The organism is Pseudomonas sp. 31 R 17 (assembly GCF_900004915.1).
GTDB lineage: Bacteria > Pseudomonadota > Gammaproteobacteria > Pseudomonadales > Pseudomonadaceae > Aquipseudomonas > Aquipseudomonas orientalis_A.
The window spans coordinates 83,196-140,866 of the sequence record NZ_CVTN01000061.1 but is presented as its reverse complement, the minus strand read 5'-3'; the positions used below and the strand labels follow the sequence as shown (position 1 = coordinate 140,866).

Annotated in this window: 38 protein-coding genes, 1 pseudogene and 2 riboswitches (1 of these 41 only partly in view); of the genes and pseudogenes, 19 read left to right on the top strand and 20 right to left on the bottom strand. The window is 61.7% G+C overall.

Translation table 11 applies throughout. The features are described 5' to 3' along the window. Both BFP89_RS09835 and yghX read left to right on the top strand, forming a co-directional pair. On the top strand, positions 1 to 584 hold the 3' portion of the coding sequence (locus tag BFP89_RS09835) for a DMT family transporter (RefSeq protein WP_065885296.1). It extends 307 nt beyond the left edge of the window; the window shows 584 of its 891 coding nt (coding positions 308-891); the start codon falls outside the window, past its left edge; the stop codon is at positions 582 to 584. A 69-nt stretch (positions 585 to 653) separates the two neighbouring features. Then, positions 654 to 1,541 carry a YghX family hydrolase gene (gene yghX, locus BFP89_RS09830; RefSeq protein WP_065885295.1) on the top strand — a complete coding sequence of 296 codons (888 nt, stop codon included), beginning with the start codon at positions 654 to 656 and terminating at the stop codon, positions 1,539 to 1,541. Here the strand turns inward: yghX and BFP89_RS09825 are convergent. Beyond that, positions 1,538 to 2,722 (bottom strand): DUF2252 family protein, encoded by a 1,185-nt coding sequence (locus BFP89_RS09825; RefSeq protein ID WP_065885294.1) that lies wholly within the window; start codon positions 2,720 to 2,722, stop codon positions 1,538 to 1,540. The genes yghX and BFP89_RS09825 overlap by 4 nt on opposite strands. Positions 2,723 to 2,796: 74 nt before the next feature. Next, on the bottom strand, positions 2,797 to 3,675 hold the full coding sequence (locus BFP89_RS09820) for a LysR family transcriptional regulator (RefSeq protein ID WP_065885293.1): 879 nt from the start codon (positions 3,673 to 3,675) through the stop codon (positions 2,797 to 2,799). Between the two features lie 132 nt (positions 3,676 to 3,807). Here BFP89_RS09820 and ampC point away from each other — a divergent pair, with 132 nt between their 5' ends. After that, positions 3,808 to 4,962: a class C beta-lactamase gene (gene ampC, locus BFP89_RS09815; protein WP_065885292.1), complete on the top strand. Its 1,155-nt coding sequence runs from the start codon at positions 3,808 to 3,810 to the stop codon at positions 4,960 to 4,962. 155 nt (positions 4,963 to 5,117) lie between these two features. After that, positions 5,118 to 9,137 (top strand): hypothetical protein, encoded by a 4,020-nt coding sequence (locus BFP89_RS09810; RefSeq protein ID WP_065885291.1) that lies wholly within the window; start codon positions 5,118 to 5,120, stop codon positions 9,135 to 9,137. 15 nt (positions 9,138 to 9,152) lie between these two features. Here BFP89_RS09810 and BFP89_RS09805 read toward each other — a convergent pair whose 3' ends face one another. After that, the gene (locus BFP89_RS09805) at positions 9,153 to 10,454 is read right to left on the bottom strand and encodes an ATP-binding protein (RefSeq protein WP_065885290.1); all 1,302 of its coding nucleotides are present in this window, start codon (positions 10,452 to 10,454) and stop codon (positions 9,153 to 9,155) included. Then, the gene (locus BFP89_RS09800) at positions 10,455 to 11,162 is read right to left on the bottom strand and encodes a winged helix-turn-helix domain-containing protein (protein WP_065885289.1); all 708 of its coding nucleotides are present in this window, start codon (positions 11,160 to 11,162) and stop codon (positions 10,455 to 10,457) included. Between the two features lie 157 nt (positions 11,163 to 11,319). On the opposite strand from BFP89_RS09800, the gene BFP89_RS09795 reads away from it, so the two are divergent. Next, on the top strand, positions 11,320 to 12,519 hold the full coding sequence (locus BFP89_RS09795; RefSeq protein ID WP_065885288.1) for an MFS transporter: 1,200 nt from the start codon (positions 11,320 to 11,322) through the stop codon (positions 12,517 to 12,519). Here the strand turns inward: BFP89_RS09795 and BFP89_RS09790 are convergent. Then, on the bottom strand, positions 12,475 to 13,077 hold the full coding sequence (locus BFP89_RS09790) for a tRNA-(ms[2]io[6]A)-hydroxylase (RefSeq protein ID WP_065885287.1): 603 nt from the start codon (positions 13,075 to 13,077) through the stop codon (positions 12,475 to 12,477). The two genes, BFP89_RS09795 and BFP89_RS09790, sit on opposite strands and share 45 nt — an antisense overlap. Positions 13,078 to 13,223: 146 nt before the next feature. Here BFP89_RS09790 and BFP89_RS09785 point away from each other — a divergent pair, with 146 nt between their 5' ends. Beyond that, positions 13,224 to 14,087 (top strand): universal stress protein, encoded by an 864-nt coding sequence (locus BFP89_RS09785; RefSeq protein WP_065885286.1) that lies wholly within the window; start codon positions 13,224 to 13,226, stop codon positions 14,085 to 14,087. Positions 14,088 to 14,222: 135 nt separating this feature from the next. On the opposite strand, the gene BFP89_RS09780 is transcribed toward BFP89_RS09785, so the two are convergent. After that, a complete protein-coding gene (locus BFP89_RS09780; RefSeq protein ID WP_065885285.1) occupies positions 14,223 to 14,693 on the bottom strand; it encodes a DUF1289 domain-containing protein in 471 nt (156 codons plus the stop codon). Between the two features lie 396 nt (positions 14,694 to 15,089). Between BFP89_RS09780 and acnB the strand changes: the two genes are divergently transcribed. Then, positions 15,090 to 17,699 (top strand): bifunctional aconitate hydratase 2/2-methylisocitrate dehydratase, encoded by a 2,610-nt coding sequence (acnB, locus tag BFP89_RS09775; RefSeq protein ID WP_065885284.1) that lies wholly within the window; start codon positions 15,090 to 15,092, stop codon positions 17,697 to 17,699. A gap of 684 nt (positions 17,700 to 18,383) precedes the next feature. Here acnB and BFP89_RS09770 read toward each other — a convergent pair. Then, positions 18,384 to 19,661, bottom strand: coding sequence for a serine/threonine transporter (locus BFP89_RS09770; RefSeq protein ID WP_065885283.1), 1,278 nt, complete (start codon positions 19,659 to 19,661; stop codon positions 18,384 to 18,386). 373 nt (positions 19,662 to 20,034) lie between these two features. Between BFP89_RS09770 and BFP89_RS09765 the strand changes: the two genes are divergently transcribed. The 5 genes from BFP89_RS09765 (at position 20,035) to BFP89_RS09745 (ending at position 24,962) form a co-directional block, all read left to right on the top strand. Then, the gene (locus BFP89_RS09765) at positions 20,035 to 20,988 is read left to right on the top strand and encodes a 2-hydroxyacid dehydrogenase (protein ID WP_065885282.1); all 954 of its coding nucleotides are present in this window, start codon (positions 20,035 to 20,037) and stop codon (positions 20,986 to 20,988) included. A 129-nt stretch (positions 20,989 to 21,117) separates the two neighbouring features. Beyond that, positions 21,118 to 22,185, top strand: a complete 1,068-nt coding sequence (locus BFP89_RS09760) for a phosphotransferase family protein (protein ID WP_065885281.1) — start codon at positions 21,118 to 21,120, stop codon at positions 22,183 to 22,185. Between the two features lie 22 nt (positions 22,186 to 22,207). Continuing rightward, entirely contained in the window at positions 22,208 to 22,975 is a 768-nt protein-coding gene (locus tag BFP89_RS09755) for an SDR family oxidoreductase (protein ID WP_065885280.1), read from the top strand. 69 nt (positions 22,976 to 23,044) lie between these two features. Continuing rightward, on the top strand, positions 23,045 to 24,478 hold the full coding sequence (locus tag BFP89_RS09750) for a MocR-like pyridoxine biosynthesis transcription factor PdxR (protein WP_065885279.1): 1,434 nt from the start codon (positions 23,045 to 23,047) through the stop codon (positions 24,476 to 24,478). Positions 24,479 to 24,560: 82 nt separating this feature from the next. Further along, positions 24,561 to 24,962, top strand: coding sequence for a cupin domain-containing protein (locus BFP89_RS09745; RefSeq protein ID WP_065885278.1), 402 nt, complete (start codon positions 24,561 to 24,563; stop codon positions 24,960 to 24,962). 522 nt (positions 24,963 to 25,484) lie between these two features. On the opposite strand, the gene pepN is transcribed toward BFP89_RS09745, so the two are convergent. The 6 genes from pepN to BFP89_RS09715 are packed head-to-tail and all read right to left on the bottom strand — an operon-like array spanning position 25,485 to position 31,985. Continuing rightward, positions 25,485 to 28,142: an aminopeptidase N gene (gene pepN / locus BFP89_RS09740; protein WP_065885277.1), complete on the bottom strand. Its 2,658-nt coding sequence runs from the start codon at positions 28,140 to 28,142 to the stop codon at positions 25,485 to 25,487. Between the two features lie 13 nt (positions 28,143 to 28,155). Then, complete coding sequence (locus BFP89_RS09735) at positions 28,156 to 28,986, bottom strand: DUF2797 domain-containing protein (RefSeq protein WP_065885276.1); 831 nt, start codon at positions 28,984 to 28,986, stop codon at positions 28,156 to 28,158. Then, positions 28,983 to 29,243 carry a YeaC family protein gene (locus BFP89_RS09730; protein ID WP_065885275.1) on the bottom strand — a complete coding sequence of 87 codons (261 nt, stop codon included), beginning with the start codon at positions 29,241 to 29,243 and terminating at the stop codon, positions 28,983 to 28,985. Before BFP89_RS09730 ends, BFP89_RS09735 begins: the two co-directional genes overlap by 4 nt. Positions 29,244 to 29,257: 14 nt before the next feature. Next, the gene (locus tag BFP89_RS09725; RefSeq protein WP_065885274.1) at positions 29,258 to 30,127 is read right to left on the bottom strand and encodes a rhomboid family intramembrane serine protease; all 870 of its coding nucleotides are present in this window, start codon (positions 30,125 to 30,127) and stop codon (positions 29,258 to 29,260) included. Then, positions 30,124 to 31,098 (bottom strand): metallophosphoesterase, encoded by a 975-nt coding sequence (locus BFP89_RS09720; RefSeq protein WP_163001615.1) that lies wholly within the window; start codon positions 31,096 to 31,098, stop codon positions 30,124 to 30,126. The genes BFP89_RS09725 and BFP89_RS09720 overlap by 4 nt, the downstream gene beginning before the upstream one ends. Then, complete coding sequence (locus BFP89_RS09715) at positions 31,095 to 31,985, bottom strand: NAD(+) kinase (protein ID WP_057725186.1); 891 nt, start codon at positions 31,983 to 31,985, stop codon at positions 31,095 to 31,097. Before BFP89_RS09715 ends, BFP89_RS09720 begins: the two co-directional genes overlap by 4 nt. A gap of 156 nt (positions 31,986 to 32,141) precedes the next feature. On the opposite strand from BFP89_RS09715, the gene BFP89_RS09710 reads away from it, so the two are divergent. Beyond that, positions 32,142 to 33,089 carry a DUF1853 family protein gene (locus BFP89_RS09710; RefSeq protein WP_065885272.1) on the top strand — a complete coding sequence of 316 codons (948 nt, stop codon included), beginning with the start codon at positions 32,142 to 32,144 and terminating at the stop codon, positions 33,087 to 33,089. Between the two features lie 63 nt (positions 33,090 to 33,152). On the opposite strand, the gene BFP89_RS09705 is transcribed toward BFP89_RS09710, so the two are convergent. From BFP89_RS09705 to cobW, 4 genes are read right to left on the bottom strand one after another with little or no spacing between them, the layout of a single operon-like run. Continuing rightward, positions 33,153 to 33,755: a vWA domain-containing protein gene (locus tag BFP89_RS09705; RefSeq protein ID WP_065885271.1), complete on the bottom strand. Its 603-nt coding sequence runs from the start codon at positions 33,753 to 33,755 to the stop codon at positions 33,153 to 33,155. Between the two features lie 53 nt (positions 33,756 to 33,808). Then, a complete protein-coding gene (locus BFP89_RS09700; protein ID WP_065885270.1) occupies positions 33,809 to 34,807 on the bottom strand; it encodes an ATP-binding protein in 999 nt (332 codons plus the stop codon). Further along, positions 34,807 to 38,568, bottom strand: a complete 3,762-nt coding sequence (cobN, locus tag BFP89_RS09695; protein ID WP_065885269.1) for a cobaltochelatase subunit CobN — start codon at positions 38,566 to 38,568, stop codon at positions 34,807 to 34,809. Before cobN ends, BFP89_RS09700 begins: the two co-directional genes overlap by 1 nt. Before the next feature lie 2 nt (positions 38,569 to 38,570). Beyond that, positions 38,571 to 39,632, bottom strand: coding sequence for a cobalamin biosynthesis protein CobW (cobW, locus tag BFP89_RS09690; RefSeq protein ID WP_065885268.1), 1,062 nt, complete (start codon positions 39,630 to 39,632; stop codon positions 38,571 to 38,573). A 92-nt stretch (positions 39,633 to 39,724) separates the two neighbouring features. Further along, a riboswitch (cobalamin riboswitch) is annotated at positions 39,725 to 39,925 on the bottom strand. A 42-nt stretch (positions 39,926 to 39,967) separates the two neighbouring features. Continuing rightward, positions 39,968 to 40,185: riboswitch (cobalamin riboswitch) on the top strand. A 96-nt stretch (positions 40,186 to 40,281) separates the two neighbouring features. Between cobW and BFP89_RS09685 the strand changes: the two genes are divergently transcribed. The 4 genes from BFP89_RS09685 to cobM all read left to right on the top strand — a co-directional run bounded on the left by BFP89_RS09685 (position 40,282) and on the right by cobM (position 42,392). Next, entirely contained in the window at positions 40,282 to 40,470 is a 189-nt protein-coding gene (locus tag BFP89_RS09685) for a CbtB domain-containing protein (protein ID WP_065885267.1), read from the top strand. 11 nt (positions 40,471 to 40,481) lie between these two features. Next, a complete protein-coding gene (locus BFP89_RS09680) occupies positions 40,482 to 41,186 on the top strand; it encodes a CbtA family protein (protein ID WP_065885266.1) in 705 nt (234 codons plus the stop codon). Continuing rightward, positions 41,183 to 41,575, top strand: coding sequence for a cobalamin biosynthesis protein (locus BFP89_RS09675; protein ID WP_065885265.1), 393 nt, complete (start codon positions 41,183 to 41,185; stop codon positions 41,573 to 41,575). Before BFP89_RS09680 ends, BFP89_RS09675 begins: the two co-directional genes overlap by 4 nt. Positions 41,576 to 41,645: 70 nt before the next feature. After that, a complete protein-coding gene (cobM, locus tag BFP89_RS09670) occupies positions 41,646 to 42,392 on the top strand; it encodes a precorrin-4 C(11)-methyltransferase (protein ID WP_065885264.1) in 747 nt (248 codons plus the stop codon). 259 nt (positions 42,393 to 42,651) lie between these two features. Here cobM and nfuA read toward each other — a convergent pair whose 3' ends face one another. Continuing rightward, entirely contained in the window at positions 42,652 to 43,236 is a 585-nt protein-coding gene (gene nfuA, locus BFP89_RS09665) for a Fe-S biogenesis protein NfuA (RefSeq protein ID WP_003190728.1), read from the bottom strand. A 199-nt stretch (positions 43,237 to 43,435) separates the two neighbouring features. Here nfuA and BFP89_RS09660 point away from each other — a divergent pair, with 199 nt between their 5' ends. Further along, a complete protein-coding gene (locus tag BFP89_RS09660) occupies positions 43,436 to 47,869 on the top strand; it encodes an SET domain-containing protein-lysine N-methyltransferase (protein ID WP_065885263.1) in 4,434 nt (1,477 codons plus the stop codon). 19 nt (positions 47,870 to 47,888) lie between these two features. Here the strand turns inward: BFP89_RS09660 and BFP89_RS09655 are convergent. Further along, a pseudogene (locus BFP89_RS09655) lies at positions 47,889 to 48,170 on the bottom strand (fatty acid cis/trans isomerase); the annotation flags it as partial. 324 nt (positions 48,171 to 48,494) lie between these two features. Between BFP89_RS09655 and metH the strand changes: the two are divergent. After that, positions 48,495 to 52,205: a methionine synthase gene (gene metH / locus BFP89_RS09650; protein WP_065885261.1), complete on the top strand. Its 3,711-nt coding sequence runs from the start codon at positions 48,495 to 48,497 to the stop codon at positions 52,203 to 52,205. A gap of 16 nt (positions 52,206 to 52,221) precedes the next feature. On the opposite strand, the gene BFP89_RS09645 is transcribed toward metH, so the two are convergent. Further along, on the bottom strand, positions 52,222 to 57,651 hold the full coding sequence (locus tag BFP89_RS09645) for an NEL-type E3 ubiquitin ligase domain-containing protein (RefSeq protein ID WP_065885260.1): 5,430 nt from the start codon (positions 57,649 to 57,651) through the stop codon (positions 52,222 to 52,224). Between the last annotated feature and the right edge of the window lie 20 nt (positions 57,652 to 57,671).

The following is a 57,671-nucleotide window of genomic DNA, read 5'->3' as shown; positions in this document are numbered from 1 at the left end:
CGCACTCGATTGTGTTTATCGGTCTGCTGCCACTGGCAACGGCCCTTTTCGCTGTACTGCGCGGCGGTGAGCGGCCAGGGCGGGTGTTCTGGTTGTTTTCGCTGCTGGGCAGTGCGCTGGTGGTGTGTTACGCCTTCGCCCAGGGCCTGAGCGCCGCGCCCGCCGGAGATGTGCTGATGCTGTTGGCGGTGCTGGTCTGCGGCCTGGGCTATGCCGAAGGCGCCACGCTGTCACGCAGCCTCGGCGGCTGGCAGGTGATTTGCTGGGCCCTGGTGGCGGCGCTGCCCATCGTCGCGCCGTTGAGCCTGCTGCTGGCACCCGCCTCGTTCACCGGCATCAGCCTGCCGGCCTGGCTGAGCCTGGGTTACGTAGCATTGTTCAGCATGTTGATCGGCTTTGTGTTCTGGTATCGCGGCCTGGCCCAGGCAGGCATCGCCGCGGTCGGCCAGTTGCAGCTGCTGCAACCGTTCTTCGGCCTGGCCCTGGCGGCGGGCCTGCTGCATGAGCAGGTGAGCCTGGGGATGCTGCTGGTCACGGTGGCGGTGATCGGTTGCGTGGCCGGAGCCAAAAGGTTCGCACGCTAGCGCGACGGCCCAAGGCCTGCTAAACAGAAGTGTCGTCCCCCGCCCTATTGCCAATCGAGGACTGCAACGATGACGCGTCTCACCGCCAAAGACTTTGCGCCCGAACTGCTGGAACTCTACGACGGCTACGCCCACGGCACGCTTAACCGCCGCGAATTTCTCGACCGCGCCGCACTGTTTACCCTGGGTGGCCTGACCGCCTCGGCCCTGCTCGCAGCCCTGAGCCCCAACTATGCGCTGGCCGAGCAGGTGAAATTCACCGATCCCGACATCGTCGCCGACTACATCACCTACCCGTCAGCCAAGGGTAACGGCACGGTGCGCGGCTATCTGGTGCGGCCGGCCAAGGCCGTCGGCAAGTTACCTGCGGTGGTGGTGGTGCATGAAAACCGTGGCCTGAACCCGTATATCGAAGACGTCGCGCGGCGCCTGGCCAAGGCCGGCTTTATCGCCCTGGCGCCGGATGGCCTGACCTCGGTGGGCGGCTACCCCGGTAACGATGAAAAAGGCGTGGCCCTGCAGCAGACCGTCGACCCGACCAAGCTGATGAACGACTTCTTCGCCGCCATCGAGTGGCTGATGCACCACGACAGCAGCACCGGCAAAGTCGGCGTCACCGGCTTCTGTTATGGCGGCGGCGTGACCAACGCAGCGGCAGTGGCCTACCCGGAGCTGGGCGCGGCCGTGTCGTTCTATGGACGCCAGCCCGAGGCCAGGGACGTGCCGCGCATCAAGGCGCCGATCATGCTGCATTACGGTGAGCTGGATGCGCGCATCAATGAAGGTTGGCCGGCCTACGAGCAGGCGCTGAAAGCCGCAGGCACGACCTACGAGGCGTATATCTACAAGGGCGCCAACCACGGTTTTCATAATGATTCGACGCCACGTTATGACGAGGCGGCGGCGAACCTGGCCTGGGAACGCACCCTGGGGTGGTTTCGCCAATACCTGGTCTAGTGTTCCAGGGCGTACCGGCGGCAGTGGTCGAGGTAGCCCTGCTCATGGCTGCCCACCAACTGCACCACGCTGGTCCAGAGCCACGACGGCGCATCCAGCTGACGCGAGCGATTTTCCTGCAACACGGCCATCCACGCCTTGCGCGTGGCTCGGTCCATCTGGCGGGCGTGGGCCACACCGACAACGCGGGCCAGGTAACCGGCGGCATGCATGGCGTCGATTTCACTCAATTGATCCAGCTCCAGCTTCATGTCCTGGGGCAACAGTTCGCGGATGAAAAAACCGTGGTCCAGGAACCGTGTCGCCAGCATGCGCCCGCCCAATCCGGGCGACAACTGACGAGCGCCCTCCACCACCCGGCGCGCATTGTCGCGCGGCATTTTGGCGCGGGCCGCCCGTGGAGCGGCAGCGCCCACAGCTTCCTTGATATCGATCAGGCAATATTCCCGATCGTCTTTGTCACCTACCCCAAGCAATGCGGCATAGCGCAGTAAGCCGAGCGAACTGCAGCCCTTGACCCAATAGGCCGAGTCCAGCAATTCGACGTTGGCGTCCTTGGGTCGCCCCTTCAACGACGTCACCAGTTGCTGGATGTCATCGGAGGCGCAGACCGCCGCCAACGCGCTTTTTTCCGCACGCGACAGCGACCAGAAGTGCTTGCCCAGGGGAATGGTAGGGCGCACCGCGTCCATGCGTTCCCGGGCCAGGTTCTTCCAGGTGCGCTCGACCGCGCTGCGCATCCCGGCCTTGACTTGAGAAGGCCGTGGCGGTGCCTCATCGGGCTTATCCTTGAACGCCTGCGCATAGCCCACCATCATTTCTTCGAGCATGCGCGCAGTGGTGACACCGGGCAAATCGGACCCGCGCGCGGCGGTCGCCAACGAAAGCGACAGGCGGACCAGGTCGTGCGCGGGGTTGCCGATCACGGTCTGGTCGAGATCGCGGATGTGCATGTCGATGCGCCCATTGTTGTCGCCGGTCGGGCCGAGGTTGCCGGCATGGCAGTCCCCGCAGATCCAGATCGCCGGCCCATGGGGCAGACGGCGACCTGACTGACTGTGCAGCCACTCGTAAAATTGCACCGTACTGCCACGCACATAGGCGTGGGCCGACCGGGCCATTTTCAAGTTACGCAGTTGGGTAAGGTGAGGCATGCGAGCTGACGGACGCGGAATTTTCATGAATTGACTCATGTGCGGGGCTACGGTAGAGGATCGGCCCGCGAAAATGTTTCATTTTGTTTCAATGATATGGCTCAGGGCTCTACTACAAGTGTTCCCAGCCACTGCTTGAACGCCAGCATGGCCGAGGTTTCGGCCCGTGACTGCAGGCGCGTCAGCCAGTAACTGCCGGTGCTGATCTGCACCTCGAAGGGCTGGCGAATCACATCGCGCTCCAGTTGCCGCGAAAACATCAGCGCCGGCGCCAGTGCCACGCCGACGCCCTGCAACGCCGCATCCATCATTGCCAACGACGAATCGAACACAATGCTGCGCGGCAATAAAGTGTCTGCGGGTAACCCGGCGGCCTGGAACCACAGGCTCCATTCATCGGCGCGATAGGAGCGCAGCAACGTGTGTTTCAACAGGTCGGCCGGGGTGTGCAACTGTTCGGCAAGGTGCGGCACGCAGAGCACGCTGAGCGGTGCTTCCAGCAGTTGGCAGGCGTCGGTGCCGTGCCAGGCGCCGGACCCGAAACGGATCGCGTAATCCAGTCCTTCGGCGGCAACATCGACGCGGTTGTTGTGCGTGGACAGGCGCAGATCGATAAACGGGTAGCGGCTTTGGAAGTCCGGCAGGCGCGCCAACAGCCAGCCCACCGCAAAGGTCCCGACGGCGCCGACCGTCAGCACCTCGCGGTAATGCCCGGCCTCGAACTGTCCCAGCGTATGGGCAATGCGGTCGAACGATTCGCGCAGCACCGGCAGCAGGGTTTCGCCTTCGCTCGTGAGCATCAGCCCGCGCGGCAGGCGTTTGAACAGGGTGACATTGAGCTGCGCTTCCAGGCTTTTAACCTGGTGGCTGACCGCCGCCTGGGTCACACATAACTCGATGGCAGCCCGGGTGAAGCTCAGGTGCCGGGCGGATGCCTCGAAAGCGCGCAGGGCATTGAGGGGTAAATGGGAGCGCAGCATGCTTGACCCTATTTTTTCTAATGGCTCGTGCAAGATATCATCGTTTGTACCGGTTCCCGGTAACGCCTAGATTGGCGACGCCCGCGCAGGCCCCCGGCATTCGTCAACCCGTTACATGGAAGCGAAAATAACATGCACGAAAAATCCTGTTTTAGCGTACGAAACCTCCTGATTTTCTGGTTATTGCTGGTCTCCGGCCCTTGCATGGCCGATGCTGAGCTGCGCAATGTGGTCGACAGCCATGTGAAACCGCTCATGCAGCAGCAGCACATTACCGGACTGGCGGTGGCCGTGGTCAGGAACGGTCAGGCGCAATACTTTAACTACGGCGTAGCGTCCAGGGAGAGCCAGCAACCCGTCACTCAAGACACGCTGTTCGAAGTCGGCTCGGTGACCAAGACCTTCACCGCCACGCTCGGCGGCTATGCCCTGGCCAGCGGCAAGCTGAAGCTGTCGGACAGCGCCAGCGAGCACTGGGCCGAACTGGCCGGCAGTGCATTCGACCGCATCAGCCTGTTGCAACTGGCGACCTACACAGCAGGCGGCCTGCCGTTGCAATTCCCGCCGGCGGCTGACAGCGCCGCGACCATGCTCGGTTACTACACCCACTGGCAACCCGGTTACAGCCCCGGTACACAGCGTCTCTACTCCAATCCGAGCATAGGCCTGTTCGGCTACCTCGCGGCCAGAAGCCTGGGCCAGCCGTTCAACGTCGCCATGGAACAGACGCTGCTCCCGGCGCTGGGCCTGAAAAACACCCATATCAACGTGCCCGCCGACCAGCTCGGCCGCTATGCCCAAGGCTACGACAAACAGGAAAAGCCGGTGCGCGTGGGCGCCGGGGCCCTGGACAGCGAAGCCTACGGTATCAAGACCAGCGCCCAGGACCTGGCGGGCTACATGATGCTGAACATGCACCCCGAGACCTTGAGCAAGCCACTGCAACAGGCGATCGCCACCACCCACACCGGTTACTACACGGTCGGCGACATGACCCAGGGCCTGGGCTGGGAACGCTACCCCTACCCCATCACCGTGCAAGCGTTGATCGACGGCAACTCAACGCCGATGGCGATGGAGCCGCACCGGGTCAACTGGCTGAAACCGGCCCAGGCGCAACCCGGCAACGTGCTGTACAACAAGACCGGTTCTACCAGTGGCTTCGGCGCCTACGTGGCCTATGTGCCCAGCAGGGACATCGGCGTGGTGATCCTGGCGAACAGGAACTACCCGAATGCCGAGCGGGTGAAAGTAGCCCATGCGATCTTGAGTGCGATTGATCACTGACGCCTGGCACAAAACCTGTACGAATGGGGTTGGGTAGCCCGATAAAAATCTTGCAATAGTCAAAGCGGGAACGTGCTTTCGGAAATCGACGACGGATCAGCACTGCCGCACGTACGAAACGTGCGGCAGCTAAGTCGTCTTTCCGGAGTTCATCGATGCCCGTTATCTCTCAACGCCCCGCAGAACATCTTCCTACCGAGCAACCCGCATCCACCGAACCTGCTGCAGCGAATACGGCCACGGCGGTTTCGCCTGCCGAGCACGATACCCCGACCCCTTCATGGATTGAGCTGGCCAAGCGCTCGCCAGGTTACAAAGCGGAAAGCCAACTCGCCGCCGCGTATGCGGCTGAGCTGGTCAATGCGGCAGTTGACGCGAGTGGAGGCAAATACGATACCCCGGTGTTACCCGTCCCTGGCGCCTCAAAGTTCGGACAATGGCGCCAGCACCTGGATGACCTGCTCGCAGGGCCCGACTTTCAGCAATGGGCGGACTTCAATAAAATCGATCGTTCCAGGCCCATTCGCATCTCCCCTCAATCGGGCGGGTCGCAGGAACACATCACCGCGACGCTCAAACCCCGGTCCCATCATTATCCTGCGCAACTGCAGGTGTTCAGCCCTGGACAGGGCAAGCCGATGCCGGACTCCTGGCGGCTGATCATGCAAGCCGCGAGCACCTTGACAGGCGATCGCAGCTCCGTCGTAGTGCCTGCCCCTGGCCAGTCTTCGCCCAGCGCACACGCCGAGCGTCCTGCCACGCTTTCCGAGATCGCCAAGTTTTACGGCGAATCTTTTCCTGATACCCGGCAGCAGGCCGTGGACCGCGCAAATGAGCTGAAACAGGAAGGCGCGTTTCCGATGCCCGATACCTCCCTGTCAAGCGCACAGCTTGAGAGAGGATCTGAAGAGACGCTCGAGCGGCAACAAAAGACGCTGGGCGATATCAACAATAAAAACCGACTGTTTCAGCAGCTGAGCAAGGCACTCCGCCCCGCGCCCGAGCCCGCTGACACCCGGCCGCTTTTCATCGCCGAGCCGCAGACGCCCGAGGCTGCCGAGCGTATCGAAAAAGCCCGGATCAAGGAGTTTCTGCAGAGTAACCACGTACAGATCGACCCCGCTTCCTGGTACTTCCAGGACGCGCAGTTGACGCCCGAGGATAACGTCAGCATTGAAAAATTCATCGCCGATAGCGGCCGTAAGATTCCGGAAACGGAAGATGAGATAAAAATCCTTGTTGAACACCTCAAGCATGACGTCCTGCTGGCCCCGCCCGATGGCAACTTCAAGGGTGCCTTGGGTTGGGCGGTGCCTCTGAGCCTGTATGAACAAAAGCAGGTTTACTCGCACATCGCCTATAACAATTTGCAACTGCCAGGCCTCGGTGGCACGCACGCCAGCGATAGAACCGGGGGGGCCTTCAATTACCTGACAAAAAACCTGCACTTCACCTCCCAGCAGCTTCAATATCCTAGCCAAATATTGAGGGAGATTCTCGCTTCACCCAAAGCCAGGGAGTTGGAAGCCGCCCTCCAAAAGAAGATGGGGGCCGCAGAGGATAAAGACAGTTCCGACTGGGTCTTGGCAGCGATGGCGTTGGGACTGGGCTCTCCATCCTGGATGGAACCCGCCAAGAGAAACGAAGTGGCCGGATATGATCTGGCCGACAAAGCCTTTTACGGCAAGCCGTTGCAGACTATCCGCAAAGGCCTTGAGCAACACCTGGTGTCCAGCGGGCGCGCAAACCCTGATTTGGCGCCCACGGCCGCCTATCTGTTGGCCCCGCCAGAACTGCTGGTCAAAGATATTCCCAACTACGTGACCTACGGCTCGCCCAGCTGGTTCAGCCTGAAAGTCACGGCAGCCTTCATCGAGGCAAAGAGCCCCGGCAGTTGCGCAAACATGACCTTTGACCAGGTGGCAAACTACGGCAGTCTGGAACCCATCACGGACGAGGATGAACAGCTGCTCGATGAGGTCAAGCAGGACGCATTGATCGATTGGGCATTGATGTTCGGGGTCCTGCCGGCCTCCACGACGGGCGACTATTCGGCCCAGCAATTGAACGCGGCGCACAGCACGTTCTCCGGGGTGATGGCCGGGCTGACGACTGTCAGCACCGACTTGAGCGCGCCCCTGCCCCTTTTGAAGGACAAGGCATTGGAACTGATGGGCAAGCATATTAAAAATGTCGACCTCACCGCCAAGGTCATCACCCGAGCCGCGGATAGAACCAGTAATGCACTGAATACGGCGCCGTGGGACGTCACTTATGGCCCGTATTCGCTGCTGGACCTGAGTCTCTCCCAGAACCTCGAGGACCTGAAAGACAATCAAGCGTGGTACTCGTTCGACCAGCAGAAGGTCCCGACAGCGGCGATCCAGTCGCTCAGCATCCTTCCGGATATAAAAGACATTCACAAAACCGAACTGGCGGATTTCGATCGCCGCAGAACGACTTCATTGACCAACCTCACCAAGCATCTGATTGCACAATTGCCCCTGGCCGATCGACAGCAACTGGAATATGGGAGCCTCGAAATACTTCGTCAAAGGCCGATTGAAAAATTCACACCTACCGGAATCGGAAGTTACACGAGCATTTCCTACCCCACACCGCAGAAGAGCAACATCGAGGAACCCCTGCTGATCAAAGCGACCCATCAAGGGCGCACCATTACCTACGAATTCAATCCGGCAAAAAATTACATACGCCCAAGCTCCATCAACCCTGGTTTGCAAGGCGAATGGGAAGAGAAAAATACAAACTCGGTGACAGGATTCACCTACCAAAACATGATTGTCGAGCCGCTCGTCGACGCCCGGATAGGGGATCAGGATTTACACGCCAGGGTTCCAGGAGAATCGGCTATTCCTTACTCCTACAACAGTCCGCGCAGCCAGTTTCTCGCCAACCTGGTTACCCGTTATTCCTATCAGGACTGCGACTTGAAAGCCCTGACCGCCGCCGCCCATCACATCACCAAGTTTGACGAAGAAGACGGCGAGCACGAAACGAACACCACCACTTCACTGGGTATCATTCCATTCGCAAACGCGACCCGGAAGGCGATTCAGGGCGACTGGCAAGAAGCAACCATCGGATTTATATTTGATGGCGTCATGCTTATGACACTTGTTTTGCCGAAAACAGTCAGGGGGTTATCCTCAGTGCCCTCCCAGCTCAGGAGCGCTCGAACATTCGGTGGCCAACTGTTCAAAAACGCACGCAATATTCATGCTTATGCCTCCAATGGGCCATTCAGGAACCTGACCCGCGCCCGGACCGGACGCTATGAACTGTCCAAGTTTGCTTCCCGTCACGATGTGGTCGAGGGCACGTATAAAAGAGGCGCGACTACGCTATCTGCACCGGCCAGGCTGGATAGCAAAACCGGGAAATGGCATGCATTCGATCCTGTGAAGAACAAGTCGTATGGCAAGCCACTTGAGAACTTCAGCCCGCATGCTCATGTTGATGACGCATTGCCAGGGCCCAGCGGTGGTGGCCTTGCGCAGAGGGAGCGCGCCCTGGACACGGCCTTAGGGCGCGATAACGTGATTCAGATGGGTGGCCCGATGAAAGATCTGAAAATGCTGGGCCATGAGATGCATACATTCTCCGATGTCTATAAGGGCAAGAAGCGACTTAATATTGTTGCCCATGGGCGCCAGCCCAGTGCGATGGATCGAGGGTTCGGCACAGGTACACGCGCCTATGTGAACAACGCTCCCTATGATGCTCCCGGGCTGGTCAAGTTTCTACGCAGCAAAGGGGTGGATCCATCCAAATACCATAATGTCCGTTTGTTAATTTGCTATTCGGCCAATGGGCGTCACAGACCCTTCGCACGCCTGTTTCAACAAGAAATAAAAAGGCCAGTAAAAGCGTTTGAGGGACCGGTATTCATGAGTCACGGCTCAACGCCAATGGCGCACGACCTGCAGAAAGCTCGAGAGGCGGTCTCTCAAGCCTCACCGCACCTTGGTATACATGCGGTGGATAGAAGAGCGCGTAAAATGATGGAGGCCATGTATGGTAAAGCGCAAGTCACGCCTGACATAGTAAAAGTCCATGGAAGCACCATTCGTATCAACATTGCCCCTCTTGACAAACCGATAGTATGGCAGGACACCGTTGTCAATTATCTGCCACGAAAATTTGAACGCTAACACCATGCCAGTCTTTTAGAGACTGGCCTTTAATCTTGCCGGATCAGCATACGCCCACGTCATCCGAAACGACGCCCCGCCCCACTCCGAATCCAGCACGTGCACCTGCCCGCCGTGCCACTGGCTGACCCGCTTGACCAGCGCCAGGCCCAGGCCAAAGCCGCCCGTGCGGCGGTCGCGGCTGGTATCCAGGCGCAGGAAGGGTTCGAAGATCTTGGTGCGTCCCTCCAACGGCACGCCCGGGCCGTCGTCATCGACCCGCACTTCATAGCCGCTGCCGAACTTCACCAGCGACACTTCCACGCGGCGATCGGCATAACGGATCGCATTGCGCAGCAAGTTGATCAGCGCCCGCGCCATGAAGCGCGGTTCGATCTGAATAACATCGACTTCACAGGTGCGCAGCGACAATTGCACGCCCGCCGCCTCGGCCTCCAGCGTCACGCTGCCGATCACGCTGTCCAGCCAGCTCTGGGCCTCGATATTTTCGCGGGTAACCTGGGTCGCGCCGCGCTCCAGGCTGGCGTAGGTCAGCAGTTCGGAGACCATCTCTTCCAGCTCGCCAAGGTCGGCGTACATATCGGCGATCAACTGGCGGCTTTGGCGTGGATCGGCCTGCTGCTTGAGCTGATCCAGTTCAAAGGACAAGCGTGCAATCGGCGTGCGCAGTTCGTGGGACACCGCATTGGTCAGCTCGCGCTGGTTGGCGATCAGGCTTTCGATGCGCTCGGCCATCTGGTTGAAGTGCCCGGCCAGTGCGCGCACGGTAGAGCGGCGCGGCAGCAGGATGCGCGAGCCGAGGTCGTTGTCGCCGAAGCGCTGCGCCGCCAGGCGGATGTGCTCCAGGTCGCGCCAGTGCGGGCGCACCCAGAAGTACAGGACGATAGCCAGGCTCACGCCGAGCAAGCCATAGGCCCACAGATACAGCCACTTGGGCTCTTCCGGCAGTCGGATCTCAAGCAATTGCGCGCCGTCGTCGATAGGCGCGAGAAACTTCATGAAGTCCTCGCGCACCACCACCTGATCATTGGCCAGCAGCTTCTGTTCACGCTCGCTCAGGTGCTGGGCGCCACGCTGCACCAGTTTCAGGCGCAGGCCATAATGCGGTTGCAGCTCATCCAGGCGTGCCTGGCGCGCCGCGCCCTGCACCGGCCGCAGTTGCTCCACCAGGGCCCACGCCGGACCCCGCAAGGCCTCTCGGTTATAGGTCTCGTTGGACTCGGGCATGTACGCGTCCAGGCCGTAATTGACCAGCCAGATTGCCCCGGCCAGGCCGAGCGCGAGGATCACATAGAGGCGCAGGTACAGGCGCAGCACCTAAACCTCCCACGCGAACGCATTGAACAGGTAGCCCTTGCCCCAGATGGTCTTGATGCACACCGGCTCACGCGGGTTGTCATTGAGCTTGCCGCGCAGTTTGCTGATATACACGTCGACGCTGCGATTCAGGCCATCGAAGGCAATACCGCGCATACGGTTGAGAATGTCGTCGCGCGAAAGGGTGGTTCCGGCGTTGCTCGCCAGCAGCCACAGCAACTCGAACTCCATGGTGGTGAGGTCGATCTGCTCATCGCCCAGCCTGACCACCCGACAACTGCGATCGATCGACAACCGGCCAAACGCCAGGGCGCCGCGCACCACGGGCTCGGGCGCCTGGCGCCGTTGCAACGCGCGCAAACGGGCGAGCAGCACCGGTGGCTTGATCGGCTTGATCACGTAATCGTCAGCGCCGGACTCAAGGCCGAGGATATGGTCCAGATCATCTTCCCTGGCCGTCAGGATCACGATGGGCGTATCCGACACACTGCGAATCTCGCGGCACACATGCAACCCGCTCTGGCCCGGCAGCATCAAGTCGAGCACGACCATTTTCGGCTTGAACGCCAGAAACGCCGCCAAGGCCAGGTCGCCCCGGTGCACCACCCGCACCTCGAAACCGTGTTGCGACAGAAAATGCGCGATCAGCCCTGCCAGCCTCTCGTCGTCCTCAACGAGCAGGACCTTGCCCAGACCCAGGTTTTCCATAAGTTCCCAGTGTACGAACGCAGATTGAAAGGCCGGCATTATAGGTGGCAAGCTGGTCGAGAAGAGCAGCGCCCGTGTACCGTGCCGGCAAGCTTCATGCTTTTAAGAGTTTTTAACAAATAGCCTGCAATCTTTTACGCCACTTACAGGGAGTCATATGCGCAGGGATTACCTGGCGTTCTTCGTTTCGATGTTCCTGTCGCGGCTGGCGGACCAGATCCTGTTGTTCATCGTGCCGCTGGTGGTGTTCCAGACGACCCGGAGTGTGTCGTGGGCAGGCCTGGCGTTCTTTGTCGAATCACTGCCGCGCTACCTGGCGTTCCCCGTATGCGGGGCCTTGTGCGACCGGTTTTCCCCGGTGCGCATCCTGCATGTCAGTCAAGTGTATCGGGCCCTGGCCTGCGCGATGGCGGTAGCGCTGTACGGGCTGTTCGACGGTATCCAGTGGCTGGTGATCCTGTCTGCGGTCTGCGGGGTATTGACCACCCAGGGCATCATGGCGCGGGAAGTGGTGATGCCGCATATCTTCCAACACTACACCTACGCCAAGACCTTGTCCTATTCACAGATCGCCGACCAGAGCGGCCTGGTACTCGGGCCTTTGGTGGCGGCGTTGATGCTGGAAGTCTGGCAGTGGCCCTGCGTGGTGCTGGCAATCGCCGCGCTGTTTGTACTGGCGGACCTGGCGATGCGGGCCTGGCAGCGCAACACCACGGTGGACCTGCCCCTCCACGAACAACCCGCAGGTATCTGGCTGCAACCCTTGCGTACCGCCTTCGGTCACATCCGCAACCGGATGGCGTTGAAACGCATCATTACCCTGGCGGTGGGTGTGAACCTGATTGTCGGGGTCACGCTGGCCACATCGGCGGCGATGGTCACCGGGCAATACGCGGCCGATAAAGACGCCTACGCCCTGCTGCAGGCCGCCGGCGCGGTGGTGACCCTGGTGATTCTGTTTTACCTGGCGCGTTCGACCCTGGCGCTGAAGGCGCTCGGCGGGCTGTCGTATTCGATGATTGCCATCGGCGCGCTGATCACCGCCATCAGCCCCGGCCTATGGGCGTACGCCGTGGGCTTCCTGCTGGTGAGCGGGTTCGACAAGATGTTCAACGTGTACATGCGCAGCATGCGTCAGCGGGTCATTCCGGTGCAGGATTTCGGCAAGACAGTGGGCGTGATCACCTTGCTCAACAATCTGGCCCAGCCCTTGGCGGGCCTGATGATTGCCGTGCTGGCCGCGCCCTTCGGCACGCAAACGGTCATCCTGCTGCTGAGCGCAATCAGCGCCCTGATCGGCGTGGCCGTGGCCTCAGGCTGGCACGCCACTGTGAAAGCGGAACTCGACGTCGGGTGACTCGATCAGTGCCTGCTCGGCCGCCCTCACCCGCTCGATCACCTGGGCGATGTCCTTGGCGTCACCGTACTGGTACGCCAATTTCAGGTAGCCCTGGAAGTGCCGTGCTTCGCTTTTGAGCAAACCGAAGTAGAACTTGCCGAGTTCTTCATCCAAATGCGGCACCAGCGCTTCGAAACGCTCGCAGCTGCGCGCTTCGATGAAGGCACCCACCACCAGGGTGTCCACCAGTTTGACCGGCTCATGGTTGCGCACCACCTTGCGCAAGCCCGAGGCGTAGCGGCCAGCGGACAATTGACGCAGCTCGACCTTGCGTTTCTTGATCAAGCGCATGACCTGCTCATGATGCACCAGTTCTTCACGGGCCAGGCGCGACATCATATTGATCAGGTCGACGTGGCCGTGGTACTTGGCGATCAGGCTCAGGGCGGTGCTGGCGGCTTTGAATTCGCAGTTCTTGTGATCGATCAGCAGGGTGTCCTGATCGGCCAGCGCGGCCTGCACCCAGGCATCAGGGGTGCGGCAGCCGAGGAATTCGTGGATTTCGGGCAGGATCATCGGGCTCACGGGCAAAGGATCACAAAAGGCCGCCGATTATACCGACCCCGCCGCAGACCGCCAGCCATGGGCCTTGATGTACATCAAGATGACACCAGGCCAACAGCAACTATAGTTGTTCCAGGCCCCTTCCTGGAGATCCGACCATGCAAGCCATCCGCAGCATCCTGGTGGTCATCGAGCCCGAGCATTCCGAAAGCCTGGCCCTCAAGCGCGCCAGGCTGATCGCCGGGGTCACCGGCGCGCACTTGCATCTGCTGGTGTGTGACAGGAAGCACGAGCATTCGGCGCTGCTGAGCCTGCTCAAGTCCGGTCTGCAGGAGGATGGGTATAGCGTTTCCACCGAACAGGCGTGGAACGACAGCCTGCATGAGACCATCATCGAGGTGCAGCAGGCGGAGGGCTGCGGGCTGGTGATCAAGCAGCACTTTCCCGACAGCCCGTTGAAAAAGGCCCTGCTGGCCCCGGCGGACTGGAAACTGCTGCGCTACTGCCCAACGCCCGTGCTGCTGGTCAAGACCGCCACGCCCTGGGCCGAACGGGTGATTCTGGCGGCCATCGACGTGGGCAATACCGACAGCGAACACCGCGCGCTGCATAACGCCATCATCGACCACGGTTTCGATATCGCGAGCCTGGCCAAGGCGCAGTTGCACGTGATCAGCGCGCATCCATCGCCGATGCTGTCGGCGGCGGACCCGACCTTCCAGCTCAGGGAAACCATCGCGGCGCGTTATCGCGAGCAATGCAAAGCCTTCCAGGCCGAATTCGACGTGGATGACGCACACCTGCATATCGAAGAAGGGCCGGCGGATGTGTTGATTCCCTTCGCGGCGCATAAATGGCAAGCGGCCGTGACCATCATCGGCACCGTGGCGCGTACCGGGATTTCCGGGGCGTTGATCGGCAATACGGCGGAAGTGGTGCTCGATGCGGTGGAAAGCGACGTGCTGGTGCTCAAGCCGCAGACATTGATGGATCACCTCGAAGAACTCGCCACCCAGTCCTGACATCGATCCCTCAGGCACCGAGAACCCAATGTGGGAGGGGGCTTGCCCCCGATGACAGTGTGTCAGCCAATGCATCTGGTAGCTGATACTCAGCCATCGGGGGCAAGCCCCCTCCCACACTTTGGAGTTGTATTGTCAGTCAGCGAATGCATCTTTCAGGAAGCCCGGCGCGATATAGCGCTGGTAATGGGCCTCGGAAAGGATAAAGAACTCCCGGTCAATGGCATCACGCAACTGCGGCAGCGCCCAGTCGCGAAACTCCGGTAGCAGCACCATGCCGTAGGCCTCCAGGTTAGTGATCACCCGCGCCCCACGCGCAATCAACTGGTAGGCCCAGCAATATTCGGACTGGTGCGGCACAAAGCGAATCTTGCGCTGTTCCAACTGCCCGCGCAGGGTCCTGGGGTCGAAAACCTCGACTTTGCCGGCCATCACCTGCACCAGCAACTGCTCGAGCCTGAGCCAGACCGCGCGCTTTTCTTCCTCGTTATAGCCATTCCACTGGATCACCTCGTGGTGAAAGCGCTTGCAGCCGCGGCACACGAGATCGCCGTAGACCGTGGAGCACAGGCCGACGCAGGGGGTCTTGATGGTTTGGTTGGGCATGGGCGAAAACACGCAAATCAGCGAAACAGTGCGCCATGTTAGCCCTTTGTCTAAGGTTGATCACCCTGCAAACTTGGCGACGCAACTTACCTTTAGATTTTTTTTGCCGTAGAATCACCCGGCCTTGTAAGGCGCCAATAATCCGCTGGAAGCTGTTTTCAAAGCGTCACGAGCACAGTCGTTCCTTCAGAACGGTGTTGGCGCGGGTTTGACCCCGGTAGGTCAGAGCCCGCGCCAACCCTCATCAGCTCCGTTCTGCAGGCGTAAAACTTTGAAAGCAGCTTCTGTAAGGAATGCCGGCAGCGCTGGCTTTGCGGCCCAAAAAGCCCCCGAGCGCACGCGTGCCGGTCATTCCTGGATGAGCGTCCCGTGGGACCACTGATGAGGGTAATAACTGTGCTTGAAGCCTACCGCAAACATATCGAAGAGCGTGCCGCCCTGGGTATCGTTCCCCAGCCGCTTAACGCCGAACAAACCGCAGGCCTGGTCGAGCTGCTGAAAAATCCCCCGGCTGGCGAAGAAGAATTCCTCGTTGACCTGATCACCAACCGCATTCCACCAGGCGTTGACGAAGCGGCCTACGTCAAGGCCGGCTTCCTGTCCGCCCTGGCCAAAGGCGAAGCCACCTCCCCCCTGATCGACAAAAAGCGCGCGGTTGAACTGCTGGGCACCATGCAGGGCGGCTACAACATCGTGACGCTGGTCGAGCTGCTGGACGACGCCACCCTGGCGCCTGTCGCGGCCGCCCAGCTCAAGCACACCCTGCTGATGTTCGACGCCTTCCACGACGTCGCGGAAAAAGCCCGCAACGGCAACGAACACGCCAAGGGCGTGATCCAGTCCTGGGCTGACGGCGAGTGGTTCCGCAACCGCCCGACCCTGGCCGACAAGATCAGCCTGCGCGTGTTCAAGGTCACCGGCGAAACCAACACCGACGACCTGTCCCCTGCCCCGGACGCCTGGTCCCGCCCTGACATCCCGCTGCACGCCCTGGCCATGCTGAAAATGGCCCGCGAAGGCATCGTGCCGGACGAGCAAGGCAAGACCGGCCCGATGAAACAGATCGAAGAAATGCGCGGCCAGGGCTTCCCGATCGCCTACGTCGGTGACGTGGTCGGTACCGGTTCCTCGCGTAAATCGGCCACCAACTCGGTGCTGTGGTTCTTCGGCGACGACGTACCTTACGTGCCGAACAAGCGCGCCGGCGGCTTCTGCTTCGGCAGCAAGATCGCGCCGATCTTCTACAACACCATGGAAGATGCGGGCGCACTGCCGATCGAGTTCGACGTCAGCAACATGAACATGGGCGACGTGATCGACCTGTACCCCCATGCTGGCAAAGTCTGCAAGCACGGCACCGACGAAGTCATCACCACCTTCGAAATGAAGACCCCGGTGCTGTTGGACGAAGTGCGCGCCGGCGGCCGTATTCCGCTGATCATCGGTCGCGGCCTGACCGACAAGGCCCGTGCCGAACTGGGCCTGGGCCCTACCGACCTGTTCAAGTTGCCTGAAGCGCCTGTCGACACCGGCAAAGGCTTCACCCTGGCGCAGAAAATGGTCGGCAAGGCATGCGGCCTGCCGGAAGGCAAAGGCGTTCGTCCAGGTACGTACTGCGAACCGAAGATGACCACCGTCGGTTCCCAGGACACCACCGGTCCAATGACCCGTGATGAACTCAAAGACCTGGCGTGCCTGGGCTTCTCGACCGACCTGGTGATGCAGTCGTTCTGCCACACCGCGGCCTATCCCAAGCCGATCGACGTGACCACCCACCACACCCTGCCTGACTTCATCATGACCCGTGGCGGTGTATCGCTGCGTCCGGGCGACGGCATTATCCACAGCTGGCTGAACCGCATGCTGCTGCCGGACACCGTGGGTACCGGTGGTGACTCCCACACCCGCTTCCCGATGGGCATCTCCTTCCCGGCCGGTTCCGGCCTGGTGGCGTTTGCCGCAGCCACTGGCGTGATGCCACTGGACATGCCGGAATCGATCCTGGTGCGCTTCAAAGGCAAGATGAAGCCTGGCATCACCCTGCGTGACCTGGTGCACGCCATTCCTTACTACGCGATCCAGGCTGGCCTGCTGACCGTAGAGAAGAAAGGCAAGAAAAACGCCTTCTCCGGCCGCATCCTGGAAATCGAAGGCCTGAACGACCTGACGCTGGAGCAGGCTTTCGAGCTGTCCGACGCCTCGGCCGAACGTTCGGCTGCCGGTTGCACCATCAAGCTGTCCAAGGACTCCGTCACCGAGTACCTGAACTCCAACATCACCCTGCTGCGCTGGATGATCGGTGAAGGCTACGGTGATGCGCGTACCCTGGAACGTCGTGCACAAGCGATGGAAGCCTGGGTGGCCAACCCTGAGCTGATGGAAGCCGATGCCGACGCCGAATACGCCGAAGTCATCGAGATCGACCTGGCCGAAATCAACGAGCCGATCCTCTGCGCACCGAACGACCCGGACGACGCCCGTCTGCTGTCCAGCGTTGCCGGTGAGAAGATCGACGAAGTGTTTATCGGCTCGTGCATGACCAACATCGGTCACTTCCGCGCTGCCGGCAAGCTGCTGGAGCAGGTCAAGGGCCAGTTGCCAACCCGTCTGTGGCTGTCGCCGCCGACCAAGATGGACGCTCACCAGCTGACCGAAGAAGGCTACTACGGCATCTACGGCAAGGCTGGCGCACGCATGGAAATGCCGGGCTGCTCGCTGTGCATGGGTAACCAGGCACGCGTAGAGCCGAACTCGACTGTAGTGTCGACCTCGACCCGTAACTTCCCGAACCGTCTGGGTGACGGCGCCAACGTCTACCTGGCTTCGGCCGAGCTGGCGGCAGTGGCTTCTACCCTGGGTCGCCTGCCGACTGTCGAAGAGTACATGGGCTACGCAGCGAAACTGGACACCATGGCCAGTGACGTCTACCGCTACCTGAACTTCGACCAGATTGCCGAGTTCCGCAAGATCGCAGCAAGCGCCAACATCCCGGTAATTCAAGCTTAACGGTGTGTTGATGTAGCTAACGCCGCGTATCGCAAGGTACGCGGCGTTTTTTATGCCTGGAATCAGGCTTTACAGCCAACACAAAACACATGTGGGAGGGGGCTTGCCCCCGATAGCAGGGGTTCAGTCAACTCACAAGTGACTGATACGCCGCTATCGGGGGCAAGCCCCCTCCCACATTTGGATCTCTGCCGATTTTGAAGCGTGGGTCAGCACTTAGACAATCAGCGAATATACCAACGCACCGGGTAAACAAACGCCGCGTATCGCAGGTTACGCGGTTTTTACGCCTGGAATAAAGTATCAGCAGCACCACAAAACACATGTGGGAGGGGGCTTGCCCCGATAGCAGGGGTTCAGTCAACTCACAAGTGACTGATACGCCGCTATCGGGGGCAAGCCCCCTCCCACATTGGGATCTCTGCCGATTTTGAAGCGTGTGTCAGCACTTAGACAACCAGCGAATATACCAACGCACCGGGTAAACAAACGCCGCGTATCGCAGGTTACGCGGTTTTTTACGCCTGGAATAAAGTATCAGCAACACCACAAAACACAGGTGGGAGGGGGCTTGCCCCCGATAGCAGGGGTTCAGTCAACTCACAAGTGACTGATACGCCGCTATCGGGGGCAAGCCCCCTCCCACATTGGGATCTCTGCCGATTTTGAAGCGTGGGTCAGCACTTAGACAATCAGCGAATATACCAACGCGGTAATCGCCACCAGGCCGACGGCGGTGACAAACACATTCGATGCCTGCCCACGGTACCTGGCCATGGCCGGCACCTTGCGGATCGCGTACATCGGCATCAGGAACAGGATCGACGCAATCACCGGCCCACCGAGGGTCTCGATCATGCCGAGGATGCTTGGGTTCAGCGTGGCGACGATCCAGCAGACCACCAGCATGAACGCGGCGGTCATGCGGTCCAGCGACTTGGCAGCCGGGCGGCGACCGGTCTTGAGCACCAGGCCCTTGAGGCCCTCGCTGGCACCGATGTAGTGGCCCAGGAACGACTTGGCAATCGCCACGAACGCAATCAACGGCGCGGCGAAGGCGATGGTCGGGTTATCGAAATGGTTGGCCAGGTACGACAGGATCGACAGGTTCTGCGCCTTCGCCTCGGCCAACTGCGCCGGGGACAGGGTCAGCACGCAGCTGAACACGAAGAACAGCACCATTGCCACCATCAACAGGTGCGCGCGGTACAGGATCTGTGAACTGCGCTCGTCGGCATGTGCGCCGTACTGACGCTTCTGGGCCACCGCAAAGGCCGAGATGATCGGCGAATGGTTGAACGAAAACACCATCACCGGAATCGCCAGCCACAAGGTGTTGAGCAGGGCTGACGGCGCCGGAATTTCACTGGCGGTGCTGAGAATGCCGCCATTCCAATGCGGCACCAGGTAGACGGCGAGGAACAGCAAGGCCACGATAAACGGATACACCATCAGGCTCATGGCCTTGACGATCACCTGTTCACCGCAACGCACCACTGCCAACAGGCCAAGGATCAGCACAAACGCCAGGACAGCTCGCGGCGGCGGCATGATGTGCAGTTGATGTTCCATGAAACTGCTGACGGTGTTGGTCAGGGCCACGCTGTAGATCAGCAGGATCGGAAAGATCGCGAAGAAATACAGCAAGGTGATCAGGGCACCGGCCTTGAGGCCGAAATGCTCTTCGACCACATCGGTGATGTCGGAACCTTCGCGGCCGGACAAAACGAAACACGTCAGCCCACGGTGGGCAAAGAACGTCATCGGGAAGGCCAGCAGCGCGAGGATCACCAGCGGCCAGAAGCCCCCCAGGCCCGCGTTGATCGGCAAGAACAAAGTGCCGGCGCCGATGGCGGTGCCGAACAGCCCAAGCATCCAGGTGGTGTCCTGGCGGCTCCAGCTAGTGAGCGTTGCAGGTGTCGTTGCATAGCGATCATTGACGCTATTGGCCTGATCATTCATCCGGTCGGATCTCCGCATTCACACGGCCGGGACGAGTCAGAAAAACCTGACAGGCAGCGCCCCGACCTCAACAGGGGCGCGATTGTCCGGGATTATTGAGAATAAGCAAAGACTTGGCTGAGGAATGGTCCCGCGGTGCAGCCGTCCGAGCGGGGCCGCAGGCGCTGATTGCGCCAGACGCTACCCGGCGCGACGCTTGACACCCTCGCGCCCAATGAGACCTGGGCCGGTGCCTTTGTGAAGCGCATGCGCGCCGTCGAAGTCGGTTTTTGAATGCTCCAGGAGTGAGCTGGCTCGCTCCTACGGCGCCCTACGCTCCTTCCGACAAATCCCGCATACTCATGCACTCAAGTATTTAGGGAAGAACCTTGCGATGCCCACCACCGTTCTAGTCCTGGTTGAAACCATCAATGAATACCTGCAAATCATCGAGAGCAATGATTTCCATGTGATCCTGGCGCCGACGCCCGCTGAACGCGCGCAGGCAATCAAGCTCCACGGCGGGCAGATCAAGGCCGTTTTGACCCGTGGGCCGCTGGGGCTGTATGCCGAAGAAATCGCCGCGCTGCCGCTGTTGGAAATCATCTGCGTGATCGGCGCCGGCTACGAGCATGTGGACCTGCAGGCAGCGGCCAACCGTGGCATTGTGGTGACTAACGGTGCAGGCGTGAATGCGCCGTCGGTGGCCGACCACGCCATGGCGTTGCTGCTGTCGCTGGTGCGCGGTATCACCCAGACTGACGCCGCCGTGCGCCGCAGCGAATGGCCGAAGGTAATGCGCCCTTCCCTGGGCGGCAAGCAGCTGGGCATTCTCGGGCTGGGCGCGGTCGGCCTGGAGATCGCCAAGCGCGCGGCGCTGGGCTTTGGCATGGAGGTGAGTTACCACAACCGCCAACCTCGCGATGACGTGGACTACACCTACTGCTCAACCGCCGTGGAGCTGGCGCGCACCTCGGACTTCCTGATCCTGGCCACGCCCGGCGGCGCCAGCACTCGGCACCTGATTGATCGGCACGCCCTCGACGCCCTGGGGCCGAACGGCTTTTTGGTCAACATCGGCCGCGGCAGCGTGGTGGTCACCGCCGACCTGGTAGCGGCCCTGCAACAGCGGCGCATCGGCGGCGCCGCGCTGGACGTATTCGATGACGAACCCAAGGTGCCCGACGCCCTCAAGCACCTGAGCAACACCGTGCTGACCTCCCATGTGGCCGGCCTGTCGCCGGAAGCCGCCCACGATACCGTGCAACGGGTCGCGGACAACCTGGTGGAATACTTTGCCGGCCGCCCGGTGCTTACGCCGGTAGCCTTGCCGACGCCCGATAAATGACCCATCAGGCACGCTGATCCTGCTTCAACACGCTAACCTATTAAGCCGCCCCAACCTTGTCGATGCATGTCGACGCGCATTAGATTAGCCAATAGTCCAAGGCCTTTAGAATAAGCAGAAGGGATAAGCATGGCGCTTAACGACCAATCGACCCAGATTCGCCCCGGCGAAGAGCTTGATGCCAGCCTGATCGATCCCTACCTCAAGGCCCATATTCCCGGCCTGCAGGGCACCGTCAAGATCAGCCAGTTCCCCGGCGGCGCCTCCAACCTGACGTATCTGCTGGAATACCCGGACCAGGAATTCGTATTGCGTCGCCCGCCGTTCGGGCACAAGGCCAAATCCGCCCATGACATGGGCCGCGAATACCGCATTCTCAATCAGCTCAAAGACGGCTTTCCCTACTGCCCCAAGGCCTACGTGCATTGCACCGATGAGTCGGTGATCGGTGCCGAGTTCTACGTGATGGAGCGCGTCAACGGCATCATCCTGCGCTCGGACCTGCCCGCCGAACTGGGCCTGGACCCGACGCGTACCGAAGCCCTGTGCAAGAGCTTTATCGACAAGTTCGTCGAACTGCATCAGGTCGACTACAGCGCCTGCGGCCTGGCCGACCTGGGCAAGCCGCATGGCTATGTGGAGCGTCAGATCCGTGGCTGGAGCGAGCGCTACGAAAAAGCCCTGACCCCCGATGCCCCGCGCTGGGAAGCCGTGCGCGCCTGGCTCAACGACAAGATGCCGGCCGACCACCCGACCTCCAGCATCGTGCACAACGACTATCGCTTCGACAACGTGATCCTCGACCCGCACAACCCGATGCAGATCATCGGCGTGCTGGACTGGGAACTGACCACCCTCGGCGACCCGTTGATGGACCTGGGCAACACCCTCGCCTACTGGATCGAAGCCGCCGACCCTGCGCCCGTGCAGTTGATGCGGCGTCAGCCGAGCAATGCCCCCGGCATGCTCACCCGCCGCCAGTTCGTCGACTACTACGCCGAACGTTCGGGCATCCGCATCGACAATTTTGACTTCTACTACACCTACGGCCTGTTTCGTCTGGCCGGCATCGTGCAGCAGATTTATTACCGTTTCTTCCACGGCCAGACCCAGGACAAACGCTTTGCCCAGTTCATCCACATGAACAAGCTGCTGGAGCAGATGAGCCTGGCGGTCATCGGCAAATCCGCGCTCTGATAACAATCACAAGGAACCGCTCATGTCCAAGACCCACCTGTTCGACCTCGACGGCAAGATTGCTTTCGTTTCCGGCGCCAGCCGTGGCATCGGCGAGGCCATCGCCAAGTTGCTGGCCCAGCAAGGCGCCCACGTGATTGTCTCGAGCCGCAAACTGGAGGGCTGCCAGCACGTTGCCGACGCGATCATCGCCGACGGCGGCAAGGCCACTGCAATTGCCTGCCATATCGGTGAAATGGAACAGATCACCCAGGTATTCGCCGGCATCCGCGAACAGTTCGGCCGCCTCGACATCCTGGTCAACAACGCCGCGACCAACCCCCAGTTCTGCAACGTGCTGGACACCGACCTCGGTGCCTTCCAGAAGACCGTCGACGTGAACATCCGCGGCTACTTCTTCATGTCGGTGGAAGCCGGCAAGCTGATGCGCGACAACGGCGGCGGCAGCATCATCAATGTGGCCTCGATCAACGGCATTTCCCCAGGTGTATTCCAGGGCATCTATTCGGTGACCAAGGCCGCCGTGATCAATATGACCAAGGTGTTCGCCAAGGAATGCGCCGCGTTCGGCATCCGTTGCAACGCATTGCTGCCGGGCCTGACCGACACCAAGTTCGCCTCGGCGCTGGTCAAGAACGACGCGATCCTGAAGATGGCCCTGGCGCAGATCCCGCTCAAGCGCGTGGCCGACCCCAGCGAAATGGCCGGCGCCGTGTTGTTCCTGGCCAGCGATGCGTCCAGCTACACCACCGGGGTGTCGCTGAATGTGGACGGTGGTTTCCTGTCCTGACCCCGCCTGGTTTCTTCAGATCGATTTGCGCGTAACCTTGGCGCAGATCGATCTGTCCCGGGATGAAACATGGAACTGCACCTCGTCATCAACGGCCGCAAGGACCTGGCTGCCCAGCTCTACCAGCAACTGCGCGAAGCCATCACCGGCGGGCGCCTTTCAGCCGGCGCGCAATTGCCGCCCAGCCGCCTGCTCGCCGAGCAACTGGGGGTCTCGCGCAAAACCGTGTCGGACACCTACGCCACCTTGACGTACGAAGGCCTGCTGATCGGCAGGATTGGCCGGGGCACCTTCGTCAATGCGTGGGCGCCTCAGCCTGACCGCGTGCAGACCGCCACCGACCTGGCCTGCGCCGCCCACCTGGGCAGATGGGCCGCACTGCCCTCGCCCATGCATCATCCCGCCCACGACGAAGTCCTGCGCTACGAATTTATCGGCGGGGCCACCACGCGCAATCAGTTCCCCCAGGAAGAATGGCGGCGCTGCACGCTGGATGCGCTGCGGCGTATCGCCCAGAACAGTGGTTTCTACAGCCAACCGGAAGGCTTGCCGGCGCTGCGCGAGGCCATCGCCGGGCATATCGCCTTTTCCCGCGGGGTGAAAGGTCGCGCCGGCGACATCGTGGTGACCAATGGCGCGCAACAGGCGCTGGACCTCATCGCCCGCGTGGTACTCGAGCCAGGCAGCATCGTCGCCATGGAAGACCCCGGCTACAGCCCGGCGCGCCAGTTGTTCGTGGCGATGGGGGCCAGGGTCGCCAGCGTGCCGGTCGATGCGCAGGGCATACAGGTCGACCAGATCCCCGACGGCACCCGCCTGATCTATGTGACGCCGTCGCACCAGTTCCCCCTCGGCATGCCCATGAGCCTGGCGCGGCGCGAGGCCCTGCTCGACCGCGCCATCGCGCTCGGCGCCATCATCATTGAAGACGACTACGACAGTGAGTTCCGCTACGAAGGCCGCCCCACCGACTCCCTGCAAAGCATGGACACGCGAGGCGTGGTGACCTACGTCGGCACGTTTTCCAAAACCCTGCTGCCCGAGTTGCGCCTGGGCTACGCGGTGCTGCCGCCGGCGATCCATGGCGCGGTACTCAAGGCCAAGCAATTGACCGACCAGCACAGCTCTACCCTGCCGCAATGGGCGCTGGCCAAGTTCATCAGCGAAGGCTATCTGCTCAAACATATTCGCCGCTGTCACAGCGTGTATGCGGGGCGCCGCGAACGGATTCTGCAGCGCCTGGCAGGTGACCTGTCGCCCTGGTTCGAGGCGGTGCCGACGGTGGCCGGGTTTCATCTGGCCGCGCTGTGCAAGGTGCCGGTGGATATCCCGTTGCTGATGCAACTGGCGCGCAAGGCCCAAGTGGGGCTGTACCCCCTGGAGGTGTTTTTTCACGACACGGCGCCACGCGCCGGGCTGATTCTCGGCTTCGGCGCCATCGAAACCCTCGATATCGACCCGGCACTGGACAAGGTCCGCGACATTCTGCGGCAGATTGGCTAGGTGGTTTTGCGCAGGATTGGTCATTGGTCGAACAAGACCGCCAGCGTAGGGTGAACGGGTCTCGAACTACGTGGAAATCCCCATGAAACGACTGCTCGCCACCGCTGCGATACTGGCCTCGCTCAACGCTTACGCCCACGAACCGGTGTACCACCAGGAAACGCTCAAGGTGCTGCAGGAGCACGCCTTGGCCAACGTGCCCGGCAAGAAAACCATCATGCTTACCGTGGACTACGCGCCCGGCCAGGCCACCGTGCCCCACAGCCACACCGGCACCGCCGTGGCGTATGTGCTGGAAGGCGAAATCACCTCACGGGTCAACGATGAGAAAGCCATTACCTACAAGGCCGGTGACTCGTTCTACGAGCCCGCCGGCTCGCGGCACTTCGAATCGAGCAACGCCAGCCAGACCCGGCCCGCCAGGCTACTGGTGGTGATGGTGCTGGATGACAAGGCCGAGGTGTTGACGCCGCTTGCCCAATAAGTGGCATCCCGTTCCGATCAATGTGGGAGGGGGCTTGCCCCCGATAGCGATGTGTCAGTCGCTGATGCATTTACTGACTCTACGCATCGGGGCATAGGCCACACACCGCTGTAGCCGGTAACCACGATGCGAAGCGAGCCGCTCTTGATCTTGATCTGCTTTTGATCCTAGGCGCCCCGTTAAACCACGCTGGCCGAACGCAGGCTTGAATCCGTGGGCAACCCGGCAGGACGCCGGGTTAGCCGCACTGGGCCAGGGATGGCCCATTGCGGCGGCCCACGGATTCAAGCCGGAGGGAGGGCACACCGAGCCCAAGCGAGGTGCCGAGTGGTGGGGCAAGAGCGTTTTGCTTACTTTTGCGCTTTTCAAAAGTGAGCCGCTGTAAAAGCGGAACCATTAGCAGCCGTGACCACAGAAACGGATATGTACTCGTTCCAAGCCAACATCCTGGTCGTCCCAGAGGCCGCCATCGGGAGCAAGCCCCCTCCCACATTGGCACCCATCTTCAGGAAGATAACCAGGTCAGGCAAGGCTCTTGCTGACCACCTCGAACACATCGCTGGACAACTCGCCCGAGCCACGAATGCGTTCCAGCTCCGCTTTCATCAGCGCTTGTCGCGCGGCGTCGTATTTACGCCAGCGCGTCAGGGGCGCCAATTGGCGCGAAGCAATCTGTGGGTTCAGCGTATTGAGCTGGATCACCAGGTCCGCCAGGAAACGGTAGCCCGAACCATCCGCGGCATGGAAGTTGATCAGGTTCTGCCCGGCAAATGCGCCGATAAGGGCACGTACCTTGTTCGGGTTCTTGATCGTGAACGCCGGGTGCTCCATCAGCGCCCTGACCCTCGCCAGCCCGCCCGGCAGGGTGCTGCCGGCCTGCACGCTGAACCATTGGTCCATGACCAGCGGGTTGTCCTTGAAGTTCTCGGCAAACACCGCCAGGGCCTGGGATTTTTCCGCTTCGAACGGCGAGTTCACCAGCACGGCCAGGGCCGTCAGGCGCTCGGTCATGTTGTCGCTGGTGTCGAACTGATCCAGGGTGGCCGTCAAGACTTCGGGCTTGCCGCTGAGCATCAGGTACGACAACGCAATGTTCTGCAGGGCACGCCGGGCAAAGTGCTCGGCCTCGGCCACGTACGGCGTTTGCCGGGACAGCTCACGGTTGGCCTGGTAGCGCAGCCAGAGGCCTTCGAACAGGTTCTCGGCCAGTTGCTTGCGGGCGTACTCACGGGCAGCGTGAATCGCATCCACATCCGCCACGTCGCTGATTTCGCTCAGGTAGGCTTCGCTCGGCAACGAGAGCATTTCGGCGACCATGGCCTGGTCCAGGCTTTCGTCGCTCAACACGGTGCGCAGCGCGTCGATCAGGCGTTGATCGAGCTTGAGCGGTTGCCCGGCCTGATGCTGGCCGATCAGCTCCTGCAACACCTGCACCGACAGTTGCTGACCGGCATCCCAGCGGTTGAAACCGTCGCTGTCGTGCTGCATCAGGAACATCAGTTGGTCGCGGGTGTAGGCGAAGCTCAGTTTCACCGGCGCCGAGAAACCGCGCAGTAGAGAAGGCAACGGTTTTTCAGCGATATCGACGAAGGTGAACGTCTGCTCGGCTTGCGTCACCGAGATCACTCGTGAGGTAGCGCCAGCCGTCGGTTCATCGGCCAGGCGCAAGGGGATAGCGCCGCCCTGCCCGTCCAGCAGACCCAGTTCGACCGGGATCACGAAGGGCAGTTTTTCCACCTTGTCCGGGGTCGGCGGGCAGCTCTGGCGGAAGGTCAGGCTGTAGGTCCTGGCTGCCGCATCGTAGGACTCGCTCACCGCCAAACGCGGCGTACCGGCCTGGCTGTACCAGCGTTTGAACTGACTGAGGTCGACGCCATTGGCATCTTCCATGGCCTTGATGAAATCGTCGCAGGTCACGGCCTGGCCGTCATGGCGCTCGAAGTACAGGTCGCTGCCTTTGCGAAAGCCCTCGGCGCCAAGCAAGGTGTGGATCATGCCGACCACTTCCGAGCCCTTTTCGTACACGGTCAGGGTGTAGAAGTTGGAGATTTCGATAAAGCTGTCCGGGCGCACCGCGTGGGCCATCGGCCCGGCGTCTTCAGCGAACTGGTGGGTACGCAGGTACGCCACGTCCTGGATGCGCTTGACCGTGGCCGAGTTCATGTCGGCGGAAAAGCCCGAGTCGCGGAACACGGTGAAACCTTCTTTGAGCGACAACTGGAACCAGTCGCGGCAGGTCACGCGGTTGCCCGACCAGTTGTGGAAGTATTCGTGGGCGACGATGGCCTCGACGCGCTGGTGCGCGGCGTCGGTGGCGGTTTCGGCGCGGGCCAGCACGGCGCTGGAGTTGAAGATATTGAGGCCCTTGTTCTCCATGGCGCCCATGTTGAAGTCGTTCACCGCCACGATCATGAAGATGTCGAGGTCGTACTCGCGACCGTAGGTTTGTTCATCCCAGCGCATGGATTTTTTCAGGCTGGTCATGGCGTGCTGACACTTGTCGATGTTTTCCGGCTCGACGTAGATGCGCAGCGCGACCTCGCGGTCGGTCATGGTGGTGAAGCTGTCTTCGACACACCACAGGTCACCGGCCACCAGGGCAAACAGGTAGGCGGGTTTCTTGAACGGGTCTTCCCAGGTCGCCCAGTGCCGACCGTCTTCGCCGGGGCCGCTGGCAATCGGGTTGCCGTTGGACAGCAGCACCGGATAGCGGTGCTGCTCGGCGATCACCGTGGTGGTGAACACGCTCATCACGTCGGGACGGTCGAGGTAGTAAGTGATCTTGCGAAAACCCTCGGCCTCGCACTGGGTGCAGAACATGCCGCCGGACTTGTACAAGCCTTCCAGGGCGGTGTTGGTTTCCGGGTGAATCTTGACCGTGGTATCGAGGGTGAAGGTTTCACGCGTGGGCTGCACGGTCAGGTGGCTGTCGTTCAACTGGTAATCGGCGTCCGTCAACGGCTGGTCGGCCAGGTTGACACTCAACAGCTCCAATTGCTGGCCGTCCAGCACCAACGGCGGCAAACCGGCGCCACGCTCGGGATTGCGGCGCATCACCAGTTGCGCGTGGACCAGGCTGTGGTCCTCGAACAACTCGAAGGTCAGGTGCGTCTCGTCGATCAGGTAGTCCGGCGCCTGATAGTCCTTCAGGTAAATCATCTTCGGTTGTTCGGTGCGCATGGGTGGCATCCTTCTACTGATGCACGGCGAGCTGGTAGGCCGTGTATTTACGAATATTGATCACGCCGGTGTCGAAGATCAGGTATTGGCCCTTGATTCCCAGCAGCGTGCCTTCGGCAATCGGATTCTTGTCCAGGTTGAAGCTGACGATCTTGGCCGGGTACTGCTCCACCGGGTAGCGGATCTCGATCGGCTCGACGTCGGCAATGGTTTGGATGGCCTGCAGGCCAAAGCGTTCCTGCAAACCGAGCAAGCCTTCGGCGCAGGCGGCGAACAGCTCATCGCGCACCTGCTTGAGGTCGACGGACTGCGCATCGCCCTTGAGCAGCGCGCGCCAGTTGGTCTTGTCGGCCACCTGGCTGCGAAACAGATCTTCGACAAAGCCCGACTGCTGGCGCGTGGCCACGCGCATGATCGGCAGCGCCTGGCTGGCGCCCTGGTCGAGCCAGCGGGTCGGCAACTGCGTGGCGCGGGTAATGCCGACCTTGATCCCCGACGAGTTGGCCAGGTACACCACATGGTCGGTCATGCAGAATGTTTCACCCCAGCCCGGATCGCGGCAGGTGCCGGCGTCGTAATGGCAGCGCTCGGGGCTCATGATGCACAGGTCACACTGGGCCAGCTTGGTCATGCACGGGTAGCAATAACCCTGGCTGAAGCTGTTCTTGGTCTTGCGGCCGCAATGGCTGCAATAAATGGCACCGAGGTATTCCAGGCGAATGTGGGTACCGATCAACGGGTTGACCGCAACCTCGGTGTCGCCAAGACGAAACGCGTATTGAACGGTCGGCTCACCGAGTTTCGCCGACATTTTGCTGACTGCACCGCGACCGATTTCAATCAATGGATCGCATCCGACTTGAACAGGATGTTCGGCACCGGTGCCGATTTCGACGCGCATTCCTGCGGACCCATGTAACCGGTGCGCTGGTCTTCGGGCAGGTTCTGCAGTTCCCAGGCGATCATCGCCTGCAACGACAGCTCGCGCTGTTCGGCGGTGAGCTTGCGGCCATCGGACCACTTGCCGATTTCCACGGCGAGCTTGAGGCTCTCGTAGATGTCCGGGGTGATGTTTTCGATCATTGCAGCAAAAGAGGACATAAGGCTCTTCCTTATCAAATAGACGATTTGCGGCGGTTGTACAGCCCGCCGAGCAAACCGGTCAGGCAACCGATAACCAGGCCGCCCACATGGGCCGCGTTGGCGATTTCGCCGAAGCCGATCATCGAGACCAGCCCCGACAGGCAAAGCACCAGCCACACCAGCATCATCACCAGCACCCCACGGGGCAGGCGATAGGCCGGGTTGGGCGCGAGTAACTGAAAGATCCAGCAATGCCCGAGCAGGCCGTACAACACGCCGGACAAACCGCCAAACAGGCCCGGGCCGCCGTAAGCGTACTGCGCGTAATTGGAGACCAGGCTGAACAACAGGGTCAGGCCCAGCAGGTTGATGCCGCCCTGGCGCGCTTCAATGCGTCGGCCCAGTTCCCAGTACCACATGCCGTTCATGGCCAGGTGCAGTATGCCGAAGTGAATCAGCATCGGCGTGACCAACCGCCACCACTGCCCGGACGCCAGGCTGTCGGCCAACGGCGTGAACTGGATGTACTCGCCCAGCACCCGGAACGGCAGGAACGTCAGCCAGGCCATGGTTTGCAGGTTTTCGCCGAGCAGCGTCACCGCGCCCACGATCAGGCTTGCCAGCAGCACCAGTGTCGTGACCGGACTATGCCGGACCTGCTGGATAAAGCCGGGGCGCGCAACCGGTGCCTGCTCGGGAATATCCAATTGCTGGTCGGGGTCGCCGGCGGGAAAGCGCTGGTACAACACGCGCACGTCGTCGCTGATGGTCTCGGGCACCCACAGCACTTGCTCACCCGCTTCCTCGCTGACGCGATGGGGCACCTGCATGCGTTGCAGCAATTTGACGAAACCGCCCAGGTCGACGCTCAGGGGCAGGCGCAATACAGCCACGGTACTCATTGGATAACCTCAGGTCGCTCAACGTCGACCCAGACGAATTTATGCGGATCCAGTCGGGTTTCCTGGTCCAGGCGATACGCTACCAGCTTGCCGTACAGCACCGCGCTGTAGTCCAGGCAGGCCAGGTTCGGGCGAATCGGCGCCGGATTGCCGCTGCGCCAGTAATGACCGACGAACAACAGCGGCTCGTCGACGCCATAGCGCAGCAGGGAATTCTTTTCGGTGGAGGACAACGGCGTGCGCGCCACGGGCTCGGGCAAGGCGTCGGGCTGGAACACGATATCGCCGTAGGTTTTCGGGTCGTCTTCCCAGAACTTGGTGCGAAAGAACGAGCGCGTCAGGCCATCGCCACCGGTCAACGTGAGTCCGTGGGGCAGGCGCATGTCGGTGCCGCGCAGCAGGCGATCGAACGCGTTGCAGGCAAAGCTGCCCGGTACGGCGGCGGCCTGCAGGAAATGCTGATCGATGCAGCCATCCGGGAAGGTCGCGCGCAACGGCTGGATAAAGCCCTCGTCCCAGCACGCATGCACCACACGGAAACGCCCGGCGTCGACAAACAGCGGCATGTCGTAGAACCAGCCGAGGAAGTCGTGCCAGTCGGCCGGGTGCTGTTCGAACTGGGTCAGCGTCTCCTGGATCAACCGCGCATGACGTGGGTTGTGCTCGCGCACGAACTGCTTGCCGCTGCCCGGCGGTGCCGGCGTGGTCCAACCCAGCGCATTGAACTCATGGTTGCCCATGATGCACAGCGCCTGGCCGGCCTCGGTCATGTCGTGGACGATGTGCAGCGCTTCGCGGATGCGTGGCCCACGGTCGATGATATCGCCGAGAAACACCGCCATGCGCGACGGATGACGCCAGGTGCCGCCCTGCTTGTGGTAACCCATCCGGTCGAGCAAATGCTCCAGCGTATGGGCGCAACCGTGCACGTCACCAATCAGGTCGTAGCTGCGCGCGGGATCGAGCATCAGTCGCCTCCGCCCCCCAAGCGGCTGCCCCAGCCCAGCTTGGTGCGGCACACTTCGTAGTAGTTGTGGTCCAGCGGATGGATCAAACGCAACTTCTGTGCCTTCTTGCTCACGGTGATGGTGTCACCGGGGGCGCAGGTGAAATGGTTCTGCCCGTCGCAGGAGACTTGCGGATAGATTTGCATGTCTTTGGACACCACGATCTTCAGCTCACTGTTGCCATCGACCACAATCGGCCGACTCGACAACATATGGGGATACATCGGCACGATCACAATGGCATCGAGCTTGGGATGCATGATCGGGCCGCCGGCCGAGAGCGCGTAGGCGGTGGAGCCGGTGGGCGTGGCGACGATCAGGCCGTCGGCCTTCTGGCTGCACACGAACTGGCCGTCGATATACAGCTCGAACTCGATCATCCGCGTGGATTTGCCGGGATGCAGCACCACGTCATTGAGGGCATCGCCCTGGCCGATGGCTTCGCCGTGGCGGCGCACTTCGGCTTGCAGCAGGAAGCGGTTCTCCACCAGGTAGTGGCCGTCGAGCACCTTGGCCACTTCGACTTCCAGCTCGTCGGGGCGAATATCGGTGAGAAACCCCAGGCTGCCACGGTTGATCCCCAGCACCGGCACGTTATGCCGCGCCAGGGCACGGGCCGCGCCGAGCAGGCTGCCGTCACCGCCGACCACGATGACCATGTCGCACACTTCGCCGAGCATTTTGCGCGACGAGGTCTGCAGGCCGTGGCCCGGCAGGATTTCGCCGATGGTGTCTTCGAGGATCACATGCAGGTGGCGTTCCAGCAGGAATTTTTTCAGTCGGCGGACGGTGTCCAGCACCTGGGTACTGCCCAGGCGACCGATAATGCCGATATTGCGAAATTGCTCCATGGGGCTCCTGCGGGCGTAGGGGTGTGGCAAAAAGAAAGGATTATGGGCGAAAGGCCGCGTCAGGCAAAATCCTTTGTCGCCGCCCGGCTGTGATGACAATGGTTCTCAGGCGCCCCTCAGGCACCTGCACGCGACTTAAGAGGCTATGCTCGCACCATGACTCTGTTCCCTGACCTGCACGCCCTGCCCCGCCAACTGCGACACCCCGAGGTGCGCGACCTGGCGTGGGTGATGCTCGCGCCCCCCATGCTCGCACAGACGCCGTGGCCGCAACGCCACCCGCTGGCGGGCAGTGACTGGGTACAGGCGCCGCACGTGCTCGACGCCTGGTTACGTGCGCTCGATCAGGACAGCCGCGCATTACAGCAGTGGCTGAGCCTGTCGCGCACCCGGCGCCTGGGCCTCTACTATGAGCGCCTGTGGCAGTTCGCCGTGCAGCATGCGCCAGGCGTGGAGCTGCTGGCGGCCAACCTGCCGATCCGCCGCGCCGGACACACCCTGGGCGAGCTGGACATGCTGCTGCGCGACCGCGATGGCGTGCATCACCTGGAATTGGCGATCAAGCTCTATCTTGGCCCACAGGACGGCAACGGCCAGGACACCGCACAATGGCTCGGCCCCGGCTGCCATGACCGGCTGGACCGCAAGCTGGCGCACCTGGCCCAGCATCAATTACCGATCTCGGCACGCCCGGAGAGCCGCGAAGCGCTGGCGGCGCTGGATATCCAGCAGTTCGATGCGCACCTGTGGCTGGGCGGGTACCTGCTTTACCCGTGGCCGGGCCAGGCCGAGCCACCGCTGGGCGCCCACCCGCAGCATTTGCGTGGGCGCTGGTTGCATCAGCGCGATTGGCCGTACTTTGTGAGCACCCGCCCCGCCGGCCGCTGGCAACCCCTGCCTCGCCATGCATGGCTGGCGCCGGCGCATTACCCGGCGGATGAGGTGTGGCGTGAGGAGCAGATGGCCGGCTGGCTGGCAGACCTGGACCCGATGGCGCCCGCGCAATTGCTGGTGCGGCTGGTGCAGAGCGGGGACGATTGGGAAGAAGCTGAGCGGCTGTTTTTGGTCGCCGATCTTTGGCCGAATGTACCGGGGGCAGGCTGATCAATCTGTGGTGTATTTAAGATCGCCATCGGGGGCAAGCCCCCGATGGCGGCTGGCCAGGCACTACTCATCATCGATATGCCGATAATCCAGCTGCAACCCGATAGCCAGCTCTCGCGCCCGTCCCAACCTGATCGGCCCGCGCTCGATATCCACCAGCAATCCCGGGCACGCCAGCAGTGGCAACCCTTCAATCGCCTTGAGCCGCCCATCGGTAATCACCAGCAAACGCTGCTGCTCTGCCGGGTAACGCTTGCGTCGCGCCACCAGCCAATGCCCCGCCTCGGTCAAGGCTGCCAGCAGCGGCGTACCGCCACCGGCGCCCAATTGCTCAAGCCAGTGCGCCAGGCTTTTTGCCGCCTTCAAGCCCTGCACCTGCCACTGCGGCGATTGCCCGCTGGCCGTCAGCAAGGCCAGGCGCGTACGTTGCCGGTAGGCGTCATCAAACACCTGCGCCAGCAGGCCCTTGGCATCGCTCAAGGCCCGGTGCCGCCGTGTGGAAGCCGAGGCGTCGACAATCACCAGCCAGAGTTCATGAGCCGAGCGGCTGCGCAGATGCCAGCGTAAATCTTCACGGCGCTGCGGCCTGCCACCGAGCAAGGTGCCCGGCCAATTGACCAGGCCCTGTCGCGCACTGCGCGCCTTGCCTTGCCTGCCGTTTTCCAATTGCCCCGCCTGGGGCCGCGCATCCGCCCCCGCGTCAGGTCGAGGGCGAATGCCTAGGGCTTTTTTGGCCAGGCGGGCACATCGCGGCGCGGGCCGGTGGGCAGCGCTGGCGCGGGCATATCGCCCCATTGGCCCTGGCCCGGCGAGGGGTCCGAGGGTTGCGGGGCTTGGCTCGGGCTGGGCGGACTGGCCGCAGGTGCCTGCTCCTGGCGTCGATGACGCAAGGCAAATTCCGCGACCGCGTCTATATCTTCCTCGGCGATAGCGTCGGCCCCGCGCCAGGCCGCATGGGCCCTGGCCCCGCGCAGCCACACGAGGTCGGCGCGCATCCCGTCCACGCCTGCGGCAAAGCAACGCTGGGTGATCTGCGCCAGGGCCTGGTCATCCAGCTCGATACTGTCCAGGCGTACGCGCGCCTGAATGCAGCGCTCACGCAAAGCGGCTTGCGGCTCGGCCCACTGTTCACAGAACGCGACGGGGTCACTGTCGAAATCCAGGCGACGACGGATAATCTGCCCGCGCTCGGCCGGCACCGTCTGCCCGCTCAAGGCCACATTGAAACCAAAACGGTCGAGCAACTGCGGGCGCAACTCCCCCTCTTCCGGGTTCATCGTGCCGATCAGCACAAAACGCGCCGCATGCCGATGGGAGATGCCATCACGTTCGATCAGGTTGGTGCCGCTGGCGGCCACATCGAGCAACAGATCGACCAAATGATCAGGCAGCAGGTTGACTTCATCAACGTACAACACGCCACCATCGGCTTTGGCCAGCACGCCAGGGGAAAATTGTGCACGGCCCTCGCCGAGCGCGGCGTCCAGGTCCAGGGTGCCGACCAGGCGCTCCTCGGTCGCGCCCAGGGGCAAGGTGACAAACTGCCCGCTGGCGAGCAGGTCCGCCAGGCCACGGGCCAGGGTGGACTTGGCCATGCCGCGCGGGCCTTCGATCAGCACACCGCCGATCCTGGGATCGATCGCGTTCAGGCACAGCGCCAGTTTCAGCTCATCGGCGCCGACCACGGCGGCCAGCGGGAAATGCGCAATATCGGTCATCAGCTGTCTTCTTCCATATCCAGCAACAGGTTTTCCAACGCTTCGCGGTAAGCGCCGGGCTCTTGCCACATGCCGCGCTGCTGGGCTTCGAGCATGCGCTCGGTCATGTCGCGCAGGGCGTCGGGGTTGTGCTGCTGCACAAACGCGCGGGTGTCAGGGTCAAGCAGGTAGGCGTCGGCGAGCAGCGCGTATTGGTGATCATCGATCAACGCGGTGGTGGCGTCGAAGGCGAACAGGTTGTCCACGGTCGCGGCCATTTCAAACGCGCCTTTATAGCCATGACGCTTCACACCTTCGATCCACTTCGGGTTGGCCGCACGGGAGCGCACCACCCGATTGAGCTCTTCCTTCAAGGTGCGGATTTTCGGCAGGTCCGGCTGGCTGTGATCGCCATGATAGCTGGCGGCCTTGTCGCCGCTCAGGGTTTCCACGGCGGCGAGCATGCCGCCCTGGAATTGGTAGTAATCGTTGGAGTCGAGCACATCGTGTTCGCGATTGTCCTGGTTCTGCAACACCGCCTGCACCTGGCTCAAGCGCTGGGCGAATTGCCCACGGGCGGCGGTGCCCTCGTCGGCGCCGCCATAGGCGTAGCCACCCCAGTTGAGGTAAACCTCGGCCAGGTCCTCGCGGCTTTGCCACAGGCGACCGTCAATTGCGCCCTGCACGCCCGCGCCATAGGCGCCTGGCTTGGCGCCGAAAATGCGCCAGCCGGCCTGTTTCGCGGCGGCCGCCTCGTCAAGGCCCGACTCAAGCAACGCCTGGCGCTCGCTGCGCACCTTGGCGGCCAGCGGGTTCATGTCATCCGGCTCGTCCAGGGCCGCCACCGCTTGCACCGCCGCATCGAACAGGCGGATCAGATTGGCGAACGCATCGCGAAAGAAACCGGAGACGCGCAGCGTCACGTCGACACGCGGACGATCCAACAGGCTGATCGGCAGAATCTCGAAGTCGTCCACGCGCTGGCTGCCGGTGGCCCATACCGGGCGCACGCCCATCAGCGCCATGGCCTGGGCGATGTCGTCGCCACCGGTGCGCATGGTGGCAGTGCCCCACACCGACAGGCCCAGCTGGCGCAGATGGTCGCCGTGGTCCTGCAGGTGCCGCTCAAGCAACAGACTGGCCGACTGGAAACCGATGCGCCAGGCCGTGGTGGTCGGCAGGTTGCGCACATCCACGGTGAAGAAATTACGCCCGGTGGGCAATACATCCAGGCGGCCGCGACTCGGCGCGCCACTGGCACCGGCCGGCACAAAGCGACCGCCCAGGGCATCCAGCAGGCCGCGCATTTCTGCCGGGCCGCAGGCATCCAGGCGCGGCGCCACAACAATGCGCAGGCTCTCGACCACCGCCTTCACCTCTTCCCAGCCGGCTTCCTCCAACTGCTCCAGCGGCCCCTCCAGCGCCTGCTCGATCAAGCGCGTCGCGTAGAGCTCCAGGCGCTCGCGGGTGTCACCGGCGGTGCGCCACAGCTGTGCGTCGAGCTTGCGCAACACCTCAGGCTGCCGCCCGGTCCACGGTTCTGCGAGCGCGCAGTCCAGCGGATCGAAACCCAGCTCGAACGCCTTGGCCAGCACCCGCAACAGGCTCGATTGCGCGCCACGGCCATCGCCACGGGGAATACGCAGCAGGGCCAGCAAGGTATCGATACGCAAGCGCCCCGCCGGCGACTCGCCAAAGATATGCAGGCCGTCGCGGATCTGTGATTCCTTCAGGTCACACAGGTAGGTGTCCAGGCGCGGTAACCAGATGTCGGCATCGGCCTCGCCGTCCAGCTCGAGTTCCTGGTCGATACGGGTTTCGCGCACCAGCTTGAGGATGTCTTTCTGCAATTCCAGCGCGCGTCGCGGGTCGAGCAACTGCGCTTCGTAATATTCGTCGGCCAGCAATTCCAGGTCGCGTAGCGGGCCGTAGGTTTCGGCGCGGGTCAGGGGCGGCATCAGGTGGTCGATGATCACCGCCTGGGTGCGCCGCTTGGCCTGGGCGCCCTCGCCCGGGTCATTGACGATAAACGGGTAGATATTCGGCAGCGGGCCGAGCAGCACGTCCGGCCAGCAGTTTTCCGACAGGCCCACGCCCTTGCCCGGCAGCCATTCGAGGTTACCGTGCTTGCCCACATGAATCAGCGCGTGGGCGCCATAGGTCTGGCGCAGCCAGAAGTAGAACGCCAGATAGCCGTGGGGCGGGACCAGGTCAGGGTCGTGATACACCGCGCTCTGATCAACCTGATAACCGCGCGCCGGTTGAATGCCGACGAAGGTCTGGTCCAGGCGCAGGCCGGCGATCATCAGGCGGCCGTCGCGGCACATCGGGTCCTGATGCGGCGCGCCCCAGCGCTCCAGCACAGCTTGACGATTGGCCTCGGGCAGGCGCTGGAACATTGCGTCATAGTCGTCCAGGCCCAGGCTTTGATGGCACGGGCGCAGGTCGAGGCTGTCCAGGTCGTTGGTGACGCCGCCCAGCAAGGCGTGGATCAAAGCGGTGCCGCTGTCCGGCAAGGTGGACGGCACCGGGTACCCTTCGGCTTGCAACGCACGCAGGATGTTCAGCGCTGCCGCCGGCGTATCCAGGCCCACGCCGTTGCCGATACGGCCGTCGCGGGTTGGATAATTGGCCAGGATCAGCGCCACACGCTTGTGCGCATTCGGCAGCCGCGCCAGCTCGACCCAGCGGCGCGCCAGTTCGGCGACAAAATCCATGCGCTCGGGCGCCGCGCGGTAGCACACCACGTCCGACTGGCTGCGCTCACTGCGCCAGGCCAGGTCCTTGAAGCTGATCGGCCGGCTGATGATGCGCCCGTCCAGCTCCGGCAAGGCAATGTGCATCGCCAGGTCGCGGGGGCCGAGCCCCTGTGCGCTGGCCTCCCAGCCGGGTTGGTTATCCTGGGCGCAGATCGCCTGGATCACCGGGATATTGCGCCGAAACGGTCGCAGGTGCGGTGCTTCCGGGCTGGATTGGGCAAAGCCTGTGGTGTTGAGTATCACTGCGGCTTGCACGTCGTCCAACAGGTCCTCCACCACCGCGAGGCAACCGGGCTCTTTCAAACTGGCCACTGCGATGGGCAACGGATTCAGGCCCGCGGCCTGCAAGCGCTGGCAGAACACATCGATAAACCCGGTATTGGCCGCCTGCAAGTGCGAGCGGTAGAACAGCACCGCCGCAACGGGGAAGTCGGCGTGCCACTGCGCCTGCCAGTCATTGAGGCGGGCATTGGCGGTGTGCGGGTGATAGATCGCCGTACGCGGCAAGGCTTGCGGTTCGGCCCAGGCGTAGTCGCGGCCCAGATGGGCACTGGCCAGGCAGCGATAAAAGTCCAGCGCATTGCCCAGGCCACCCTGGCGCAGAAAGTGCCACAGACGCTCACGCTGTTCGGCAGCGACGGTGCTCAGGCCGCTGAGTTCCGGGTCCGGACGATCATCCCCCGGCACCAGGATCAGCGTGACGCCGCGCCCGGCCAGTTCCACCAGGCGCTCGATGCCGTAGCGCCAATAACCGATGCCGCCATGCAGGGAAATCAGGATGACCCTGGCGTGACGCAGCACCTCATCGACGTACAGGTCGACCGAGGCATGGTTCTGCACCTGCATCGGGTTGGCCAGGCGCAGGCTGGGGTAATCCTCGGGCAACTGCTGCGCCGCTTCGGCGAGCAGCGCCAGGCTGGAATCGCCGCTGCACAGGATCACCAGCTCGGCGGGGGTTTGGCCAAGGTCGGCGATATTGTCGTCCGCGACGAAGCCACCGGGTTGGGTCCTGAGCAGGTGCATGGTTAAACGCTGAGGGCGGCGCGCAGTTGCGCTTCAAGGCCGGCGGCATCCAGTTCCTGGCCGATCAGCACCAGGCGCGTGGTGCGTGCTTCTTCCACGCCCCAGGCACGGTCGAAGTGCTTGTCGAAGCGCGTGCCCACGCCCTGGATCAGCAGGCGCATCGGCTTGTTCGGGATTGCGGCGAAACCTTTGACGCGCAGGATGCCGTGCTGCACCACCAATTGGGTCAAGGCGTCGAGCAACAGGGCTTCATCGGCTTGCGGCAGGTCGATGGAAATGGAGTCGAAGGCATCGTGATCGTGGTCGTCCTCACCGTCGTGGTGCTGATCATGATGGCTGTGGCGCGCGTCGATGTGCTCCTCGGAGCCGGCGCCCAGGCCAATCAGCACGTCCAACGGCACGCGACCGCTGCTGGCTTCGATGATCTTCACCGCCGGCGGCAGCTCTTCAGCCACTTCCAAGCGCACGCGGGCCAGGTCTTCGGCGCTGATCAGGTCGGCTTTGTTGAGGATCACCAGGTCGGCACTGGCCAATTGGTCGGCGAACAGCTCGTGCAACGGCGACTCGTGGTCCAGGTTCGGGTCGAGCTTGCGCTGGGCATCGACCTGGTCGGGGAACGCGGCGAAGGTACCGGCGGCCACGGCCGGGCTGTCGACCACGGTGATCACCGCGTCGACGGTGCAGGCGCTGCGGATTTCCGGCCACTGGAAAGCCTGTACCAGCGGTTTTGGCAGGGCCAGGCCCGAGGTTTCGATGAGAATGTGGTCAAGGTCGCCGCGACGGGCGACCAGCTCGCGCATCACCGGGAAGAACTCTTCCTGCACGGTGCAGCACAGGCAGCCGTTGGCCAGCTCGTAGACGCGGCCGTTGGCTTCTTCTTCGGTGCATCCGATGGAGCACTGCTTGAGGATTTCACCGTCAATGCCCAGCTCGCCGAACTCGTTGACGATCACGGCAATGCGACGGCCCTGGGCGTTGTCGAGCATATGGCGCAGCAAGGTGGTTTTACCCGAGCCGAGAAAGCCGGTAACGATGGTGACGGGGAGTTTGGCCAGTGTTTTCATCGGATGCCCTTTGGGGCGGGCATACGGGACGACAGGCCCTGCGGCGACGCGCAGCAGCGGATTTCGTCACCGGATCACCCCGCCCGGTTGAATTGAAAAATCAGTGACGAGGCAGGTCTCCTGGCTTGGGGCGTGCAGGTCTTGCGACCCATGCTGACTGCGCCTTCCCGCCGTCTCGGCAGTGGCGTGGCAGTCAACTGAACCCTTCACAGTTGCGGGGGCAGCCGCGGCTTGAACCGCGTTCCCTTCTTAGCTTCGGCCGCAGCCGAAGAACCTCGAATGTGCAAGGCTACAGGGGCTCGCGGCATTTGACTACCGTCCCCGGCCCATGCTCTCCTACTCATCTTGTTTCGGGTGCCCTTCACAGGGTGAAACGGGAAACCGGTGCGCCATAGACCCATGGCAAGTCCGGTGCTGCCCCCGCAACGGTAAGCGAGCGAAGCGTCAAATCCACTGTGCCTGTGCATGGGAAGGAGATGCTTGATAAGGCCCACTCTTTGTTCAAGAGCGCCCCTCGCAAGCCCGGAGACCGGCCCGAAAAAATCAGATAACAAACCCGCGGTGGGCGGGCGCTGTTCGAAACCCTGCGTGCCCGGCGCGTGGGGTTTGCATGCGCTCGTTTCACCCTGACACTTGAAAGGGACGCGCCATGTCGATCATCAGCAGCACTTCGCCCGCAGCCAGCGGCACTGCCACCTTGAGCCAACGCCTGACCGCCGCTATCGGTGCGTCGATCCTTGGCGCGTGCCTGGTGTATTTCGCCGGTTTCTCCCATATCGAGGCCGTGCACAATGCGGCCCACGATACCCGCCACAGCGCCGCGTTTCCGTGCCACTGAGACCTGCCGACATGATCAAGCGTATTGCCCAGACCGCAGGCTTCACCGGCTTGCTGGCCGCCCTGCTGCTGACCCTGCTGCAAAGCCTGTGGGTCGCGCCATTGATTTTGCAGGCGGAGACTTTTGAAAAGGCTCCAGCCGTGGCCGAAGTGCCCCATGAACATGCCGCAGGGGCTGCTGCCCACACCCATGACGCCGAAGCCTGGGAGCCGGAAGATGGCTGGCAGCGCGTGCTGTCGACCACCGGTGGCAACCTGGTCGTGGCGGTCGGGTTTGCGCTGATGCTGGCCGGCCTGTACACCCTGCGCGCTCCGACCCGCACAGCTCAAGGGCTGCTGTGGGGCCTGGCCGGTTATGCCACCTTCGTACTCGCGCCGACCCTGGGCCTGCCGCCCGAGCTGCCGGGCACCGCCGCCGCTGATCTGGCGCAACGGCAGATCTGGTGGATCGGCACGGCTGCGTCTACCGCTGCCGGTATTGCCTTGCTGGTGTTCGGTCGCGGCGGGTTGCTCAAAGTGCTGGGTGTGGCGATCCTTGCCGTACCCCACCTAATCGGCGCTCCGCAGCCGGAAGTCCACGCCATGCTGGCCCCGGAGGCCCTCGAAGCCCAGTTCAAGATCGCATCGCAGTTGACCAATGTGGCGTTCTGGCTGGCCCTTGGCTTGATCAGTGCCTGGCTGTTTCGCCGTAACCGCGATGAACACTACGCGGCATGACCCTCGTCGTCGGCCTGGGTTGCCAGCGCGGTTGTGACGTGCGCACCCTGCTGGAGCTCCTTGATAGCGCCCTCGCCGAGAGTGGCATTGAACGCCAGCGCATTACCGCGCTGGCGAGCATTGATCGCAAACAGGCTGAGCCAGGGTTGCTGGCCCTGGCCCGGTTGCTGAACCTGCCCTTGCAGTGTTTCAGCGCCGAAGAGCTGGCGGGCTATGAACATCGGCTGAGCCACAAATCAGCCGTCGCGTTCAGCCATACCGGCTGTTACGGCATCGCCGAAAGCGCCGCGCTGGCCCTGGCCGAACAACTCGCCCACGGCCCGGCCCGCCTGCTGATTACCCGCAGGAAAACCGCCCAGGCTACCTTTGCATTAGCCTGCGCCGGTTAAAATCCCGATAATTGCCGCTCTCGATCATGAGCAACTTTCATGCTCGCCCGTTTTACAACAGGAATTCCCCATGACCGTCTACTTCATCGGCGCCGGCCCCGGCGACCCGGAACTGATTACCGTCAAGGGCCAGCGGCTGATCCGCAGTTGCCCGGTGATCATCTACGCCGGCTCGCTGGTGCCTGCGGCGGTGCTCGAAGGTCATCAGGCGCACCAGGTGGTCAACAGCGCCGAGCTGCACCTGGAACAGATCATCGACTTGATCAAGGCCGCCCATGCGCAAGGCCAGGATGTGGCGCGCGTGCACTCCGGCGACCCAAGCCTGTATGGGGCGATTGGCGAGCAGATTCGCCATTTGCGTGAGCTGGGCATCCCCTTCCAGATCATTCCCGGCGTCACCGCAGTGGCGGCCTGCGCGGCGCTGCTGGAAACCGAGCTGACCCTGCCGGACATCGCCCAGAGCGTGATCCTGACCCGCTATGCCGATAAAACCAGCATGCCTGCCGGCGAGGACTTCGACAGCCTGGCCCGCCACGGCACGACCATGGCGATTCACCTGGGAGTCAATCACCTGGAGAAGATCGTCGCCGAGCTGCTGCCGCACTATGGCGCCGATTGCCCGATCGCCGTGGTGCACCGCGCGACCTGGCCGGATCAGGATTGGGTGGTGGGAACATTGGCGGATATCGCCGAAAAAGTCGCGGCCAAGGGGTTTCGGCGTACCGCGTTGATTGTGGTGGGTCGAGTGCTGGCCAGTGACACGTTCAGTGAGTCGTCACTGTATCGGGCGGGGCATGCGCACCTGTACCGACCTTGAGTTTCCACTTCACAAAACCCAATCAATCCGCTGATTTAAATGAATAAAACAAATAAAACTGTAGGAGCGAGCTTGCTCGCGAAAAACCTCAACGATAACGCGCGCTCCCTGAATCAACGCGGCGCCTGTGAGTTTTTCGCGAGCAAGCTCGCTCCTACAATTTTGGGCAAGCTCCCTCCCACACTTGATCCTTGTTTTTTCAAGCATAAAAAAACGGCGCTCACGGGGCGCCGTTTTTTCGTCGCAGTGAACACCTTACTCAGTAGTAGGCGTTTTCTTTCTGCGTGTGGTCGGTCACGTCACGTACACCCTTGAGCTCGGGAATGCGTTCGAGCAGGGTGCGCTCGATGCCTTCACGCAGGGTCACGTCCGCCTGGCCGCAGCCCTGGCAACCGCCGCCGAACTTCAATACGGCGATACCGTCATCCACCACATCGATCAGGCTCACCTGGCCGCCGTGGCTGGCCAGCCCCGGGTTGATCTCGGTTTGCAGGTAGTAGTTGATACGCTCGTTGACCGGGCTGTCGGCGTTGACGTTCGGCACCTTGGCATTGGGCGCCTTGATGGTCAATTGGCCACCCATACGATCAGTGGCGTAGTCGACCACGGCATCGTCAAGGAAGGCTTCGCTGAAGGCATCGATGTACGCGGTGAAGCTCTTGAGCCCCAATGCGGTGTCTTCAGGCTTCTCTTCCCCAGGCTTGCAGTAGGCAATGCAAGTCTCGGCGTACTGGGTACCAGGCTGGGTAATAAAGACGCGGATACCGATACCCGGGGTGTTCTGCTTGGACAGCAGGTCAGCCAGGTAATCGTGGGCGGCGTCGGTAATGGTTATGGCAGTCATGGAAACTCCTCACAGGCTTGCCGGCAGTTTACGCCAAATTATTACGCAGGTACAAAGTCCGAGTGTTTTTGTCGGAAAAGCATCCCGGGGGCCGCGTCCTGCTGAGTCCTTCAGCAATACCTATCTATGTAGCACTTGCGAGGATGCACATCTCTCTAGCATGACATCGCGATCTTAATTGCTCACTCGCGAGGTCTTAATGAAGCCCACACTTTCCCGACTCATGTCCAAGAGCCCACCTGCGCGCCTGTCGGACCTCGATCACCTGCTGGACCATCTGGCGAGCCTGATCCAGGGCCCGACACTTGAGAACGCGCTGAAGTCTTACTACTGCCCTCCAGCAGACTCGGCACTGGGCCGCGAATGCAAAGCCGCTGTTCGCGTGCTTAAAATCCTGGAAGAGGATGACGACTTCAAGGCGTTCCTCAGTGCAAAACCCTCGCCCAACCACTCTCCGCTCGGCGATTTCCCTTACGACTTTCTGTCCGACCTGCTCAGTACGCCGAAATCACCCATCCCTGACCCGGCGGAAGTGTTCGACATTGGCGGTCATCCGGTTGTGTTGCGCAAAGCGCCGCTCTACTGGGCCAACCAGATAGACATCCTGCTGGACGTCTACCGCAAAGTCGGCAACGGCGTCAAAAGCGACGGCTCTGTGCGCCTTGATCTGGTATTGGCCTATTACGCAATCATACCCGCCGCCCCAGCAACCCTGGCCCAGTGGAAAGCTGTGCAATATTACCTGCAGGAATATCGGGCGCTTTGCCAACTGGGTCACGATGGCCATGTCAGCGACCTGGAACACTTGCTGGGGCCTGAGGATGACAGAATCATCAAACAAGTCGTGCGCGACCTCGAGCGCGACAATGCCCGGTCGTTGTTCGCACAAGTCGTCCCCCAGCGGTTGACCCCTGCGCAACAAGCAGCACTCGACACCACCCCCACCGTACTCCTGGAACAGATCCTCAATACCCCCGAAAACCTGGCATTGGGCCAATCCATCGCCGTGGCCCTGGACTGGTATGGCGCCAGCGATGGCCAAGCGTGCCTGCAAGCCGTCACGGTCAAACTGCTCTGGCGCGCACTCTGGCTGACGATCACGCCAGACGCCCATTCACTCAACGACAACGAACTCAAAGCGTTCATCCCCCCGGCGGTCAACTATGGGTTCATTCGTCAGTCGTTGAACAAGGAGTATGAGCGCTCATTACGCCTCAATGCCTCGACGGCGCGCCTGGCCGTCTGCGTGCTCAAGGCCAATATTCCCAGTGAAGTATGGGTTGAGGGCATTCCAGATGAATTGCCTTACGGTACCTCCAGCGCATGGGTCAACTTCAAAAGCGGATTTATCCTGGCCGAGTCGGTCGCCCCGGGCTCATCAAGGCATATGACGTTCGAGCAACTGCTCAATCTGCCAGGTGAGTTCCTTCGTGTGTATGCCGACGAACCAGCACAACAAACGCTGGTGGTTGCGGCAAAAATCCAACCGACGCTCAGTTGGGCAGTAAACACTGGCCTGCTGCCGGTAAGCCGGAACGGCCACTCCAGCAAAGATATCGAACACGCATTGGCTGCCCTGGAGCAGCATGAAAGCGAGACGGTGACGGCGACGCAAAACCTCGTACTGCAACCACCCAGTCGTTTTCGTTTCAACTCGGACACTGAGTATGACCAGGCTTTCAATGACTACCTGCAAACCCCAAGAGCGGCCTACAAAACCCTGATAACAGGTTTGCTGGCGCAGTTTGCGCCGTTATGGCCGGGCAATAGCGACCGTGACGAGATCACGGTGTATTCGTTACGCCAACCGCTGCATGACGTCCAGGTCGAGCATGAAAACAAGCACAACACTGACGCCGTTCGCGGGCGCTCGGGGTTTATCCTGCGTCTGGCGAGCGCTGACCATCCGTACACCCTGCGCTACATCGAGGTATTTCCGAACGCCGGCATTGTTCGCGTGCGCGAAGACCTCAAAACCCTGTTGGTGGGCGGCGAGGTAAAAGTCGAACGTGTTGGCGGGGCCACCCGCTCAAGTCGAGGCAGTTTCAGAAAAGGTACCGAACTGCCATTTGACTGGAAAGCTTATAAAGACGCCGTGAAGCCTGAGCCCGACCAGACAGCCACCCTGATCGTCGAGCAAGTCGGGCAGGTGATGCCGGCGCTCATCGCATCCCAGGATGAGCAAGCGCCACAAGCCCCACCGCCGCTGCCCCCTCGGCAACCCCTGTCACGGGCCGCCAATTTCCGCCAATCCCCCAGGATTGAGGCACTGGCTGAGATGATCGCGCGTGAGTTGTTCTTTTGCGATGAAAAGACCCTGCTGGAGAAAACCCGTAAAGCCTCACGGACCATGGATATCGGCCGTGACTTTCTTGAAGACATTTCTTACTGGGGAAAAATGTTCGTGCCGTTCTGGGGCTCCATCGACGACCTGGCCTCAGGCGATCCTCAACGTATCGAGTCAGGTGGGCTCGGCCTTTTTACCGATATCGTGTCGTTCGGTGTGCCCATCGGCAAGTACATTGCCGGCTGCACGCGCGTAGTGGTCCAGGCGGGCAAGGCCGGCATCCGCCTTGCGTTGCCGCGCTTCACCGCGCTGACCAGAAAGCTGATCACCGCCACGTTGCAGGAACTCAACCCCCTGGCTGCCGTGGCCGCGGTATTGAAACTGGGTCGATTCGCCCTGATCAAACTCGGCACGGCAACCCTGCGCCAGGCCAGCAAGGGGCTCGCGCAGTTGCGCGACGGGAGTGTCGCCGCTCGCCACATGATCTCCGTCGACCCGCGCATCTGGTCACCGGGCCAGGCCGGCGACCGCTTGTTTACGGTGGACGGTTTCCCCAACATCCCCATGCGCAATGTCGGCAGCCTGGAAGCACCGGACTATCGGCTGATTGACGCCGGCTCCAGCCGCGTTTTCGGGCCACGCTTTCGCGAGCCGGTCACGGTTATCAGCAACACAAGCCCGCTGATCCGCAAGTACGCCGTGGACCCTCACTGGATTGCCGGACTCAAGCCCGACTCCCGCGGGATCTTTTTCCGTGCGGAGTACAACCAACGGTTCATCTGCAATATCGATGACAGAGGCACGATCTCGGTGTATCAGGTGCGGGACAACTCCTACGGTTTTATCCAGGAGACCGCCGCCGGCGCCGACAACAGTTTTTCCGTGGTGTTGGTCAACCCCAGGAAAAACCGGGACCTGTCGATCACGCTATCGTCCGTGGAGCCGGGACACTGGTATTCAAGCCAGATCAAAGTCACGGGTGGCGCTCCGGAAAAGCCCGACTTCGTCACGCCCCTGATCCTGACGAAATGGACGCAAGCCAGTGAAAGCGCCCTGAAAAAAACCATGGATGACTTTGTGAGGACCTACAACCTGCACCCCGACGCATTCAGGCAGTTTGTACATACCGGCGACAACCTGGCGAGTCGTGGGCGCGCGATGCTGGACCGAGCAGGCACCGCGCGCACGGAAGTCACCTTTGATCATCTGGAAAGTTGGCGCACGACCTCCCAGAAAAACCGCAACACGCTGACCCTGGAGGGATTCGCCGCCGACCACAACCTGGACCCGAGGGCCTTTGCAGAGTATGTAAACCTGGATGGCAGCTATCGGGCAGCCGGAAAGGTACTCGCCCGGCATGCCAGCGGCGGGCAGTTCACCCCGGTGAACCACACCCATCTGCAAGCGTGGCACACCCTCTACAACTCCAATAATTCAAGCTCTTCCATGGCCACCTTTGTTCAAGCAAACGATCTCAACCCGTTGATCTGGCGCACCTATGTCAACGACAACGGCAGCCTGACCCGCGCGGGAAGAGAAATGCGGGTTTTCGGCTCGGGAGACATCGTCGACGAACCGATCGCCAGGAAACGCCCAGCCCCGCCCGAGCCCCGGCCGGGCGGTTCGAAGCGGCCGCGCCTGGAAAACGATACGCCCCCCTTACGGCGCCGATCCACGTCTATCACCGCTTCCTACGATCACAGAATCAACAATAACGCGCCGATCCTTCAGGACCCGAACGATGTCCGGCACAGCCTGACCCGGGAGCTCGAAGGCGCACCTGAGAAAATCAAGATCACCGATGCCAATCATTTTTTTGATGAGTTCATGGGCCACCAACATATGGAGGTCAAGAGCGCTGCAACCAAAAGCATTCGCGACTGGATCGCCAGGGAAGGCAGTCACCATCGCACGCTGGATCGATTGCTTGAGGTCAAGAAGCTCGGTGAGGGCCCGGAACGGGGTCTGTCGGTGGTCGCCAGGACCGATATCAAACGCTTCGACGTCCTCGGCCCCTACACCGGCAAGTTGCACTTGAATAAGGCGTCGATGGATGCCGAGATAATGGAAAAAAGTAAAGAGGCCGTCGGTACTTATCTATTCAGGACAAACACCAACGGCGCGTTTATCAGCGGTCACGGCAACAGCAATATCCTTAGCCTGGTTAACGCGGTCAATGTACCGGGCATCCCCAACGTCGGCATCGAGAACGTGGGTTCCTTGCATGTAGGAAAGTACATGGTGTTCCTGCTCGCGTGGAGGGATATTCCTGCGGGGACGGAGTTGCTGATGGACTATGGGAAAGATTACTGGAAGTACATAAAACCCCAAGGCCATCGCCCCTGATCGTCCCCCGGCCGCCGCGTCAGAGGTTCTCGTAGCGATTCATGTCCAATACGCCCTCCTCCACCGGCGTGGTTTCGTGGATGTACTGCGACACGTCATGGAAGTACTGCCAGAACTGCGGATGACTGCGACGAATACCCCAGCGGTCGACAATCTGCTCAAAGCGCTCGGCGTCCCTGGCATTTTCCATCGCTGTGACAAATTCCGGCACTTCCCGGGCCAGGATATTGAACATGAAGTTCGGGTAGCTGCTGAGCACACCCGGGTAGATAGTTACGGTGTCCAGGCATGGCCAAAAGCGGCGTGGCCTGGCCGCGACAGCGCGCATCGGTGATGTACAGGTGTTGGATGTCGCGGGTGAAGGAAATCGTCGAAGCGGGGTGATTTACCGGCACAGCCTCTGCCTGCACGGTACTGGCCATCAAGGCCAGAACGGCGCTGACAATTACACGAAGTGACATGTATCCGGTCCCGATTCAAGGCGTGCAGTGAAAGTGGCGATGGTTCTACCTAGCCATGACTGCCTGCAACATGAGCGATATTCATGCAGAACCCCGCATGCTCAAATCCGGCACAGGTTTGTTATCATTCACGCCCCCCCGAAATGCCTGACCAGAGTAGTCCCATGTCCGATCGTAGCGCTCGTCTGCAAGCCCTTCACCAAGCCCTCAAGGAACGCGTCCTGATCCTGGACGGTGGCATGGGCACGATGATCCAGAGCTACAAGCTCGAGGAACAGGACTACCGTGGCAAACGCTTCGCCGACTGGCCGAGCGACGTCAAGGGTAATAACGATCTGCTGGTACTCACCCGCCCCGATGTGATCGGTGGGATCGAAAAGGCCTATCTGGATGCGGGTGCGGATATTCTCGAAACCAACACCTTCAACGCCACGCGGATTTCCATGGCCGACTACGGCATGGAAGCGCTGGCCTATGAACTGAACGTTGAAGGCGCACGCCTGGCCCGCAGGATCGCCGACGCCAAGACCCTCGAGAACCCGGCCAAGCCGCGCTTTGTCGCTGGCGTACTCGGCCCCACCAGCCGCACCTGCTCGCTGTCGCCGGACGTGAACAACCCCGGCTACCGCAACGTGACCTTCGACGAACTGGTGGAAAACTACACGGAGGCCACCAAGGGCCTGATCGAAGGCGGCGCCGACCTGATCCTGATCGAAACCATCTTCGATACGCTCAACGCCAAGGCCGCGATCTTCGCCGTGCAGGGCGTGTTCGAAGAACTGGGCGTCGAACTGCCGATCATGATCTCCGGCACCATCACCGATGCCTCCGGCCGCACCCTGTCGGGCCAGACTACCGAAGCGTTCTGGAACTCCGTGGCCCACGCCAAGCCGATCTCGGTCGGCTTGAACTGCGCCCTCGGTGCCAGCGAACTGCGCCCCTACCTGGAAGAGCTGTCGAACAAGGCCAACACTCACGTATCCGCCCACCCGAACGCCGGCCTGCCCAATGAATTCGGCGAGTACGACGAACTGCCCTCGGAAACCGCCAAGGTCATCGAAGAGTTCGCCCAGAGCGGTTTCCTGAATATCGTCGGCGGTTGCTGCGGTACCACGCCGGGCCATATCGAAGCCATCGCCAAGGCCGTGGCCGGCTACGCACCACGGCCGATCCCGGACATTCCCAAGGCCTGCCGCCTGTCCGGCCTGGAGCCGTTCACCATTGATCGCAGCTCACTATTCGTCAACGTCGGCGAGCGCACCAACATCACCGGCTCGGCCAAGTTCGCCCGTCTGATCCGTGAAGACAACTACACCGAAGCCCTCGAAGTCGCCCTGCAGCAGGTGGAAGCCGGCGCCCAGGTGATCGACATCAACATGGACGAGGGCATGCTCGATTCGAAGAAGGCCATGGTGACCTTCCTCAATCTGATCGCCGGCGAGCCGGACATCTCCCGCGTGCCGATCATGATCGACTCCTCCAAGTGGGAAGTGATCGAAGCCGGCCTCAAGTGCATCCAGGGCAAGGGCATCGTCAACTCCATCAGCATGAAGGAAGGCGTCGAGCAGTTCATTCACCACGCCAAACTGTGCAAGCGCTATGGCGCCGCCGTGGTGGTGATGGCGTTCGACGAAGCCGGCCAGGCCGACACCGAGGCGCGCAAGAAAGAAATCTGCAAGCGCTCCTACGACATCCTGGTCAATGAAGTCGGCTTCCCGCCGGAAGACATCATCTTCGACCCGAATATCTTCGCCGTCGCCACCGGCATCGAAGAGCACAACAACTATGCCGTCGACTTCATCAACGCCTGCGCCTATATCCGCGACGAACTGCCGTATGCGCTGACCTCCGGTGGCGTGTCCAACGTGTCGTTCTCGTTCCGCGGCAACAACCCGGTGCGCGAGGCGATCCACTCGGTGTTCCTGCTGTATGCGATCCGCAACGGCCTGACCATGGGCATCGTCAACGCCGGCCAGTTGGAGATCTACGACCAGATCCCCGCCGAGCTGCGCGATGCAGTGGAAGACGTGGTGCTCAACCGCACCCCGGACGGCACCGACGCTCTGCTCGCCATTGCCGACAAGTACAAGGGCGACGGCAGCGTCAAGGAAGCCGAGACCGAAGAGTGGCGCGGCTGGGACGTCAACAAGCGCCTGGAACACGCGCTGGTCAAGGGCATCACTACCCATATCGTTGAGGACACCGAGGAGTCGCGCCTGTCGTTTGCGCGCCCGATCGAAGTGATCGAAGGCCCGCTGATGTCGGGCATGAACATCGTTGGCGACCTGTTCGGCGCCGGCAAGATGTTCCTGCCACAAGTGGTGAAATCGGCCCGGGTGATGAAACAGGCCGTGGCCCACCTGATCCCGTTCATCGAGCTGGAGAAAGGCGACAAGCCGGAAGCCAAGGGCAAGATCCTGATGGCCACGGTCAAGGGCGACGTGCATGACATCGGCAAGAACATCGTCGGCGTGGTGCTCGGGTGCAACGGCTATGACATCGTCGACCTCGGCGTGATGGTGCCGGCGGAGAAGATCCTGCAGGTCGCCAAAGAGCAGAAGTGCGACATTATCGGCCTGTCCGGCCTGATCACGCCGTCCCTGGATGAGATGGTGCACGTGGCCCGCGAGATGCAGCGCCAGGACTTCCACCTGCCGCTGATGATCGGTGGCGCCACCACCTCCAAGGCGCATACGGCGGTGAAAATCGAGCCCAAGTACAGCAATGACGCGGTGATCTACGTCACCGATGCCTCCCGTGCCGTGGGCGTGGCCACCCAGCTGCTGTCCAAGGAACTGAAGGCCGGTTTCGTCGAGAAGACCCGCCTGGAATACATCGACGTGCGCGAGCGCACCTCCAACCGCAGCGCCCGCACCGAGCGCCTGAGCTACCCGGCGGCCATCGCCAAGAAGCCGCAGTTCGACTGGAGCAGCTACACCCCGGTGGTGCCGACCTTTACCGGCGCCAAAGTGCTGGACAATATCGACCTCAACGTCCTGGCCGAGTACATCGACTGGACACCGTTCTTCATCTCCTGGGACCTGGCCGGCAAATTCCCGCGCATTCTTGACGACGAAGTGGTGGGTGAAGCCGCCACCGCGCTGTACGCCGACGCCCGGGAAATGCTCAGGAAGCTGATCGACGAAAAACTCATCAGCGCCCGCGCCGTGTTCGGTTTCTGGCCGACCAACCAGGTGCAGGACGATGACCTGGAAGTCTACGGTGACGACGGCCAGCCGATTGCCAAATTGCATCACCTGCGCCAGCAGATCATCAAGACCGACGGCAAGCCGAACTTCTCCCTGGCCGACTTCGTCGCGCCCAAGGACAGCGGCGTGACCGACTACATCGGTGGCTTTATCACCACCGCCGGCATCGGCGCCGAGGAAGTGGCCAAGGCCTACCAGGACGCGGGCGACGACTACAACTCGATCATGGTCAAGGCCCTCGCCGACCGCCTCGCCGAAGCCTGCGCCGAATGGCTGCACCAGCAAGTGCGCAAGCATTATTGGGGCTACGCCAGGGACGAGCAACTGGACAACGACGCGCTGATCAAGGAGCAGTACAGCGGCATCCGCCCTGCCCCCGGCTACCCGGCGTGCCCGGATCACACTGAAAAAGCCCAGCTGTTCCAGCTGCTGGACCCCGAAGCCCGCGAAATGCACGCCGGGCGCAGCGGCGTGTTCCTGACCGAGCACTACGCGATGTTCCCGGCAGCAGCAGTCAGCGGCTGGTACTTTGCCCACCCGCAGGCACAGTATTTTGCCGTGGGCAAAGTCGACAAGGATCAGGTTGCCAGCTACACCGCGCGCAAGGGCCAGGACCTGAGCGTGACGGAGCGCTGGCTGGCGCCGAACCTGGGCTACGACAACTGACGGCCCGCCCGGCTCGTCACTGCCGCGACGACGGACCCGGCTGTGGCGACGCCGGGCCTGGCTGTGGTAACGCCGGGACCTCCCTGCGCGACAAATCCTGCAGCAGACTCACCCGAGCGCGAGTTCGTTTAGCGGCCAAGTCGAACAGTTCGTCATAGTAGGACTTCTCGCTATCGGTGTTCGGCTTCCTGTCCTCATACTTGGTCTCCAACTCCTCATGACCCGCGACAGCATTGCTCTGCAGGGTCTGAAACTCATCGGGGTAGCGCTGCTCCAGGTATTTGACCCAATAGTCGCGGGCAACCAGGCTTTCATAGAACGCATCCGACGCTTCGGCCGCAAGTACCCGGGCACGGGTATCGATCACCAACTGCCCGCTGATCGGTCGAGCATAGGTCATGTGCCTGGGTTGACCCGGCAGCTCAAGCCCGTCGGGCCAGCCACGCGTCATGCCGATGCGGTATTGCAGCCTCACTTCGGCCCGGTCCAGCCCTGCGGCATTGGTCTCGGCCAATGAATCCACCCGGTCCAAGCGGAACAATCGCCGGGACAATTCCAGCAGGCGTTGGCCCCGTGTTTGCAAATCGAGCGTCGCAACCCCGCTCAGCACATTCGATTCGAACACCAGCACTTCCATTGAGCTGAACGTGAGGATGCGTCCGTCGATACAGGTGCCGTGGGTTTCAGAGGCCACGAACAACAACTCGCGCATCTGCGCATCGCCGGCAGCCGCCTCGATCACCGTCCATACCCGCCGGGTCAGATCAGCCGCCACATACCGGTACTCATCGGTATCGCGCAGTCGTTCGAGCAGATGGAAAAACCGCTCATGGCCCGGCTCATCGACCAATTGCTGCCACAACTGCCGCCTGGAGGCGGCCAGGTCCTGCGGCGAGTGCGCCAGCCACGACGCCAACACCGTCTCCCCTGTATCCCCAACCGGATCAAGAATAACTTCCAGCGGTTGGTAAGCATCGCCGTCGTCATCCCCATGGGCTTCCCCCTCGAACCCTTCAATCCATCCGTCGATCTCGCTCCTGCTCCACCCCATCACATCGCCCGTGCCATACCCCCTTAGCCGTTCGAAACTTTCACGTGAAAGGGCCCCGTTTTCGGACAGGTCGGTGCCCTGTACCAGTGCGTCGTGGCTGCCATCGAGCAATTCGTCGGGAAATGCTTCCAGGTGATTGCCGCACAGGTTCAGGGTGCGCAGGCTCGGCGTATCCAATGCGCCGGCTGGCCAGTCTGCAAGGCGATTGTGGCTAAGGTCCAGGCGCTCAAGCCGAGTGAAGGCCTCGGTGCTGAACTCGCGCAGGTCATTCCTGGACAGGTCCAACCGGCGCAAGTGATCGCCCCCCACTTGACGATACAAAGGCTGAGGATCGCTGATGGCATTGGAAGCCAGCTCCAGCTCCTCAAGCTGAGTCATGCGCGCCACGGATTCAGGAACGGCGTCAAGGCTGTTACCACTGAGCATCAGTTTGCGCAACGCGGGGAAACTGTGGAGAAAACCTTCGGCGCCCGACACGGTGCACTGCACACCGGTTAAGTTCAGCGTATGCACATTATTGAACTGCAGCGTCAGGGCGGGCAGGTCACGGGCTTGCAGGCCGTGCAGGCTCAACGCATAACCGTCTTCGGCTGACACATTGGTTTGCCAGCACTCAACGATATCGAGCGCGATCCGTCGACGTTGGTCGGCCATCTGGCTGAAGTCGGCGAGATCGGTATCGGCCAATTCGCATTTATACAGCCAGCCGTTCAGCTGGCGCGTCAAAGACCTGTACTCCTCGTGCCAGGCAGTCAACAGGCTATCGATTTGGGAGTCATCCATGCCTCCCTCGCGCAGTTTCTCGAACCATTGCCGCGCGCTTTGTTCAGTCACCGATGGGCTCATCTGCTGCAGTCGTGGGGCAAACCCCTCAGCCCCTTCGGCCACTGCAATCGGCTCAGGCAATGGCAACAGATAACGGGTCATCGTCATGGCTGTTTCCTGCGGGGGAAACACCTGCTGTACATGTTGCGCTTCAAAACCTGCCAATGCGCCGGCCGGTAAGCCCTGGGCGCTCTCGACCCGCTCGCGCGCAGCCGCCAGCGCAGCCTCACCCGAGGCACTGAAGGGGTTACCCGCCACGTTGGTTTTCATCAGGATCGTATCGTTGGCCAACACCTGGGGCGGCAAGGTCACCAGCGCATTGTCCCGCAGGTCCAGCCAGGCCAATTGCGGCAGACTCTCTGCGCCGCTCGGCCAGGTCTGCAAGGTTGAACCGCGCATATTCAGGGCCTTGAGCTGCCTCAACGCGCTCACATCGAGGCCTTCGAGCGGCGTGTTGCTACGGCTCAAATCCAGCAGTTCCAGGCTGCCCAGGTCATTGAGCTGTGCCTGCAGTGCCGGCATTACCAGGCTGTTATCGGCCATGTCGAGCCGGGTCAAGCCGGGAAGATCGCCAGCATCAATGGGTATTTCAGTCAAGCCAACCCCGTTGAGTTCCAAAGATTGCACGCCGCTGAATGTACCGATGAACGCGCGCGTCTGCTCGGGCGTTTCCCCCACCCAGTTCATGCGTAACGTGCGTACATGAGCAAAACTGGCTGCCGGTAACTGGGGCAGCTCAACGGTGCTCACTTGCCCCCCAGAGCCCATCAGTGGATACACCGGTCCTGGTAATTCGAGCACTGACGCCTTGCCCGCTATGCCATATCGTTCACCCACCGCCTCCCACCAATTGGCTTGAAGCTCGGTCAGCACATGCGCACTCGGTCCCTCCTGCCATCGCCCGGACCGCAACCTCATCTGCCGCCCGGTCTTATTGAACGGCGGGTAGTAGAACGTCTCGAAAATGTGGGCGTACTGATCGCTAAGGCCGTCAATCAGGGCCATCCGTGCCTCTGGGGTTTTCGCGGCGGCCATTATTTTTTCATTCAGTGCGTCAGCCAAAACACTACTGCTACTCAGGGAGGCCAGCTCCCCCTTGGCATAGCCACTGACCATCTGGTGCAAATCAACCAGGTGCCCGAGCTCGCCCTGATAAGCGCTGACGTACTCAAACGCCGGTCGGAAGGTTTCCCGGGTGAACTTCGACCAGTCCATCGACAGCCCCGCCCACAGTCGCTCATGCCCGCTATACAGCGTGTCAGGCAGAGCGCCGATTGAGGTACGGCTCAAATCGAGACGCTCCAGATGAGGCAGGTTCTCGACATTGGTCGGCCACTGGGAAAGGCCTAGAGGCGCGTCGATTTTCAACCGTCGCAACTGCGTCAACGCGGACACGTCAAGGGGTTTGAGTGCGTCCATGGAGAAGCCGCGGTATTCGATATGCAACGCCTCCAGCGAAGTCAAGGTATTGAGCCTTGGGAGAAACTCCGGCGCCAGGTGCTGCGCTGCCGAACTGAACGTCAGGCTTTTGAGACTGGTCATCCTGGAGACCGCCGGGGGCAGTGTCGTCAGCGATGATCGGGCCGTCTGGAAGAACGACCCCCAAGATTGGGACATATCGCCAATCGACAGCGTCTGCACTTCGGGAAACCGCACGAGGAAAGCGTCAACCGCAGCATCGTTCATCGCCCTTCCGAGTATTGTCAAATCACGAATATGGGAAAAATCGGCCGTCAAGGGCGGCAGATGCTCTTCAATATAGAGATGCAAGCGATCGGCGCCAGCCACCTTTCCTGCCAGCGGCTCCATCCGCCAGGCCTCCTTCAACTGATGTGCCAAGCGGGCTTTTTCATTGAAGAGGGTAGAGCCGGCAGCCGTGCCGCCCTGGGTACCGGCCCACTCGTCGAGTGTCTTCACCAGCGTGTCGTATTCACTCTGACGGTTTCGCAGATAGTTGTAGATTGCCCTGCTGTCCTTGCCCTGCGCTCGCAGGCGTCGGATATAGTCCGCGGCCGGTTCCTCGCTCAAGCCATACAGATCCTGCACGCGTGACTCAAGGCTCGGGCCCAGGCCCGCACCTCGTCCGCTGGCGTAATAGCCCAGCAACTTGTCCTTGACCCGTACAGGCGGTTTGAACCCTGTGCGCTGCGGCTCCAGCAGCCGTACTGTCTGGTTCCGATAAAGGTCTGCGGACTCGATGATCTTGTCGCGCAGCAGCGCGTTTTGACTCACATCCGGCACACCCAGGCCCTGACGCACCTCATCGGGCATGGCATGCATGAGCGAGGCATAAAAGTTATCTCCCTGGGTGGGCAGGCTGTTGAGTTCTTCTCCACGCTCATTGAGCGCCTGGAAGCGCGGGCCTTTTTTCACCAGGTACTTCTTGTTTCGGGCCGTATCACTGCCAATGCTGTCCAGTAGCACGCCACTGTCAGTGTCTTCGCGTACTTCCAGGCGCAAGGTGTCCGGCCAACCGGGCAGTTTCTCGAGGGTGTGCAGCGCCAGCCGACGGCTGTCCGCCGAGGCCATGGTTTCGCTGCGTAAACCGGCATACGCCCGCGTCTGTCGCCCTTGAAGCGCGTACCAGCGCGCTTCCTCGAGCATGGTCAAAGGCGCGCGGCGTGTCGCTTCCAGACGTTTGAGGTCAAGGGCGCAAGCGTGGGCCAGGGTGTCCTCGGCGGCAGCTTCGCTGAGCCCGGGACAGATACGTTGCAGCAGTTTGACCTGGCTGCCCGGTGGCTCGGTACCCGCGTAAATGCTGTCAAAAATATCCGGTTTGCGGGCCTGGGCATACTCGGCGAGTTGCTTGCTGAACTCCTGCGGCCGCAGATCACGTACGCGGGCACCTTCGCCGCCCAGCAGACGGGTCACCTGCGCTTCATCCAGCGCGGCCAGAATCACCGAGGGCAATTTCCCGCCCAGTACATCGGCGCGGGTGATCCGGATCGGCGCCTGCTTAACCGCTCCATGCGCCAGGCGACCAGAACCATACTTCACCGAGTCGCCAGCGAATTCAGGCCCTTCGAATACCTCCATTACCCGGGTCCTTGGCCAACGTGGCATCTCGGTGACTAAAGGCAGGGCAAATAAATAACGGTCGTCGATCGGTTGACTGCCCCGCAACTGCGCGATCACCTGCGAACTGTCTGCGTCGGCCTTGAACAGGCGCATGGCGTCCAGCAGTTCCGGCGGCGGAGCCGCGAGGTCCGTGTGCATCTTACGCAAAGCACTGTCGCTCACCCCGCTGACACCCGCGATCTTGAGCAACTCGGTATCGGAAAACGCTTCGGTTTCATGCCCCATGCGCCGCAACAGCGTCAAGCGGTCCCACTCGGCAGGTCGCTCAAGGGCATGACGCCAGGCCCCCCGGCCGTTGCTGTGCAGAATCGGCTGGTACACCTCGGAGCGGGTCGGGTGCTTGATCCGCCACTGCTTGATCGACTCATCGAAAACCTGCTCATAAACCTGACCACCCTGGCGAACATAGGTCTTGCCATCGAGCGTGTATTGGCCCCTCGCGTTGGGCCCTGACGCCGCCTCCAGCGTCACGGGGCTTTCATAGCCGGTCAAATCCGGCTTCCAGAGGCGGG

Excerpts from the sequence above, each read along its gene's own strand:
- BFP89_RS09750 (WP_065885279.1), top strand. The coding sequence starts at position 23,045 with ATGGAACTGCACCTCGTCATCAACGGCCGCAAGGACCTGGCTGCCCAG.
- pepN (WP_065885277.1), bottom strand. The coding sequence starts at position 28,142 with ATGCGCACCGAACAACCGAAGATGATTTACCTGAAGGACTATCAGGCG.
- metH (WP_065885261.1), top strand. The coding sequence starts at position 48,495 with ATGTCCGATCGTAGCGCTCGTCTGCAAGCCCTTCACCAAGCCCTCAAG.
- BFP89_RS09760 (WP_065885281.1), top strand. The coding sequence starts at position 21,118 with ATGGCGCTTAACGACCAATCGACCCAGATTCGCCCCGGCGAAGAGCTT.
- BFP89_RS09745 (WP_065885278.1), top strand. The coding sequence starts at position 24,561 with ATGAAACGACTGCTCGCCACCGCTGCGATACTGGCCTCGCTCAACGCT.
- BFP89_RS09755 (WP_065885280.1), top strand. The coding sequence starts at position 22,208 with ATGTCCAAGACCCACCTGTTCGACCTCGACGGCAAGATTGCTTTCGTT.
- BFP89_RS09725 (WP_065885274.1), bottom strand. The coding sequence starts at position 30,127 with ATGAGTACCGTGGCTGTATTGCGCCTGCCCCTGAGCGTCGACCTGGGC.
- BFP89_RS09715 (WP_057725186.1), bottom strand. The coding sequence starts at position 31,985 with ATGGAGCAATTTCGCAATATCGGCATTATCGGTCGCCTGGGCAGTACC.
- BFP89_RS09710 (WP_065885272.1), top strand. The coding sequence starts at position 32,142 with ATGACTCTGTTCCCTGACCTGCACGCCCTGCCCCGCCAACTGCGACAC.
- BFP89_RS09700 (WP_065885270.1), bottom strand. The coding sequence starts at position 34,807 with ATGACCGATATTGCGCATTTCCCGCTGGCCGCCGTGGTCGGCGCCGAT.
- cobM (WP_065885264.1), top strand. The coding sequence starts at position 41,646 with ATGACCGTCTACTTCATCGGCGCCGGCCCCGGCGACCCGGAACTGATT.
- yghX (WP_065885295.1), top strand. The coding sequence starts at position 654 with ATGACGCGTCTCACCGCCAAAGACTTTGCGCCCGAACTGCTGGAACTC.
- BFP89_RS09820 (WP_065885293.1), bottom strand. The coding sequence starts at position 3,675 with ATGCTGCGCTCCCATTTACCCCTCAATGCCCTGCGCGCTTTCGAGGCA.
- BFP89_RS09800 (WP_065885289.1), bottom strand. The coding sequence starts at position 11,162 with ATGGAAAACCTGGGTCTGGGCAAGGTCCTGCTCGTTGAGGACGACGAG.
- BFP89_RS09675 (WP_065885265.1), top strand. The coding sequence starts at position 41,183 with ATGACCCTCGTCGTCGGCCTGGGTTGCCAGCGCGGTTGTGACGTGCGC.
- cobN (WP_065885269.1), bottom strand. The coding sequence starts at position 38,568 with ATGCACCTGCTCAGGACCCAACCCGGTGGCTTCGTCGCGGACGACAAT.
- BFP89_RS09685 (WP_065885267.1), top strand. The coding sequence starts at position 40,282 with ATGTCGATCATCAGCAGCACTTCGCCCGCAGCCAGCGGCACTGCCACC.
- nfuA (WP_003190728.1), bottom strand. The coding sequence starts at position 43,236 with ATGACTGCCATAACCATTACCGACGCCGCCCACGATTACCTGGCTGAC.
- BFP89_RS09680 (WP_065885266.1), top strand. The coding sequence starts at position 40,482 with ATGATCAAGCGTATTGCCCAGACCGCAGGCTTCACCGGCTTGCTGGCC.
- BFP89_RS09660 (WP_065885263.1), top strand. The coding sequence starts at position 43,436 with ATGAAGCCCACACTTTCCCGACTCATGTCCAAGAGCCCACCTGCGCGC.
- BFP89_RS09790 (WP_065885287.1), bottom strand. The coding sequence starts at position 13,077 with ATGATCCTGCCCGAAATCCACGAATTCCTCGGCTGCCGCACCCCTGAT.
- BFP89_RS09780 (WP_065885285.1), bottom strand. The coding sequence starts at position 14,693 with ATGCCCAACCAAACCATCAAGACCCCCTGCGTCGGCCTGTGCTCCACG.
- BFP89_RS09765 (WP_065885282.1), top strand. The coding sequence starts at position 20,035 with ATGCCCACCACCGTTCTAGTCCTGGTTGAAACCATCAATGAATACCTG.
- BFP89_RS09785 (WP_065885286.1), top strand. The coding sequence starts at position 13,224 with ATGCAAGCCATCCGCAGCATCCTGGTGGTCATCGAGCCCGAGCATTCC.
- BFP89_RS09730 (WP_065885275.1), bottom strand. The coding sequence starts at position 29,243 with ATGTCCTCTTTTGCTGCAATGATCGAAAACATCACCCCGGACATCTAC.
- cobW (WP_065885268.1), bottom strand. The coding sequence starts at position 39,632 with ATGAAAACACTGGCCAAACTCCCCGTCACCATCGTTACCGGCTTTCTC.
- BFP89_RS09770 (WP_065885283.1), bottom strand. The coding sequence starts at position 19,661 with ATGAATGATCAGGCCAATAGCGTCAATGATCGCTATGCAACGACACCT.
- BFP89_RS09810 (WP_065885291.1), top strand. The coding sequence starts at position 5,118 with ATGCCCGTTATCTCTCAACGCCCCGCAGAACATCTTCCTACCGAGCAA.
- BFP89_RS09795 (WP_065885288.1), top strand. The coding sequence starts at position 11,320 with ATGCGCAGGGATTACCTGGCGTTCTTCGTTTCGATGTTCCTGTCGCGG.
- ampC (WP_065885292.1), top strand. The coding sequence starts at position 3,808 with ATGCACGAAAAATCCTGTTTTAGCGTACGAAACCTCCTGATTTTCTGG.
- BFP89_RS09825 (WP_065885294.1), bottom strand. The coding sequence starts at position 2,722 with ATGAAAATTCCGCGTCCGTCAGCTCGCATGCCTCACCTTACCCAACTG.